At 65.5% G+C, this 56,340-nt stretch carries 51 protein-coding genes and 1 pseudogene (1 of these 52 only partly in view); 26 read left to right on the top strand and 26 right to left on the bottom strand.

Annotation, left to right across the window (positions count from 1 at the left end):
• A pseudogene (locus tag DSD28_RS26525) lies at positions 1-105 on the top strand (IS110 family transposase); the annotation flags it as partial.
• Between the two features lie 34 nt (positions 106-139).
• Here DSD28_RS26525 and DSD28_RS24860 read toward each other — a convergent pair.
• Entirely contained in the window at positions 140-760 is a 621-nt protein-coding gene (locus DSD28_RS24860) for a TIGR00730 family Rossman fold protein (protein WP_119259128.1), read from the bottom strand.
• 160 nt (positions 761-920) lie between these two features.
• On the opposite strand from DSD28_RS24860, the gene DSD28_RS26425 reads away from it, so the two are divergent.
• Together DSD28_RS26425 and DSD28_RS24870 are read left to right on the top strand one after the other, a co-directional pair.
• Positions 921-3,224, top strand: a complete 2,304-nt coding sequence (locus DSD28_RS26425; protein ID WP_281048118.1) for a LysM peptidoglycan-binding domain-containing protein — start codon at positions 921-923, stop codon at positions 3,222-3,224.
• Positions 3,225-3,472: 248 nt separating this feature from the next.
• Positions 3,473-5,308 (top strand): ABCB family ABC transporter ATP-binding protein/permease, encoded by a 1,836-nt coding sequence (locus tag DSD28_RS24870; RefSeq protein ID WP_119259173.1) that lies wholly within the window; start codon positions 3,473-3,475, stop codon positions 5,306-5,308.
• Here the strand turns inward: DSD28_RS24870 and DSD28_RS24875 are convergent, their stop codons facing one another.
• Complete coding sequence (locus DSD28_RS24875) at positions 5,309-5,719, bottom strand: VOC family protein (RefSeq protein WP_119259129.1); 411 nt, start codon at positions 5,717-5,719, stop codon at positions 5,309-5,311. It lies immediately after the preceding gene.
• Positions 5,720-5,773: 54 nt separating this feature from the next.
• Between DSD28_RS24875 and DSD28_RS24880 the strand changes: the two genes are divergently transcribed.
• The 5 genes from DSD28_RS24880 (at position 5,774) to DSD28_RS24900 (ending at position 10,891) form a co-directional block, all read left to right on the top strand.
• The gene (locus DSD28_RS24880) at positions 5,774-6,643 is read left to right on the top strand and encodes a phosphatidylserine decarboxylase (protein WP_281048119.1); all 870 of its coding nucleotides are present in this window, start codon (positions 5,774-5,776) and stop codon (positions 6,641-6,643) included.
• A 76-nt stretch (positions 6,644-6,719) separates the two neighbouring features.
• Complete coding sequence (gene pssA, locus DSD28_RS24885; protein ID WP_119259131.1) at positions 6,720-7,571, top strand: CDP-diacylglycerol--serine O-phosphatidyltransferase; 852 nt, start codon at positions 6,720-6,722, stop codon at positions 7,569-7,571.
• A 149-nt stretch (positions 7,572-7,720) separates the two neighbouring features.
• Entirely contained in the window at positions 7,721-8,176 is a 456-nt protein-coding gene (locus DSD28_RS24890) for a MarR family winged helix-turn-helix transcriptional regulator (protein ID WP_119259132.1), read from the top strand.
• Between the two features lie 95 nt (positions 8,177-8,271).
• Positions 8,272-9,846 carry an MFS transporter gene (locus DSD28_RS24895; RefSeq protein ID WP_119259174.1) on the top strand — a complete coding sequence of 525 codons (1,575 nt, stop codon included), beginning with the start codon at positions 8,272-8,274 and terminating at the stop codon, positions 9,844-9,846.
• Between the two features lie 7 nt (positions 9,847-9,853).
• Positions 9,854-10,891 carry an HlyD family secretion protein gene (locus DSD28_RS24900; RefSeq protein WP_119259133.1) on the top strand — a complete coding sequence of 346 codons (1,038 nt, stop codon included), beginning with the start codon at positions 9,854-9,856 and terminating at the stop codon, positions 10,889-10,891.
• Between the two features lie 203 nt (positions 10,892-11,094).
• Here DSD28_RS24900 and DSD28_RS24905 read toward each other — a convergent pair whose 3' ends face one another.
• From DSD28_RS24905 to alr, 5 genes are all read right to left on the bottom strand, one after another.
• On the bottom strand, positions 11,095-11,835 hold the full coding sequence (locus DSD28_RS24905; RefSeq protein WP_119259134.1) for an SDR family NAD(P)-dependent oxidoreductase: 741 nt from the start codon (positions 11,833-11,835) through the stop codon (positions 11,095-11,097).
• A gap of 11 nt (positions 11,836-11,846) precedes the next feature.
• A complete protein-coding gene (purF, locus tag DSD28_RS24910; RefSeq protein WP_119259135.1) occupies positions 11,847-13,340 on the bottom strand; it encodes an amidophosphoribosyltransferase in 1,494 nt (497 codons plus the stop codon).
• Positions 13,341-13,536: 196 nt separating this feature from the next.
• Positions 13,537-14,148 (bottom strand): CvpA family protein, encoded by a 612-nt coding sequence (locus DSD28_RS24915; protein ID WP_119259136.1) that lies wholly within the window; start codon positions 14,146-14,148, stop codon positions 13,537-13,539.
• Between the two features lie 191 nt (positions 14,149-14,339).
• Entirely contained in the window at positions 14,340-15,743 is a 1,404-nt protein-coding gene (gene radA, locus DSD28_RS24920; protein WP_119259137.1) for a DNA repair protein RadA, read from the bottom strand.
• 68 nt (positions 15,744-15,811) lie between these two features.
• Positions 15,812-16,975 carry an alanine racemase gene (alr, locus tag DSD28_RS24925; RefSeq protein WP_119259138.1) on the bottom strand — a complete coding sequence of 388 codons (1,164 nt, stop codon included), beginning with the start codon at positions 16,973-16,975 and terminating at the stop codon, positions 15,812-15,814.
• A 103-nt stretch (positions 16,976-17,078) separates the two neighbouring features.
• Between alr and DSD28_RS24930 the strand changes: the two genes are divergently transcribed.
• Positions 17,079-17,675: a hypothetical protein gene (locus DSD28_RS24930; RefSeq protein WP_162911550.1), complete on the top strand. Its 597-nt coding sequence runs from the start codon at positions 17,079-17,081 to the stop codon at positions 17,673-17,675.
• 25 nt (positions 17,676-17,700) lie between these two features.
• Here the strand turns inward: DSD28_RS24930 and DSD28_RS24935 are convergent, their stop codons facing one another.
• From DSD28_RS24935 to rpsF, 6 genes are all read right to left on the bottom strand, one after another.
• Positions 17,701-19,200, bottom strand: a complete 1,500-nt coding sequence (locus tag DSD28_RS24935; protein WP_119259140.1) for a replicative DNA helicase — start codon at positions 19,198-19,200, stop codon at positions 17,701-17,703.
• A 194-nt stretch (positions 19,201-19,394) separates the two neighbouring features.
• A complete protein-coding gene (locus tag DSD28_RS24940; protein ID WP_119259141.1) occupies positions 19,395-20,681 on the bottom strand; it encodes an SAM-dependent methyltransferase in 1,287 nt (428 codons plus the stop codon).
• A 238-nt stretch (positions 20,682-20,919) separates the two neighbouring features.
• Entirely contained in the window at positions 20,920-21,495 is a 576-nt protein-coding gene (gene rplI, locus DSD28_RS24945) for a 50S ribosomal protein L9 (protein WP_119259142.1), read from the bottom strand.
• A 20-nt stretch (positions 21,496-21,515) separates the two neighbouring features.
• Positions 21,516-22,490 (bottom strand): DUF2232 domain-containing protein, encoded by a 975-nt coding sequence (locus DSD28_RS24950; protein ID WP_119259143.1) that lies wholly within the window; start codon positions 22,488-22,490, stop codon positions 21,516-21,518.
• 205 nt (positions 22,491-22,695) lie between these two features.
• Entirely contained in the window at positions 22,696-22,944 is a 249-nt protein-coding gene (rpsR, locus tag DSD28_RS24955) for a 30S ribosomal protein S18 (protein WP_097139135.1), read from the bottom strand.
• A gap of 24 nt (positions 22,945-22,968) precedes the next feature.
• Positions 22,969-23,421 (bottom strand): 30S ribosomal protein S6, encoded by a 453-nt coding sequence (gene rpsF, locus DSD28_RS24960; protein WP_119259144.1) that lies wholly within the window; start codon positions 23,419-23,421, stop codon positions 22,969-22,971.
• Positions 23,422-23,768: 347 nt separating this feature from the next.
• Here rpsF and DSD28_RS24965 point away from each other — a divergent pair, with 347 nt between their 5' ends.
• Together DSD28_RS24965 and DSD28_RS24970 are read left to right on the top strand one after the other, a co-directional pair.
• On the top strand, positions 23,769-24,101 hold the full coding sequence (locus tag DSD28_RS24965; protein ID WP_205536236.1) for a hypothetical protein: 333 nt from the start codon (positions 23,769-23,771) through the stop codon (positions 24,099-24,101).
• A gap of 265 nt (positions 24,102-24,366) precedes the next feature.
• Positions 24,367-25,755, top strand: coding sequence for a nucleobase:cation symporter-2 family protein (locus tag DSD28_RS24970; RefSeq protein WP_119259145.1), 1,389 nt, complete (start codon positions 24,367-24,369; stop codon positions 25,753-25,755).
• A gap of 40 nt (positions 25,756-25,795) precedes the next feature.
• On the opposite strand, the gene DSD28_RS24975 is transcribed toward DSD28_RS24970, so the two are convergent.
• Entirely contained in the window at positions 25,796-26,839 is a 1,044-nt protein-coding gene (locus DSD28_RS24975) for an aldo/keto reductase (protein WP_119259146.1), read from the bottom strand.
• 193 nt (positions 26,840-27,032) lie between these two features.
• Here DSD28_RS24975 and fabD point away from each other — a divergent pair, with 193 nt between their 5' ends.
• The 7 genes from fabD (at position 27,033) to gmk (ending at position 33,767) form a co-directional block, all read left to right on the top strand.
• On the top strand, positions 27,033-27,974 hold the full coding sequence (fabD, locus tag DSD28_RS24980) for an ACP S-malonyltransferase (protein ID WP_119259147.1): 942 nt from the start codon (positions 27,033-27,035) through the stop codon (positions 27,972-27,974).
• A 103-nt stretch (positions 27,975-28,077) separates the two neighbouring features.
• Positions 28,078-28,815 carry a 3-oxoacyl-[acyl-carrier-protein] reductase gene (gene fabG / locus DSD28_RS24985; protein WP_119259148.1) on the top strand — a complete coding sequence of 246 codons (738 nt, stop codon included), beginning with the start codon at positions 28,078-28,080 and terminating at the stop codon, positions 28,813-28,815.
• Positions 28,816-29,097: 282 nt separating this feature from the next.
• Positions 29,098-29,334: an acyl carrier protein gene (locus DSD28_RS24990; RefSeq protein WP_097139127.1), complete on the top strand. Its 237-nt coding sequence runs from the start codon at positions 29,098-29,100 to the stop codon at positions 29,332-29,334.
• 110 nt (positions 29,335-29,444) lie between these two features.
• A complete protein-coding gene (fabF, locus tag DSD28_RS24995; RefSeq protein ID WP_119259149.1) occupies positions 29,445-30,707 on the top strand; it encodes a beta-ketoacyl-ACP synthase II in 1,263 nt (420 codons plus the stop codon).
• 129 nt (positions 30,708-30,836) lie between these two features.
• On the top strand, positions 30,837-32,021 hold the full coding sequence (mltG, locus tag DSD28_RS25000; RefSeq protein WP_119259150.1) for an endolytic transglycosylase MltG: 1,185 nt from the start codon (positions 30,837-30,839) through the stop codon (positions 32,019-32,021).
• A 195-nt stretch (positions 32,022-32,216) separates the two neighbouring features.
• On the top strand, positions 32,217-33,104 hold the full coding sequence (locus DSD28_RS25005) for a YicC/YloC family endoribonuclease (protein ID WP_119259151.1): 888 nt from the start codon (positions 32,217-32,219) through the stop codon (positions 33,102-33,104).
• 3 nt (positions 33,105-33,107) lie between these two features.
• Positions 33,108-33,767 carry a guanylate kinase gene (gene gmk, locus DSD28_RS25010; protein ID WP_119259152.1) on the top strand — a complete coding sequence of 220 codons (660 nt, stop codon included), beginning with the start codon at positions 33,108-33,110 and terminating at the stop codon, positions 33,765-33,767.
• Between the two features lie 189 nt (positions 33,768-33,956).
• On the opposite strand, the gene rsmA is transcribed toward gmk, so the two are convergent.
• From rsmA to lptF, 6 genes are all read right to left on the bottom strand, one after another.
• On the bottom strand, positions 33,957-34,784 hold the full coding sequence (rsmA, locus tag DSD28_RS25015) for a 16S rRNA (adenine(1518)-N(6)/adenine(1519)-N(6))-dimethyltransferase RsmA (RefSeq protein WP_119259153.1): 828 nt from the start codon (positions 34,782-34,784) through the stop codon (positions 33,957-33,959).
• A complete protein-coding gene (gene pdxA / locus DSD28_RS25020) occupies positions 34,784-35,821 on the bottom strand; it encodes a 4-hydroxythreonine-4-phosphate dehydrogenase PdxA (protein ID WP_119259154.1) in 1,038 nt (345 codons plus the stop codon). Before pdxA ends, rsmA begins: the two co-directional genes overlap by 1 nt.
• Positions 35,822-35,948: 127 nt before the next feature.
• The gene (locus DSD28_RS25025; protein WP_119259155.1) at positions 35,949-36,890 is read right to left on the bottom strand and encodes a peptidylprolyl isomerase; all 942 of its coding nucleotides are present in this window, start codon (positions 36,888-36,890) and stop codon (positions 35,949-35,951) included.
• 128 nt (positions 36,891-37,018) lie between these two features.
• Positions 37,019-39,358 (bottom strand): LPS-assembly protein LptD, encoded by a 2,340-nt coding sequence (locus tag DSD28_RS25030; protein WP_119259156.1) that lies wholly within the window; start codon positions 39,356-39,358, stop codon positions 37,019-37,021.
• Entirely contained in the window at positions 39,358-40,437 is a 1,080-nt protein-coding gene (gene lptG / locus DSD28_RS25035) for an LPS export ABC transporter permease LptG (RefSeq protein WP_119259157.1), read from the bottom strand. The genes DSD28_RS25030 and lptG overlap by 1 nt, the downstream gene beginning before the upstream one ends.
• A complete protein-coding gene (lptF, locus tag DSD28_RS25040; RefSeq protein ID WP_119259158.1) occupies positions 40,434-41,618 on the bottom strand; it encodes an LPS export ABC transporter permease LptF in 1,185 nt (394 codons plus the stop codon). The genes lptG and lptF overlap by 4 nt, the downstream gene beginning before the upstream one ends.
• Before the next feature lie 359 nt (positions 41,619-41,977).
• Here lptF and DSD28_RS25045 point away from each other — a divergent pair, with 359 nt between their 5' ends.
• The 4 genes from DSD28_RS25045 to DSD28_RS25060 all read left to right on the top strand — a co-directional run bounded on the left by DSD28_RS25045 (position 41,978) and on the right by DSD28_RS25060 (position 45,811).
• Positions 41,978-43,468 carry a leucyl aminopeptidase gene (locus tag DSD28_RS25045; protein ID WP_119259159.1) on the top strand — a complete coding sequence of 497 codons (1,491 nt, stop codon included), beginning with the start codon at positions 41,978-41,980 and terminating at the stop codon, positions 43,466-43,468.
• Between the two features lie 7 nt (positions 43,469-43,475).
• Positions 43,476-43,925, top strand: coding sequence for a DNA polymerase III subunit chi (locus tag DSD28_RS25050; RefSeq protein ID WP_119259160.1), 450 nt, complete (start codon positions 43,476-43,478; stop codon positions 43,923-43,925).
• A gap of 98 nt (positions 43,926-44,023) precedes the next feature.
• A complete protein-coding gene (locus tag DSD28_RS25055; RefSeq protein ID WP_119259161.1) occupies positions 44,024-44,425 on the top strand; it encodes a MarR family winged helix-turn-helix transcriptional regulator in 402 nt (133 codons plus the stop codon).
• Between the two features lie 93 nt (positions 44,426-44,518).
• Positions 44,519-45,811 (top strand): MFS transporter, encoded by a 1,293-nt coding sequence (locus DSD28_RS25060; protein ID WP_119259162.1) that lies wholly within the window; start codon positions 44,519-44,521, stop codon positions 45,809-45,811.
• Positions 45,812-45,851: 40 nt separating this feature from the next.
• On the opposite strand, the gene DSD28_RS25065 is transcribed toward DSD28_RS25060, so the two are convergent.
• Positions 45,852-46,778 (bottom strand): Gfo/Idh/MocA family protein, encoded by a 927-nt coding sequence (locus tag DSD28_RS25065; RefSeq protein WP_119259163.1) that lies wholly within the window; start codon positions 46,776-46,778, stop codon positions 45,852-45,854.
• Positions 46,779-47,026: 248 nt separating this feature from the next.
• Here DSD28_RS25065 and DSD28_RS25070 point away from each other — a divergent pair, with 248 nt between their 5' ends.
• Together DSD28_RS25070 and DSD28_RS25075 are read left to right on the top strand one after the other, a co-directional pair.
• Entirely contained in the window at positions 47,027-47,602 is a 576-nt protein-coding gene (locus DSD28_RS25070) for a TRAP transporter small permease subunit (protein WP_119259164.1), read from the top strand.
• Positions 47,599-49,386, top strand: coding sequence for a TRAP transporter large permease (locus DSD28_RS25075; RefSeq protein ID WP_119259165.1), 1,788 nt, complete (start codon positions 47,599-47,601; stop codon positions 49,384-49,386). The genes DSD28_RS25070 and DSD28_RS25075 overlap by 4 nt, the downstream gene beginning before the upstream one ends.
• Positions 49,387-49,564: 178 nt before the next feature.
• Here DSD28_RS25075 and DSD28_RS25080 read toward each other — a convergent pair whose 3' ends face one another.
• From DSD28_RS25080 to DSD28_RS25095, 5 genes are all read right to left on the bottom strand, one after another.
• Positions 49,565-50,671, bottom strand: a complete 1,107-nt coding sequence (locus tag DSD28_RS25080; protein WP_119259166.1) for a TRAP transporter substrate-binding protein — start codon at positions 50,669-50,671, stop codon at positions 49,565-49,567.
• Between the two features lie 194 nt (positions 50,672-50,865).
• Positions 50,866-52,749 carry an ABC-F family ATP-binding cassette domain-containing protein gene (locus tag DSD28_RS25085; protein WP_119259167.1) on the bottom strand — a complete coding sequence of 628 codons (1,884 nt, stop codon included), beginning with the start codon at positions 52,747-52,749 and terminating at the stop codon, positions 50,866-50,868.
• 75 nt (positions 52,750-52,824) lie between these two features.
• On the bottom strand, positions 52,825-53,907 hold the full coding sequence (locus DSD28_RS25090; protein ID WP_162911551.1) for a GGDEF domain-containing protein: 1,083 nt from the start codon (positions 53,905-53,907) through the stop codon (positions 52,825-52,827).
• A 188-nt stretch (positions 53,908-54,095) separates the two neighbouring features.
• A complete protein-coding gene (locus DSD28_RS26125) occupies positions 54,096-54,377 on the bottom strand; it encodes a hypothetical protein (protein WP_162911552.1) in 282 nt (93 codons plus the stop codon).
• A 198-nt stretch (positions 54,378-54,575) separates the two neighbouring features.
• On the bottom strand, positions 54,576-55,085 hold the full coding sequence (locus DSD28_RS25095; RefSeq protein ID WP_119259169.1) for a DinB family protein: 510 nt from the start codon (positions 55,083-55,085) through the stop codon (positions 54,576-54,578).
• Between the two features lie 133 nt (positions 55,086-55,218).
• Between DSD28_RS25095 and DSD28_RS25100 the strand changes: the two genes are divergently transcribed.
• Positions 55,219-55,908: a glutathione S-transferase family protein gene (locus tag DSD28_RS25100; protein ID WP_119259170.1), complete on the top strand. Its 690-nt coding sequence runs from the start codon at positions 55,219-55,221 to the stop codon at positions 55,906-55,908.
• Between the two features lie 104 nt (positions 55,909-56,012).
• Positions 56,013-56,340: the 5' portion of a nucleoside-diphosphate kinase gene (gene ndk, locus DSD28_RS25105; RefSeq protein WP_119259171.1), read on the top strand. It continues 95 nt past the right edge of the window; only the first 328 of its 423 coding nucleotides appear in the window; the start codon lies at positions 56,013-56,015; its stop codon lies off the right edge, out of view.

Here is a 56,340-nt window from a genome sequence, read left to right on the forward strand (position 1 = left end):
AAGGGCAAGCCGGGAAAGGTCGCAATCGTCGCCGTCATGCGCAAGATGATCGTCATTCTCAACGCCAGAATGCGAGAGTATAGAGCAACGGCGCTTGACGCCTAACACCGTTGCTTTTTTGTTTCCGTCGCTCCCGGCGTCAGAGCTTTGCGATGATCTCGGCTTCACCCTCGCGGTCGATCTGGCCGGCCCAGTGCTCGACAAGGGCGGAGACGATTTCTTCCGGGTCGTCGATGACGAGCGGTTGGACGAGATGGGCGGTGTGGATGAAGCCCTCGTCGGCCATGTGGCGGATGAGCTTCAGCATCGGGTCCCAGAAGCCGCCGATATTGGCGAAGACCATCGGCTTCCTGTGCCGGCCGAGCTGCGCCCAGGTCATCACCTCGACGATCTCCTCCAGCGTGCCGATGCCGCCCGGCAGGGCGACGAAGGCGTCGGCGCGGTCGAACATCTTGTGCTTGCGCTCATGCATGTCGGGCGTGACGATCAGTTCGCTGAGCTGGCCCAGCGAATGGCGCGTGGCCTCCATATCCACGAGGAATTGCGGTATGATGCCGGTGACGCGCCCGCCATGCGAGAGCACGCCGCTGGCGACGGCTCCCATGATGCCCTTGGTCCCGCCGCCATAGACGAGCTGGAGGTGGTTTTCCGCCATCGCCTTGCCCAGCAGCCTTCCGGCGGTGACATAGGCAGAATCACGGCCCGGCTGGGAGCCGCAGTAAACGCAGACGGATCGAATCGGCATGTTTTGCTCACTCATGCCCCGATTCAGACACCCGCCCGGCGGCCCGTCAAGGATATTGACCGAAAAAGCGTGGGGGCAAGGCCGCCAAAGCCCCCGAAACCTTGTGCAAGGCACTGGGAACCGATAGCAATTTCGGCAGGGGACGCCCCGGGAAACCGGGACAGAGAGAGAGTTGATGATGAAGAACAAGACCGGCCTGGTGGCCTTGATCGTGCTGGCGGCGGCAACGCTGCTCATGGTTTTCTTCGTGCTGCCCAACATGAACAAGGAAAAGCCCGCGCAAACGCCGGTCGCATCGCTTGCCGAAAAGCCGGTCGAGGGCGGCGGCGATACCAGGACGACGGACGGCAAGCAGGCCCGCGCGACGGGTGAGCAGCCCGCGGCCGGCACGGCTTCCAGCGGCGATGCCACTGCCACGGCCGCCGCGACGCAGGAAACCGCCAAGGCCGACGCCACCCCCGCCGAGCCTTCGGCCGATCCTACGGCCGGCTGGGTCACGCCCGCCTTCGATCTCCTGCGTGTCGAGCCGGACGGCTCCACGGTGATCGCCGGCCGAGGCCAGCCGAACACCAGGCTGGAGATCCGCAACGGCGAGACGGTCGTCGCCACGACCGATATCGGCCCCTCGGGCGATTTCGCTGCCGTGTTCGACCATCCGCTCGCCGCCGGCGACTACCAGCTCACGCTGAACACCAAGGACGACAAGGGCGACACCAAGACCTCCGAGGAGGTCGCGACTGTTTCCGTCCCGAAGGACGGCAGCGGCGAGCTGCTCGCCATGGTCTCGAAGCCCGGTGAGGCGAGCCGGCTGATCACGATGCCGGAAGCCGCGCAGAAGGCGGCCGGCGAAGCGGGCGGTACATCCGCCGGCTCGGCGGGCGGCGAAGTCGCATCCGCCGCGGGCGAGGTGCCGCTGGCCACGGGCGGGCAGACCGTGACCGGAGGCGAAGCCGCCGGCGCGCAGCCGACGGGCGAGGGCACCCAGCCCGCCGCCGATACGGCGGACGCCGCTGCGAAGGCGCAGGCGCGTGTTTCGGCCGTGGAGCTGGAAGGCGAGCGTATGTTCGTCGCCGGAACGGCCAAGCCGAACGCACTGGTCCGCATTTATGCCGACGACAAGCTCGTCGGCGAGGCCAAGGCCGATGAAGCGGGCCGCTATGTCATCGATGGCAAGATCGTTCTCTCTGTCGGCGGCCACACGGTTCGCGCCGATGTCATGAATGCCGACGGCAGCAAGGTCGATTTCCGCGCCTCCGTTCCGTTCGACCGGCCGGAAGGCGAGCAGGTCGCGGTGGTCGCGCAGGAAAATGCCGCGACCGATGCCGGCCCGGGCCTCGGCCTTATCGGCGGCGGCACCTTCGACAAGCTGCGCACCGAGGCGGACAAGGCGCTCGCACTCCTCAAGGGCCTTTACGCCGACGGCCGCGTGCCGAGTGCCGAGGAACTGGCGGCGGCCCGCTCCGCGACGGAGATCGCGCTGAAGTCGCTGGCCGAGTTCAAGCCCGGCGAGGAGGAAGGGGAGGCGGCCCGCCAGATGGCGGCCAAGGCATCCGCCGCTGCCGCCTCCGCGCTGACCCGTCTTCATGCGCTGCCGCCGGATGCTGCCGCTGTCGGCGAGGCGCTCGGCTCGATCGAGACCGCCGTTGCCGATGCGCTCGCCCCGGCGATCGAGAAGGCCCATGACGCGGCCGGCAACGTGACGGCCGCCGCGGACAACTCCATCGAGGCGCTGGCCGGTCAGGCGACCGCCCTGCAGCAGCAGTTCGTCGCACTCTTCGCCGATGGCAGGAATGCCACGGCGGCGGAGATCCAGACGGGCCGCACGGCGCTCGAAAGCGCGCTGATGCGCCTCACCGGCTTCGTGCCGCCGGCCGATACCGCCGCCGACGTCAAGGCCGCCATCGAGGAGCTGAAGGGCTGGGCCGCGACCGCGCTCGACCGCCTTGCCGCCGTGCCGGCCGGCGCGGGCAAGGAAGCCTACCAGCAGGCGCTCGTCGCGCTCGAGGGCATGCCTTCGCTGACCGCCGCGGCCAATGCCGTTGCAACCGCGACGCAGGGCGCCGCCACCGCAACGGACGGCTCTGCTGCGACCGACGGTGCCACGGCAACCGATGGCGCGGCTGCAGGCGAGGGCGCTTCTACCGCTGCGGGCACCGAAAGCGGTGCGGCATCGGGCGGTCAGGCCGCGGCCTCCACGGGCGGCGAGGCTGTCGCCGGGGAGCCGGAAACGGTCGAGCAGGCGCCGCTCAAGGAGAGCAAGACTTCGGTCATCATCCGCCGCGGCGATACGCTGTGGCAGATCTCCCGCCGCATCTACGGCAAGGGCGTGCGCTACACCACGATCTACCTCGCCAATGAGGACCAGATCGCCAACCCGGACCGCATCATCCCCGGCCAGGTCTTCGGCGTGCCGGACAAGACCATGGAGACCGACGCCGAGGCCGAGAAGATGCACCGCAAGCATATGCGCGGGAATTGACGGCCGTTATTTCCTGCCGGCCGTTGCGAAACGGCCGGCAAGGTCCTATCTCCGCTATGCGGCGCCCCACCGGGCGCCGTATTTCATTCCATGCGCGATTGCGTGAAGACGAAGGCTGAAAGGCGTCGAACGACGCTTTTCACGGGCAGCAGACGAGAGCGGGCGATTGGCGTCCGGCGGAGGCCAGCGTGGCGACGACGACGAAAAAGACGGTTTCGGCCGACCACAGCAATCTCCTCCAGACGCTGATGAACCTCTGGCCCTATATGTGGCCCTCGGATCGGCCGGACCTGAAGATGCGGGTGGTCTGGGCCTCGGTCTTCCTGCTCGCCTCCAAGATCGTGCTGCTGCTCGTTCCCTATTTCTTCAAATGGGCGACGGATGCACTGAACAACAAGCCCGACGCCGTCGGCCTGCTACCCGCCTTCCTGCTCGGCGCCGTCATGCTGGTGCTCGCCTATAACGGCGCGCGCATCGTGCAGGCCGGCCTCAACCAGCTTCGCGACGCGCTCTTTGCCAGCGTCGGGCAATATGCCGTGCGTCAGCTCGCCTACCGCACCTTCGTGCACCTGCATCGCCTGTCGCTGCGCTTCCATCTGGAGCGGCGCACCGGCGGCCTGTCGCGCGTCATCGAGCGCGGCACCAAGGGCATCGAGACGATCGTGCGCTTCACGATCCTCAACAGCGTGCCGACCTTTATCGAGTTCCTTTTGACCGCCGCCGTCTTCTGGCGCGGTTATGGCCTGCAATACCTCGCCGTCACCGCCGTCACGGTCTGTCTCTACATCTGGTTCACCGTGCGGGCGAGCGACTGGCGTATCTCCATCCGCCGCGCGATGAACGACAGCGACACGGAGGCCAACACCAAGGCCATCGATTCGCTCCTCAACTTCGAGACGGTGAAATATTTCGGCAACGAGGAGATGGAAGCCCGCCGCTTCGACCAGTCCATGGAGCGCTACGAGAAATCCGCCACGCAGGTCTGGACCTCGCTCGGCTGGCTCAACTTCGGCCAGGCGCTGATCTTCGGCGTCGGCATGGCGGTCATGATGGCGATGTCCGCGCTTGCCGTGCAGCGCGGCGAGCAGACGGTCGGCGACTTCGTCTTCATCAACGCCATGCTGATCCAGTTGGCCATCCCGCTCAACTTCATCGGCTTCGTCTACCGCGAAATCCGCCAGGGCCTCACCGATATCGAGCAGATGTTCGATCTGCTGGAGGTCGAGGAAGAGGTGCAGGACAGGCCGGGCGCGACGGCGCTTGCCGTCACGGACGGCGCGATCTCCTTCAGGGACGTGCATTTCGCCTACGATCCGGCGCGGCCGATCCTCAAGGGCATCTCCTTCGACGTGCCGGCCGGCAAGACCGTCGCCGTCGTCGGCCCCTCCGGCGCGGGCAAGTCGACGCTCTCGCGCCTGCTCTACCGTTTCTACGATGTGCAGGAGGGGGCGATCACCATCGACGGGCAGGATGTGCGGGATGTCACGCAGAAGAGCCTGCGCAAGGTCATCGGCATGGTGCCGCAGGATACCGTGCTCTTCAACGACACCATCGCCTACAACATCCGCTACGGCCGCCCCGAAGCCTCCGACGAGGAGGTCACGGCCGCCGCCGAAGCCGCGCAGATCGGCCCCTTCATCCGCCACCTGCCGGGCGGCTTCAAGGCGATGGTCGGCGAGCGCGGCCTGAAGCTTTCCGGCGGCGAGAAGCAGCGCGTCGCCATCGCCCGCACGATCCTGAAGAGCCCGCCGATCCTCATCCTCGACGAGGCGACCTCGGCGCTCGACACCCGCACCGAGCAGGAAATCCAGGCGGCGCTCGATGTGGTCTCGAAGAACCGCACCACGCTGGTCATCGCCCACCGCCTCTCCACCGTCATCTCGGCCGACGAGATCATCGTGCTCAAGGACGGCGCGATCGCCGAGCGCGGCACGCATGGCGAGCTGATGCAGCGCGACGACGGCCTCTACGCCTCCATGTGGAACCGCCAGCGCGAGGCCGTGCAGGCCGAGGAGCGACTGAAGCAGGTGCGCGAGAGCGACGATCTCGGCATCGTCACGCGCGGCGTGCCAGCGGCGGAGTGATCAGTCGCCGGGGGCTGCAAAGAGGATCAGGTTGCCGTCCGGATCGCGGACGATGACGTTCCTCGCGCCCCACGGCTGCGTCGTCAGCGTCAGGTGGAAGGGCACGCCCTTCGCCTGATAGTCGAGGAAGAGCCGCTCGATGGCCGTCGCGCTGTCGAGCGTGATCGACGCCGACAGCAGTTCCTCGCGCTCCCGCACGTCTCCGGCAAAGACCGGCCCTTCCACGAGCCGCAGGCAGAGCCGCGCCCGATCCCGCTGCACGACGCCATAAAAGGGCGGGTCGCCATAGGTGAAGTCCACGGCAAAGCCGAGCTTCTGCGTGTAGAAGGCGAGGGCGGCGGGAAAGTTGGTCACGTAGAGGACCGGTTCCGCGCCGCTGAGGAGCGATTGCTTTTCCGTCTCTGCGCTCATGGCTTTGCCTCCCGCAATGATGACGAGTGTCCACTTCCGTCAGCTGCTCTGTCAATGCGGGATACCCCCCTCTGCCTTGCCGGGCAGAGGGGGTATCCCGCCCGGTTTCCCATCGAAACCACATACGCCAAGCCCCGCGTCCGGCGTCTATCCACTGCGCCGCATTGCCCCGGCGGGCTTTTCACGCTAGGTCGATGGCGTGAAATTATCAGGAGACGTCGGAAGATGAGTTTGGTCGATACGATACGCAGCACCCTGGTGCCGATTCATCGGGAGGGCTGGAAGTTCGTGGCGGCCTTCTTCGTCGTGTCGCTGCTTCTCGGTCTCCTCTGGGAGCCGCTGATGTGGATCGGCTTCATCCTGACGGCCTGGTGCGCCTATTTCTTCCGCGATCCCGAGCGCATGACGCCGCAGGACGATGATCTCGTCATCTCCCCGGCAGACGGCCGCGTCTCGGCCATCGCCATGGTGACGCCGCCGGCCGAGCTGGAGCTCGGCGACCAGCCGATGATGCGTATCTCGGTCTTCATGAACGTCTTCAACTGCCATGTGAACCGCGCGCCGATGCGCGGCCGCGTCTCGCGGGTCGCCTATCGCGCCGGCAAGTTCCTCAATGCCGACCTCGACAAGGCGAGCCAGGAGAACGAGCGCAACGGTCTCGTCATCGAAAGCGCCCATGGCCGGATCGGCGTCGTGCAGATCGCCGGCCTCGTCGCCCGCCGCATCCTCTGCTGGACCGCGATGAACGACAGCCTGGAGGCCGGCGAGCGCTTCGGCCTCATCCGCTTCGGCTCGCGCCTCGACGTCTTCCTGCCGGCCGGTGCCGAGCCGCGCGTCAGCGTCGGTCAGACGGCGATCGCCGGGGAGACGGTGCTTGCCGAATTCGGCTCGGCCAAGGGCCCGGTCATCAGCCGTCGCGGCTGAATGATTGACCATTCGTCGCAGCGGCTTATCTAGACTGGAACAGCCGCTGCCAAGGACACGAACGAAGCGATAAGCGATGGACACTCCGTTTCCGCCCTATGAGCCCAATGGCCCGAACGACGAGGCCAGGGGCCCGCGCCTGCGTGAAATCCCGCTGCGCATCATCATCCCGAATGTCATCACGGTTCTCGCCATCTGTGCGGGCCTCACCGGTATCCGGCTCGCCTTCGAGAACCGTTACGAGCTCGCCGTCGGCATGGTGCTGCTCGCCGCCTTCCTCGACGGTATCGACGGCCGCGTCGCGCGCCTGCTGAAGGCGACGTCCAAGTTCGGCGGGCAGATGGATTCGCTCGCCGATATCGTCAATTTCGGCGTGGCGCCCGCGCTTGTGCTCTATGTCTTCATTCTCGATCAGGCGCGCTCCTTCGGCTGGATCGCCGCGCTGATCTACGCCATCGCCGCGGGCCTTCGCCTCGCGCGCTTCAATGTCATGGCGGAGCGCGAGACCAAGGCGAAGTGGCAGTCGGAATATTTCGTCGGCGTGCCGGCGCCCGCCGGCGCCATGCTCGTGCTGCTGCCCGTCTATCTCGGCTTCCTCGGCATCGCGCCGAGCCCGCTCTTCGCCTTCCTCGCCTCCGGCTATACGGTGCTGATCGGCTTCCTGCTGGTCAGCCGCCTGCCGGTCTGGTCCGGCAAGTCCGAGGGCAGCCGCATCCGCCGCGATCTTGTCCTGCCGGCGATCCTGCTCGTCGTCATCTATGTCGCGACGCTGATGAGCTTCACCTGGGAGACCATGGTTGTGACGGTCGTCGCCTATCTCGCGACCCTGCCGTTCGGCGCGCGCTCCTGGCAGCGCAAGTACGGCGGCTGGACGACGCCTTCGACCCATGGCGCAAGCGAATTCCCCGAGGAGGCCGACGGCCCCTGAGCCGGCTCCCGCCATCACATCCGCGTGAATCCCTTGAAGCCCTGTCCACACCCCGTGGGCAGGGCTTGATTTTTGCCAGGCGGTCGGGTAGATAGCTATCAAATAGATAGTGGGCTAATAATATTGAGACTAGCAATGAGACTGGCAAGATGAGCACGACCGATCCGCGCGAACGCCTCCTCGACGATCTCTCCCGCGTCCAGCGCAAGATGCGCGCGCTGTTCGACGCCCGCGTGAAGGAGAGGGGGCTGACGCTGCCGCGCGCCCGCGCGCTGCTCATCCTCGGCCGCGGCGTGCAACTCAACCAGCGGGAACTTGCCGACGAACTCGACATCGAGACGCCGACCCTCGTTCGCCTGCTCGATGGCATGGAAAAGCAGGGCTTCATCGAGCGGCAGGCCGTCGAAGGCGACCGCCGCGCCAAGCAGATCGCCATGACGCCCTACGGCGCCCAGGTGGCGGAAGAGGTACTGGACCTTGCCAGATCGCTGCGCGCCGACGTGCTGAAGAGCATCCCGGCCGGCGACATGTCCACCACCGTCAAGGTCTTCGCCACCATGGCCGAGAACATCGCAAAGAGCTGTCGGGAGAGCGTCGACGCATGAGCACCGCGCCCGAGAACGGGGATCGCGGCGCGGAGGGCGAGCCACCGGAGCCGGTGGAGGCGCCGCCGGCCGCCCCGCCGCCAGCTCCCCCGCCGATGCTGCCCGCGCGCGCCGCCGCCTACATGGCCGCCTCGACGCTGCTGGCCCTCACGCAGGGCTTCGGCATGAACCTCGTGGCCGCCAATATTCCCCAGCTTCAAGGCCCGTTCGGCGCTACCAGCGCCGAGGCGGTCTGGCTGATGGCGGCCTATATGGCGCCCAACGCCTCGCTGTCGATCGCCCTCATCAAGATCCGCAACCAGTACGGCCTGCGCCATTTCGCGGAACTCGGCATCGCCGTCTTCCTCGTCGTCGCGGCGCTGCACATGTTCATCACGGACCTGCGTTCGGCGATCGTGCTGCGCTTCTTCGCCGGCATCGCCGCCGCGCCGCTCTCCTCGCTCGGCTTCCTCTATATGCTGGAGGCCTTTCCGCCGGCCCGCAAGCTGACGGTCGGCATTTCGCTGGCGCTTACCAATATCAGCCTTGCCCCGCCGCTGACCCGCTTCATCTCGCCGACACTGATCGACCTCGGCGGCGTGCGGGCGCTGCTCCAGCTCGAACTGGCGCTCGCCATGCTCGCCTTCGCGGCGATCTACCTCCTGCCGCTGACGCCGATCCCGCGCGCCAAGGTCATCGAGAAGCGTGACATCGTCAGCTACATCTTCATCGCCATCGGTTTCGGCTCGGGCGCCGTCGTGCTCGTCACCGGAAGGATCTATTGGTGGCTGGAGGCGCGGTGGCTCGGCGAGCTGCTGGTGGTCATGATCGCCGCGCTCACCATCGCCGCCGTGCTGGAGCTGAACCGAGAGAAGCCGCTGATCGACCTGCGCTGGCTCGCCAGCCGCGAGGTGCTGCATGTCGGCGCGGTGCTGGTGCTGTTCCGGCTGATGCTGGCCGAGCAGACCGCCGTCGCCAGCAATTTCTTCCAGATCATAGGCCTGCAGAACGACCAGCTGACCGGCCTCTACGGCATCGTGGCGCTCGCCACCGTCGCGGGCGGGCTTGCCTGCGCGGCGATTCTCAAGCCGGGGCGGGAGCCCGGCATCCACATGGCCGCGCTGCTCTTCATCGGCATCGGTGCCTTCCTCGACAGCCATGCGACGAACCTCACGCGGCCCGGGCAGATGTATCTGAGCCAGTCGATGATCGCGGTCGGCGGCAGCCTCTTCATGCCGCCGGCCATCGCCGCCGGCTTCACCATGGCGCTGCGCAAGGGCCCGCAATACATCCTGAGCTTCATCGTCGTCTTCCTGGTGACGCAGAGCCTCGGCGGGCTGGCCGGCTCGGCGCTGTTCGGCTCCTTCATCACGCTGCGCGAGAAGTTCCATTCCAACATACTCGCCCAGTCGATGACGCTTGCCGACCCGCTGGTCGCAAACCGCGTCTCGCAGCTTTCCGCCTCCTATGGCCGTATCATCACCGACCCCGCCGTGCTCAAGGCGGAGGGCGTCGCGCTGCTCAGCCAGCAGGTGACGCGCGAGGCCAACGTGCTGGCCCACAATGACGCATTCCTCATCATCGCGCTTCTGGCGGTCGGCGCCGCCGTCGCGCTCGTCATTCACTGGCTTTACATCCGCATCAAGGAGGCCGCCGCCCGCCCCGAAGGGCAGGCGGCCGTTGAAGGTTGACCCCGCAATGAAGACATATATCCGCAACACGGCGACCGGCGTCGCCATCCTCCTCGGCATCGCCGGTATCGGCGCCGTTCTCTACGCCTGGCAATTGCCGCCCTTCTCCAGCGATGTGCAGACGACCGACAATGCCTATGTGCGCGGCTACGTCACGCTGATCAGCCCGCAGCTCGCCGGCTATGTCACCGACGTCACGGTCAAGGACTACGAGCCCGTGAAGGCCGGCGCCGTGCTCGCCCGCCTCGACGACCGCATCTACCGCCAGAAGGTGGCGCAGGCCGAGGCGACACTCGCCAGCCAGAAGGCGGCGCTCGCCAATTCCGAGCAGCAGGAAAACGCCGCCAAGGCGCGCATCGGCGCCAGCGATGCGGCGCTCGCCAGCGCCAGCGCCGCCAAGCGCCGCGCGCAGGAGAACTGGAACCGCATCGAGGAACTGTCCGACAAGGGCATCGCCACCCAGAGCGACCGCGAGCAGAGCCGCACCCAGTTCGACCAGGCCGAGGCCGCCGTCGTGCAGGCCGAAGCCAATCTCGAAGTCACCCGGCAGGACCTCCAGACGATCATCGTCGGCCGCGACTCGCTGCGCGCCGCGGTGGCGGGCGCGGAGGCTTCGGTCGAGCTTGCCAAGATCGACCTTTCCAACACCGTCATCACTGCGCCGCGCGACGGCGCCGTCGGCGAGGTGGGCGTGAAGCTCGGCCAATATGTCGCCGCCGGCACGCAGCTCATGGCCGTCGTGCCGCAGGACACCTGGGTCATCGCCAATTTCAAGGAAACGCAGCTTGCCTATATCAAGCCCGGCCAGAAGGTGAAGGTCAGCGTTGACGCGCTGAAGCACGCCACCCTGACGGGCCATGTCGAGCGCTTCTCGCCGGCCGCCGGCTCGGAATTCAGCGTCATCAAGCCGGACAACGCCACCGGCAACTTCACCAAGATCGCCCAGCGCATCCCCGTCCGCATCGCCATCGACGAGGGGCAGGACCTTGCGAAATATCTCGCGCCGGGGCTCTCGGTGGAGGTGACGACGGTGGTCGGGGAGTAGAGAACAGGCAGTAGGCAGTAGGAACTGCCCCTCATCCGCCTGCCGGCACCTTCTCCCCGCAAGCGGGGCGAAGGCCTATGCCGATCCGGCTTCCAGCAATTCGCAACCGTGGTGGATGGCAGAACCGCGCCACGACGATCCTTCTCCCCGCTTGCGGGGAGAAGGTGCCGGCAGGCGGATGAGGGGCGCTATTGGCGCCCGCCTCAATCCGGCAGCCGGTAATCCAACAGACGCCCCTTGCGCATCTCGAAGAGCTTGCCGGTCTCCGTGAAATCCGGCGAGACCAGCGACAGGATGGCCTTCGCCACCTCCGAAGGATGCTGCACCGTCGACGGATCCTCGCCCGGAACGGCCTGCGCGCGCATGGCGGTGCGGGTGGCGCCGGGGTCGAGCGAGGTGACGCGCAGGGCCGTGCGCTGCGTCTCGCCGGCCCAAGTGCGGGCAAGGGCTTCCACGGCGGCCTTGGAGGCGGAGTAGGGCCCCCAGAAGGGCTTGCACTTGTGCGCGGCGCTGGAAGAGAGGATGACGGCGCGGCCGGCGTCCGACTTCAGCAGCAGCGGCTCGAGCGAGCGGATGAGGCGCCATGTCGCTGTGACGTTGATGGTCATCACCTTCTCGAAGACCTTCGCCTCGACATGGCCGATGGGCGAGATCGTGCCGAGCACGCCGGCATTGGCGACGAGGATGTCGAGCTTGCCCCAGCGTTCGAAGATCGAGCCGCCGAGCTTGTCGATGGCCGCCATGTCGGCAAGGTCGAAGGGCACCAGCGTCGCGCTGCCGCCGGCCTGCTTGATCGCGTCGTCCAGCTCTTCCAGCCCCCCGACGGTGCGGGCGCAGGCGATGACATGCGCGCCCGCCTTCGCAAGTTCGAGGGCGGTGAAATAGCCGATGCCGCGCGAGGCGCCGGTGACCAGCGCGAGGCGGCCCTTCAGGTCGATGCTCATGATGTCTTCAATTATCCGTTGCTTGCCAGAACCGAGACCTTCCGTCCCATCGTCTCGCCTTCCTTGTCAAGGAGGCGCGTCGGATAGTCGCCGGTGAAGTAATGGTCGGTGAACTGCGGACGGGCCGGGTTGCGGTCCTCGCCGCCGACGGCGCGGTAGAGGCCGTCGATGGAGATGAACTCAAGCGAATCCGCACCGATATACTCCGCCATCGCCTTGACGTCGGTGTACTGGTTGGCGAGCAGCTTGTCCCGGTCCGGCGTGTCGATGCCGTAGAAGTCCGGATAGAAGATCATCGGGCTGGCGACGCGGATATGCACTTCTTTCGCCCCGGCATCGCGGATCATCTGCACGATCTTCAGCGACGTGGTGCCGCGCACGATCGAATCGTCGACGAGGATGACGCGCTTGCCGGCGATCATCGCGCGGTTGGCCGAATGCTTCAGCTTCACGCCGAAAGCGCGGATCTGCTGCGTCGGCTCGATGAAGGTGCGCCCGACATAATGGTTGCGGATGATACCGTATTCGAACGGGATGCCGCTCTCCTGCGCATAGCCGAGCGCCGCCGGCGTGCCGCCGTCCGGCACCGGCACGACGACGTCGCCCTCGACCGGGTGCTCCTTGGCGAGGTTGATGCCCATGTTCTTGCGCGCCACATAGACGCTGCGGCCGCCGACGACGGAATCGGGGCGGGCGAAATAGACATATTCGAAGAGGCAGAGGCGTTCCGGCTGGGCGTTGCCCGACTTCTTCGCCTCGATGCTGATCGAGCCGTCCGGCTGGATCTCGCAGACGACGATCTCGCCGTTCTCCACGTCGCGGATGTATTTCGCGCCGATGATGTCGAGCGCGCAGGTCTCGGAGGCGAAGATCGGCTTGCCATCGAGCTCGCCCATGACGAGCGGGCGAATGCCCGTGGGGTCGCGTGCGGCGATCAGCTTGGTGCGGGTGATGCCGAGCATCGAATAACCGCCTTCCATCTGGCGGATGGCGTCGATGAAGCGGTCGGTGGTGTTGGTGTAGCGCGAGCGGGCGATGAGGTGCAGCACGACTTCCGTGTCGGAGGTCGACTGACAGATCGCGCCGCCGGCAATCAGCTGCCGGCGCAGCGTCAGGCCGTTGGTGAAGTTGCCGTTATGGGCGACGGCGATACCGCCGACTTCCAGCTCCGCGAAGAGCGGCTGCACGTTGCGCAGCGCCACTTCCCCGGTGGTGGAATAGCGCGTGTGGCCGACGGCGATGTTGCCGGGGAGCTTGGCCAGCGTCACCGGGTTCGTATAGTGGTCGCCCACGAGACCCATGTGCTTTTCGGTGTGGAACTGCTTGCCGTCGAAGGAGACGATGCCCGCCGCTTCCTGGCCGCGATGCTGGAGCGCGTGCAGGCCCAGCGCCGTCAGCGTGGCCGCCTCGGGATGGCCGAGAATGCCGAAGACGCCGCATTCCTCATGAAGCGTATCGCCGTCGAGATCGTCGTCGTGGCGGCCGGGGAACTCAAAATCGCTCATTGCTGCAAGCCTTTGCTCGGGACCGTAGGAGGTTGCGCTGGTACTCGGTGGTTCATCGCCCCGGCGAGGCCCATATGGGTATCGCCGAAAGCATTTGCCACCGAGGCCCGGAAGCGTCAGTGGCGATTGTCTATCCTACCAAAAAATCGGGGAGCCTGCCTTCATCAATTCTCGCGAGCGGCGGCTCCCCTGGTGTTTATCCGTTCGTGGCGGGCGTGTCTTCGGCGGGTGCCGGGCTGGTGCCGCCGCCCGTCGTGCCGTCCGGCTCTTCCGCGCCGCCTTCGCCCTCGGTCTTCTTGCCGCGCAGGCGGTCGAGGATCGTCGCGTCGGCGTCTTCCGGCAGCAGCGCCACGAGGCGCGAGCCGAGATTGTCGAGCAGCGGCTTCGACTTGGCGGTGGTGACCCAGACCGGCTGCTGCTGCGGCGCGACCAGCCAATTGAAGAACAGCATGGCGACGACGACGAGCAGTATGCCGCGGGCCGCGCCGAACAGGAAGCCGAGCGTGCGGTCCAGCGCGCCGATGCGGCTGTCGATGATGAAGTCGGCGATGCGCATGGTGATGAAGGAGATCACGATGAGCGCGACGAGGAAGACGGCGCCGGCCGAGCCCGCCAGCGCGACCGTGTCGCTCGTCGTGTAGTTCTTCGCATAGGGAACCAGCACCGGATAGAGGAAGTAGGCGGCCGCGGCGGCGCCCACCCAGCTTGCGACGGAGAGCACTTCGCGCGAGAAGCCGCGCACCATCGCCAGAACGGCGGAGAACAGGGCAACGCCGATGACGATACCGTCGAGAATTGTGATGGGCATGTTCGTCCTACTCCAAACCCGAAATGTCGCCGGGCCCCATGCCCCCATGCGGGGCCAACTTATATGCCCCATGCGGGGCTAGCTTACATGTCCCCGTGCGGGGCTAACTTAGCGGAAGGCGCCGTCGCCGTCCCGGTTCGACACGCATGAAGCCATGTTTCCCACAGGGCTTTCTCTTTCGCCGGAGGGCGTCAGACGTCCTCGTCTTCCCGCTTGAGGGCGTTCTTCGATCCGGCAATGCGCGCCACCAGATCCGGCAGGCTTTCGATCTCGCTCCAGCGGCCACCGGCCCCCTTGGGCAGATCGGCGGAACCGGCGGGCAGCACGGCCTGCGAAAAACCCAGCTTTTCGGCTTCTTTAAGGCGCTGGGCGGTGTGCGCAACCGGACGAATGGCGCCCGACAGGCTGACTTCGCCGAAATAGACGCAATCGGCGGGAAGGGCAAGTCCGGCGAGCGAGGAAACGAGCGCCGAGGCGACGGCAAGGTCCGCCGCCGGTTCCGAGATGCGATAGCCGCCGGCGACGTTGAGATAGACGTCGTGCTGGCCGAGCCTGACGCCGCAATGAGCCTCCAGCACCGCGAGGATCATCGAGAGCCGCGCCGAATCCCAGCCGACGACGGCCCGGCGCGGCGTGCCGAGCGAGGTGGGCGCGACCAGCGCCTGCACCTCGACCAGCACCGGCCGCGTGCCCTCCATGCCGGCGAAGACGGCCGCGCCCGGCGATTTGGCATTGCGCTCGCCGAGGAAGAGTTCGGACGGGTTGGAGACTTCGCGCAGCCCCCTGTCGGACATTTCGAAAACGCCGATCTCGTCCGTCGGGCCGAAGCGGTTCTTCACCGTGCGCAGGATGCGGTAGTGGTGGCCGCGGTCGCCCTCGAAATAGAGCACGGCGTCGACCATGTGCTCGACGACGCGGGGACCGGCGATCTGGCCTTCCTTGGTGACATGGCCGACGAGGACCATGGCGGCGCCCGTCTGCTTGGCGAAGCGGATCATCGCCTGCACGCCGGTCCTGACCTGCGTCACCGTGCCGGGCGCGGCCTCGGCCGTGTCGCTCCACAGCGTCTGGATCGAATCGATGATGACGAGGTCCGGCCGCTTGCCCTCGCCGACGGTGGCGAGGATGTCCTCCACATTGGTCTCGGCCGCGAGCAGCACGTCCGTCTCGTGCGCATGCAGGCGCTGGGCGCGAAGGCGCACCTGCGCGACGGCCTCTTCGCCCGAGACATAGATGATGCGATGTCCCTGCCGCGAGAGGGCGGCGGCGGACTGCATCAGCAGCGTCGACTTGCCGATGCCGGGATCGCCGCCGATCAGCACCGCCGAGCCGCGCACGAAGCCGCCGCCGGTCGCCCGGTCGAGTTCGGCGATGCCGGTGTGGATGCGCGGGGCCTCCTCGGTCTCGCCGGAAAGCGTGGTGAGCGCGACGGGGCGGCCCTTCTTCGGCACCTTGCCGGGGCCGGCGCCGATGCCGCCCATCGGGTCTTCCTCGACCACGGTGTTCCATTCGCCGCAGCCCTCGCATTTCCCGACCCAGCGGGAATGCGCGGTGCCGCAGTTCTGGCAGACGAATTGGGTGCGGGCTTTCGCCATCGGATCTCGCTTCTGGTGCCTGACATGGGAATCGTCCGCAAGCCCATAGCACAAAACGGGAACGTGTCCTATTTTTTCACGGTTTCGTAGCGTCGTTCGTAGCGGTTGCCGAGGCTGGTGAGAAGTTCGTAGTCGACGGTGCCCGCGGCGCGCGCGACGTCCTGAATCGGCATGGCGCGGCCGAAGAGCTCGATGAAGTCGCCGGCCCGCACGCTGCCGGGCGGCAGGTCGGTGACGTCGAAATGGGTGAGGTCCATGGTGACGCGGCCGATCAGCGGCACGGTACGCCCGTGCAGCACGCCGTTCGCTCCGGGAATGCCGGCCGCGCGAAGCGGAACGCCGGCGCCGAGCGTGCGCATGTAGCCGTCCGCGTAACCGATGGCGGCGATGGCGATGCGGCTGTCGCGGGCAAGCGGCGTCGCGCCGTAGCTGACACTCTCGCCGGCCTTCGCCTCGCGCACCTGGAGGATGCGCGCCTCGGCGGTGACGACCGGTTTCATCGGGTTGTCGACACCGTTGACGGCGCTGCCGCCATAGAGCGCGATGCCGGGGCGGGTGAGGGTGAAGTGATAGTCCTCGCCGAGGAAGATGCCCGCCGAATTGGCAAGGCTGGCGTCGATGTCGTCGAAGGCCGCGACGACGCTGCGGAACCTTTGCAGCTGCTGGCGGTTGAGCGGATGGGCTGGCTCGTCGGCGCAGGCAAGGTGGCTCAGCAGCATGATCGGCGCGAAGCTCGCCGGCCGCGCGGCGTCGCCCGCCAGCGCCAGCGCGTCCTCGACCCGAAGGCCGAGCCGGTTCATGCCCGTATCGACATGCAGCACGCAGGGATGGTCACGCCCTTCGGAAACCGCCGCCATGAAGACGACGAGCTGTTCTTCCGAGACGATGACGGGCACGAGGTCGAATTCGAAGAAGAGACGTTCCGAGCCGGCCCACATGCCGGAAAGAACGTAGATGCGGACATCCGGCAGGATGGCGCGCAGCGTCGCGCCCTCCGCCGGAGTAGCGACGAAGAAGTCGCGGGCGCCGGCGTGATGGAAGGTCCGGCCGGCATGCTCCAGCCCGATGCCGTAGCCGTCGGCCTTCAGCACGGCCGCCGTGCGCGCCGCGCCGGAGCGCCGCGCCATGGCGCGCCAGTTATCGGCGAGCGCCGAAAGGTCGATCGTCAGGCGGGCATGATCCTCACCGGCGACGGGCAGGGTGGAACGCGCGTGGGAATGGTGTGGGCTCATGGTTCTGAATACAGCCTGTTGACCATGGCGGCAATATGCCGGAGCGCGCCATTGCCGGTGCAAAAGGCGCTCTTTATGGTGCGCCACCAAAAGGGGAAACAGCATGTGGCGCAGAGTGGCAACGACCTTGGGGGCGATCACCTTTGCCTTTCCGGCGTCGGTCGCCGCGGCGCCCCCGCCGACCGACGCTGAAATGCGCGAGGCGCATGCCGTGCTGCTCGGCCTTGCCCAGGACGGCGCGGAACCCGAGCGCGACAAGGGCGCCGATGTCTATTACTCGATCGTCGAAAATCCCGATGCGCCGCGGCTCGTGACGCGGCTTGAAGTCTCCGGCGCGCCCTGCCGGGCGCGGACGATCTCCGCCCTGCAGTTTCCCGACAAATGGGCGACGCTGACCCTCGGCCTCGTCGATCTCGGTCGCGTCACCGCCGTCACGGCCTATGCCTCGGTCGACGACATGATCGCGGAGACCAACCCGCTTCCCCTCGATGCTCCGGGGGCCGAGCAGGTCGTGCTGACGGGCGAGGGGCTCTACTGTTCGAGCCGGATGTCGCTTTCCGGAGACGGTACCGCCGCGGACGAGACCTGCGCCGACCGCCTCGACCTGCCGATGACGGACGCGGACCAGAAGGCGCGCGGCAAACGCGCCCTGGCCATCGTCGCGGACTATTGCAAGGCGCCGGCCTTTCAGAAGAAGTGAGGCGGCGAAAGCCTCACGATTTCCCTCAGTGCTCGTACTGGGTGAAGGACGGATCGGCGAGATCGGTGAAGCGGGTGTATTCCGACTGGAAGGCGAGCTTCACCGTGCCGGTGGGGCCGTGACGCTGCTTGGCGATGATGACGTCCGCGGTGCCTTTCACCGCTTCGAACTTCATCTTCCATTCCTCGTATTTCGGGTCGAACTCGTCGCGCGGCTCGAGGTTCTTCACATAGTATTCCTCGCGGAACACGAAGAGCACCACGTCGGCGTCCTGCTCGATGGAGCCCGATTCGCGAAGGTCGGAGAGCTGCGGGCGCTTGTCCTCGCGGCTTTCCACCTGACGGGAGAGCTGGGAGAGGGCGATGATCGGAACATTCAGCTCCTTGCCGAGCGCCTTGAGGCCCGTCGTGATCTGGGTAATCTCCTGCACGCGGTTGTCGCTGGACTTGCCCGAGCCGGTCATGAGCTGGATATAGTCCACCACGAGGCAATCGAGGCCGCGCTGGCGCTTCAGGCGGCGGGCACGGGCGGAAAGCTGGGCAATCGAGATACCGCCCGTCTGGTCGATATAGAGCGGCACCTTCTGCATCATCTGCGAGCAGGCGACGAGCTTTTCGAAATCGGCCTCGGAAATGTCGCCGCGGCGGATTTTCGAGGAGGAGACTTCCGTCTGTTCCGAAATGATACGGGTGGCGAGCTGTTCGGAGGACATTTCCAGCGAGTAGAAGCCGACGACGCCGCCGTTCCTCGCCTTGAACGAGCCGTCCGCCTGCACTTCCGGCTCATAGGAGGCGGCGATATTGTAGGCGATGTTGGTGGCAAGCGAGGTCTTGCCCATGCCGGGACGACCGGCAAGCACGATAAGGTCCGAGCGCTGCAGGCCGCCCATGCGGCCGTCGAGCGAGTGGATGCCGGTGGAAATGCCCGAGAGCGAGCCGTCGCGCTCGAAGGCCTGTCCGGCCATGTCGATCGCCTGCGCCACCGCGTCGTTGAACGACTGGAAGCCGCCGTCGTAGCGGCCGGTCTCGGCCAGCTCGAAGAGGCGGCGCTCGGCGTCCTCGATCTGGTTCTGCGGCGGCATGTCGAGCGGCGCGTCATAGGCGATGTTGACCATGTCTTCGCCGATGGTGATCAGCGAGCGGCGCAGCGCCAGGTCATAGATCGCCCGGCCATAGTCTTCCGCGTTGATGATCGTCACGGCCTCGGCGGCAAGGCGGGCGAGATATTGCGGGATCGTCAGGTCGCCGACCTTGCCGTCCGCCGGAAGGTGGGTCTTCAGCGTGATCGTCGTCGCGATCTTGCCCATGCGGATCGTGTCGCCGGCAAGCTCGTAGATCTTGCGGTGCAGGGGCTCGTGAAAATGGATCGGCTTGAGGAAGTCCGAGACGCGGTAATAGGCGTCGTTGTTGACGAGGATCGCCCCGAGCAGCGCCTGTTCCGCCTCGACGTTGTTCGGCGCCTCGCGGTGATGCGCCTCCGGTGCTTCGCGACCGGCCCCGCTCAACTTGCGCACGGCATCGTTCATCGTCCCGAATCTCCCGTCCCTGTTGCCTGAAGCCCCGTGGTTTGGGTCCTTTGCGCCCGAGGGTCAAGCGGTTCCGGCCGCATGCGCGCCTGCCACGTCCTTTAGGCCCGGTGTTAGACTTTTCCACAGGCGCGCCGAAGGCGGCAAGCCGGAATCTTCCGGGCCTGCCACCTCCCGGTTTGACTGGGGCGAATCTACAACGATGCCTCCTGCGGGAACTGCCGGGCGCCGCGGCGCTCGCCCTTCGGGTTGGCCTCATGCGCCTTCAGGCAATCCTCGCCGCGCCCGATATATTCGCGGGTCAGCGGCACGGCCTGCTGGTCATGCGCGAGCTGGAGCTGGAAGACCACGAGGTTCTGCCAGCGGAACGCGCTTTCCGAGGCGGCGAGATAGAACTCCCAGATGCGGCAGAACTTCTCGTCGTAGATCGCCTTGGCCTCCTCGCGCCGCGCCATGAAGCGCTCGCGCCAGTGCCGCAGCGTCTCGGCATAGTGCAGCCGCAGGATCTCGACATCCGTCACGGCAAGCCCGCTCTTCTCCACCGCCTGCATCACCTCGGAAAGCGCGGGGATATAGCCGCCGGGGAAGATGTACTTCTCGATGAACGGGTTGTTGGCGGTCGGCTGGTCCGTGCGGCCGATCGTGTGCAGCAGCATCACCCCGTCGCGCTTGAGAAGCGAGGCGCTCTTCCTGAAGAAGGTGAGGTAGTTCGGCCGGCCGACATGCTCGAACATGCCGACGGAGACGATGCGGTCGAAGGGCCCTTCCGTGTTGCGATAGTCCTGCAGCAGGAACTTCACCTCGTCGGAAAGGCCGGCGTCGCTCGCGCGCTTGACGGCGATGGCGTGCTGCTCGTCGGAAAGCGTGACGCCCGTGACCTTCGCGCCGACCTGGCGGGCGAGGTAGAGCGCCATGCCGCCCCAGCCGCAGCCGATGTCGAGCACGTTCTGTCCCGGCCGGTTGATGTTGAGCTTGGCGGAGATGTGGCGCTTCTTGGCGAGTTGCGCATCATCCAGCGTCTGGTCCGGCCGCTCGAAATAGGCGCAGGAATATTGCCGGTCCTGATCGAGGAAGAGGTCGTAGAGCGCGCCGGTGAGATCGTAATGGTGCTGCACGTTCTTGCGCGAGCGCACGATGCTGTTCTTCTCCCGCGCCCAGCGGAAGAGGTAGCGGAAGCGCTCCAGGAAGCGGTTCCAGCCGGTGTCGTAATATTTGAAGTCCGGATTGCCGGTGAAGACCGCCTTGAGCAGCCCGTACATGTCGCCCTGGAGAAGATCGATCTCCCCCGTGCCGTAACAATGGCCGAGGTAATAGGCGGGATCTATGCCGAGCCCCCAGAGGGCCTTCCTGGTATTGATGCGCATGTGGACGGGATTGCCGGTGCCGTCGCCATAGGTCTGGCTGGTTCCGTCGGGGTAGGTGATCGTCAGGTTTCCGGTCTCGATAAGGCGGGAAACGAGAGCCTGTACAATGAATTTCATTCGCTAAACTCCGTCACGCTTAAAATATCTGGCGGAACGGGTCTGGTCGGAAACCGGCCTGGGGAGCGGCCCGACCGCCAATCCAGTCTAACGGAATATAAATATTGATGGAAAAGACGGGATTTCAACCCGTATTTTTTTGCCTCTTTGCAAATAAGACGGGCCGGCAATGCCGGCCCGTCGGAAAAGCGTATCCGCTCGAAACAAATGAGCCGGCGGAAGCCGGCTCATTCGCTGATTATTCTTCGTCGCCGTCCTGGTCGGCTTCCGGATCGAAGAAGTCTTCCGGCTTCAGGGCATCTTCGTCGACGCCGTAGATGGCGTCGGCCGAGGTGAGGCTTTCGCCCTTGGCCTGGCGCTCGGCTTCGTCGGCCGAACGGGCGACGTTGAGCTCGATGGCGATCTCGACTTCGGCGTGCAGGTGCAGGACGACCTTGTGCAGGCCGATCGCCTTGATCGGGGTGTTGAGCTCGACCTGGTTGCGGCCGATGTTGAAGCCTTCGGCGGAGAGGGCTTCGATGATGTCACGGGCAGCGACCGAACCGTAGAGCTGGCCGGTTTCGCCGGCGGAGCGGACCATGACGAAGGACTTGCCGTCGAGCTGTTCGGCAACCTTCTGGGCTTCCGACTTGCGCTCGAGGTTGCGGGCTTCGAGCGTCGAACGCTCGGCTTCGAAGCGCTTCTTGTTGGCTTCGTTGGCGCGCAGCGCCTTGCCGAGCGGCAGCAGGTAGTTGCGGGCAAAGCCGTCGCGGACCTTTACGGTCTCGCCCATCTGGCCGAGCTTGGCGATGCGTTCGAGGAGAATGACGTCCATTTCGAGTTCCTTTCTTGAGTTCAGGTATTCTGGTTTTTCTGGCCCGTCGGGCTGGTGGGCGTCAGCGCTATGGCGCGCCGCGTGTCCATCAGGCCGAGGACCAGGATGGCGAAGACCGGTATCGTGAAGAGCAATACCGAGATATAGGCGAACCACAGGGCAATCAGCCGCCACGGCTTGCCGCGCGTCCTGAAATGCAGGCTCGCGAAGCCGGCGAGCACGAAGCCGGCCCCGAAGGTGCCGCAGACGAGCGCGCCGATGATCGCCGGAACGCCGCCCACGAAGGACAGGACGAGGCCGGCGAGGAAGAGGAAGATCGCATTGCGGTGCATGCGCAGCGTCGAGGGCATGTCCTCGCGCGGGCGCAGGCCCTTGCCGGAAAGGCGCACGATGAAGCTTGCGACATAATAGGCGGCAAAGAGCAGGAACACCCACAGCGCGCCCTGCACCAGCGGCAGCGCCAGCGCGAAGATCGACTTCATCTGCGCGACGGCGGCAGCATCGGGGTTATAGAGCGGCTCCTGCGCCTTCAGCGTCTCGATGACGATGTCGACCAGCTTGCCGGCCATCTCGCTGTCGTAGCCGACGATCGCGCCGACGGCGATCATGCCGAGCGTCACCATCACGGCGAGATGGGCGAGGATGTTGGACAGCGGGTACCAGGCGAGCGCGTCTTCCGGGCCGCCGAGTTCGGAGGCGGGGCGGGCGAGGTTCGCAAGGTTGCTGAGCCAGCCGGCCGGAATGAGCGTGATGATGACGATCAGCGCGGCGAAATGCGAGGAGACCAGCGCGGACGCGGTCGCGCCGCCGGCGACGACGGCGATGAAGGCGCTGGCATTGCCCCAGCCGAGGCCGGCGATCAGGATGGGAAGGGCGGACGCGGCATAGAGCACGATGGCGAGCGACGACTGCGCATTCGCGCTCAGCGAAAGCAGAGCGGCGGTCACACCGGCAACGAGGCCGGTCGCAATCGAGGCTGGCGTCAGGTTCTTCACGTCGCTGTCCTGTCCGGTCAGACAGTTAGAGGAGTGCCCGTAAGGACCGGCTCCCCAACATGGGATTTGGCCTTGCCCGTTGAGGGCCGAGGCCGGCGGTTCCGATCCGCGCCCATCGCGGAAGGGAGTGGGGAAGGCGGCTGGGCCGTCTTCCCCGGTATCGTCTCTCCCGGCGCGGCGAAGGCCGGCCGGGAGGAAAGCATGATTACGCTACGACGTAGGGCAGCAGGCCGAGGAAGCGGGCGCGCTTGATCGCCTTGGCGAGTTCGCGCTGCTTCTTCTGGGAAACGGCCGTGATGCGGGACGGAACGATCTTGCCGCGCTCGGAGATGTAACGCGACAGAAGACGGACGTCCTTGTAGTCGATCTTCGGAGCGTTGGCGCCCGAGAAGGGGCAGGTCTTGCGGCGGCGGTGGAACGGACGGCGTGCCGGAGCGGAAGAAATATCAGCCATTGTCTTAGTCTCCTTCTGCTTCGATTACGCTTCGCGGGCCGGACGGTCGCCGTCGCGGCGCGGCGGGCGGTCGCCGAAGTCGCGGCGCGGACGGTCGCCGAAGTCACGGCGCGGGCCGCGGTCGTCGCCATCGCGGCGCGGACGGTCGTCGCGGTCGCGCTTCTGCATCATCGCGGACGGGCCTTCTTCGTGGGCTTCGACGGCGATGGTCATGTAGCGAAGAACGTCTTCGTTGATGCGCATCTGGCGTTCCATCTCGTGGATGGCGGCGGCCGGGGCATCGATGTCCATCAGGGCGTAGTGGGCCTTGCGGTTCTTCTTGATGCGGTAGGTGAGGGACTTGAGGCCCCAGTTCTCGACACGGCCGACCTTGCCGCCGTGTGCTTCGATCACGCCCTTGTACTGTTCGACGAGAGCGTCGACCTGCTGGGCGGACACGTCCTGGCGGGCCAGGAATACATGTTCGTAAAGAGCCATTTGGCTTTGCCTTTCTTGCGTTAAACTACACCCGAAACCGGCGCCAAGCCTCAACGACAGTTCTTAGGGGCGTATAGCCCGAAGCAAGAAAAGCGTATCATCCAGACGGTCGAGAGCGGAGACACGGGAGGCCGGAGCCCTTGGCCCCAAACGGCAGATCTTGCGATATGCCGGCCCTCCGTTCAGCCACCAGCCGGTGACCCGGGTGTTTTGAACAGCGCGCTTATACGCATTTTTCGCGGGAATGCAAGGCCTGCAGGCGCGCTGTCCCGTTCTGCGACGGCCGGGGGAACAAAAACGGACGTGGCGCGTTGTTCAGCCCGACCCAACCAGATGGAGTGACAGACATGCAGGATCCCAACCTTGTCAATCGTCCCCCGGAAGAGAGCGGCCCGACGGTGGTCAATACAACCAACCGCGGCAGCGGAACCGGCGGCTGGGCCGTGGCGGTGATCATCGCTGTCCTCGTCGCCGTGGGCATATTCTATTTCGTCGGCAGCGGAACGCCGGGTGGCGGCGTCGATACGAACGCCAACACCTCGGCCATCGGGACGCAGGAAAGCGCCCCGGCGGGCGGCACGGCGACCGGCGGCGCAACGGGTGGCGCGGAAACCGGCACCCAGCCGCTGAACAGCCAGCCGGCCCAGGGCGGTGGCGCCAACACCACCACCACGCCCTGAGGTCGCCTGTATGGGGCATGAGGAACCCGCCGGAAACGGCGGGTTTCTTTTTGCGTATTACCCCTCGGACCGCACGAAACTCTTTCAGGTCTCCGGATGGGGTTCTTCGCGGCGAACTCGGTTAGCTTCTCCAGCCCGAAGTGGAGGCTTCGGAAAACCCCATCACGCCGGGAGGAGAAGCCATGGCGACCCACCATTACCGTGCCGCGGCACGGTCCTGCGCGCATATGCGCAATGTAATCGGACATTTCATGGGGGGCGGACGATGAACGCCTATACCCATCCCGAAGTGCCGTCGACGCCGGCGGACGACCTGGTCTTCGCGCTGGAGGACAAGCCGAAGCCGGCGATCGCGCTGCTCGCCGCCATCCAGCACCTGCTCGCCATCATCGTGCCGATCGTCACGCCCGGTCTCCTGATCTGTCAGGCCCTCGGCGTTTCCGCGCGCGACACCAATATGATCGTCTCCATGTCGCTGGTCATCTCCGGCATCGCGACCTTCGTGCAGTGCCGCCGCTTCGGTCCGCTCGGCGCGGGCCTGCTGATCGTCCAGGGCACCAGCTTCAACTTCGTCGGCCCGCTGATCGCCGGCGGCGTGCTCATGGTCAAGCAGGGCACGCCCGTCGAGGCCGTCATGGCGGCGATCTTCGGCGTGGTCATCGCCGGCTCCTTCATCGAGATGGGGCTTTCGCGCGTCCTGCCCTTCGTCAAGAAGCTCATCACCCCGCTCGTCACCGGCATCGTCGTGCTGATGATCGGCCTCACGCTCATCAAGGTCGGCCTCATCAGCATGGGCGGCGGTTTCGGCGCCATGCAGTCGGGCACCTTCGCCAATGGCGAGAACCTGCTCCTGTCGGGCACCGTGCTGGGCCTGATCATCGTGCTTAACCGTATCCCGGTCGTCTGGGTGCGCAGCGCCGCCATCATCATCGCGCTCGGTGCCGGCTACGCGCTTGCCGCCGCCGTCGGCCGCCTCGATTTCGCGGGCGTCCACCAGGCCGCCTGGTTCGAAGTGCCGACGCCGCTGCATTTCGGGATCGATTTCTCCTGGACGCTCTTCGCGCCCATGGTCGTCATCTATCTCGTGACCTCGCTCGAGGCCATCGGTGACATCACTGCCACCAGCAAGATCTCCCGCGAGCCCGTCGAGGGCCCGGTCTGGATGGAGCGCGTGAAGGGCGGCGTTCTCGTCAACGGCGCGAACTCGCTTCTCGCCGGCATCTTCAACACCTTCCCGAGCTCGGTCTTCGCGCAGAACAACGGCATCATCCAGCTCACCGGCGTCGCCAGCCGCCATGTCGGCGTCTATATCGCCGGCGTACTGGTGCTGCTCGGCCTGTTCCCGACGATCGCCGGCGTCATCCAAGCGGTGCCGGAGCCGGTTCTGGGCGGTGCGGTCATCGTTATGTTCGGTGCGGTCGCCGCCTCGGGCATCAACATCCTCGCCGGCCTGCAGCTCGACCGCCGCGCGCTGCTGATCATCTCGATTTCGCTGGCGCTCGGCCTCGGCGTGTCGCAGGTGCCGGAATTCGTCTCGCACATGCCGAATTTCGTAAAGAGCGTGCTGGAATCGGGCGTTGCGACCGGTGGCCTCTGCGCGGTCTTCCTGAACTGGCTGCTGCCGGAAACGCAGGAGCCCAAGCCCATCCATTGACGCCAATCTGGGCGGCCGGGGATCGGCCGCCCAGCTTTTCTTACATCGGCGCGGGATAGAGCCGGTGGATGCGGCGGATGCCGTTCATCACCTCGGCGGAGAGCGCCACGTCCTTCGCCCCGATATCCGTCTTCAACTGTTCCATGGTCGTCGCGCCGATGATGACGGAGGCCGTGAAGGGCCGTGTCAGGCAGAAGGCGAGGGCCATCTGGGCGGGATCGAGCCCGTGCTCCCGTGCAAGCTCCACATAGGCGCGCACCGCCGGCTCCTGCAGCGGCTGGTAGCGGCCGCCGAGATCGCCGTTCTTCGTCAGGCGCGAGCCTTCCGGCCGCGCGCCGTCGAGATACTTGCCGGTGAGAAGGCCGGCGGCGAGCGGCGAATAGGCGAGCAACCCGATCTCCTCATGATGCGAAACCTCCGCAAGGTCGAGATCGTAGGCCCGGTAGAGGAGGTTGTATTCGTTCTGGATCGAGGCGACGCGCGGCAGGCCCTTTTCCTCCGCGAGCTTCAGGAGCTGCATCGTGCCCCAGGCCGTATCGTTGGAAAGGCCGAGCGCCCGCACCTTGCCGGCCTTGACGAGTTCGCCGACCGTTTCGAGGATTTCGAGAAGCTCGGCGGCGACTTTCGCGCGGTCCTGCTTCGAGGGCTCATAGCTCCAGGCGTTGCGGAAATGATAGTGACCGCGGTTCGGCCAATGGAGCTGGTAGAGATCGAGATAGTCGGTCTTGAGGCGCGAGAGGCTGTTGTCGATCGCTTCGAGAATGCCCGCGCGGCTCATCGGCGCGCCGCCGCGGATATAGGGACGGCCGGGGCCGGCGACCTTGGAGGCAAGCACGATCCTGTCGCGGTTGCCGCGCGCCTTCATCCAGTTGCCGATGAAGCGTTCCGTGTCGCCATAGGTTTCGGGGGAAAGCGGCGTGGTCGGGTAGAGTTCGGCGGTATCGATGAAGTTGACGCCCTGCGAAAGGGCATAATCGAGCTGGTCCCCGGCGTCCTGTTCGCTGTTCTGCGAGCCCCAGGTCATCGTGCCGAGGCAGATTTCCGACACGCTGATGCCGGTCCGGCCGAGCGGATTGTATTTCATGGGAGGGAAAATCCTTTGGTGGAAACGGCGCGAATGTAGGCAGCTCCCGGCGAAGCGCAAGCCTGAAAGGCGCGATTCCCTGTGTGAAGCGCCCCGGAAAGCCGGGTTGAAGCGGGGCCGTCCGGGCGCCATGCCTTGACTTGCGGGGCCGGAATGTGAATGGAAAAGGAAAGATGAGACGGGAGAAACCCCTATGAGCGTAGCATTCACCTTCCCCGGCCAGGGCAGCCAGGCCGTCGGCATGGGCAAGGATCTCGCCGACGCCTTCCCCGAGGCGCGCGCCGTTTTCGCGGAAGTCGACGAGGCCCTCGGCCAGAAGCTTTCCACCATCATGTTCGAAGGGCCCGAGGAAACGCTGACGCTGACCGCCAACGCGCAGCCGGCGCTGATGGCCGTCTCCATCGCCGTCATGCGCGTTCTGGAAGCGCGCGGCCTGTCGCTGAAGGATCAGGCCTCCTACGTCGCCGGCCACTCGCTCGGTGAATATTCGGCGCTCTGTGCCGCCGGCACCTTCTCGCTGGCCGATACCGCGCGCCTCCTGCGCATCCGCGGCAACGCCATGCAGTCGGCCGTTCCGGTCGGCGAGGGCGCCATGGCCGCCATCATCGGCCTCGAACAGTCCGACGTAGAAGCCATCTGCAAGGAAGCCTCCACCGGCGGCGCCTGCCAGATCGCCAACGACAATGGCGGTGGCCAGCTCGTCATCTCCGGCTCCAAGCCGGCCGTCGAGGTCGCGGCCCGGCTCGCGACGGAGAAGGGCGCCAAGCGCGCGCTGATGCTCTCCGTCTCCGCCCCCTTCCACTCCGCCCTGATGGCACCGGCCGCCGATGCCATGCGCGAGGCGCTCGCCGCTGTTGCGGCCAAGGCTCCGGTCGTGCCTGTTGTCGCCAATGTGCGCGCCGCCCCGGTCAGCGACCCGCAGGAGATCGTCAAGCTCCTCGTCGAGCAGGTCACGGGCCAGGTCCGCTGGCGCGAGACGGTCGAGTGGTTCGGCAAGAACGATGTGACGACGCTCTATGAGGTCGGCTCCGGCAAGGTGCTGACCGGCCTCGCGCGCCGCATCGACAAGTCCGTCACCGGCATCGCCATCAACACTCCCGCCGATATCGACAGCGCGCTTGCAGCGTTGATCTGAGGAGTTAGGCAGTAGGAATTAGGCAATAGGGCCGGCTAATTGACCCTACTGCCTATTGCCTACTGCCTAATTCCTGTTCCTTCCATCAAAACAGGAGCCATCCATGCTTGATCTTACCGGCCGCAAGGCTCTCGTTACCGGCGCATCCGGCGGCATCGGCGAGGAGATCGCCCGCGTCCTCCACGCCCAGGGCGCTATCGTCGGCCTGCACGGCACCCGCGTCGAGAAGCTGGAAACCCTCGCCAACGACCTCGGCGAGCGGGTCCACATCTTCCCGGCCAACCTTTCCGACCGCGCCGAGGTCAAGGCGCTCGGCGAGAAGGCGGAAGCCGAGCTCGGCGGCGTCGACATCCTCGTCAACAATGCCGGCATCACCAAGGACGGCCTCTTCGTGCGCATGAGCGACGAGGACTGGGATGCCGTCCTCGAAGTGAACCTGACGGCCGTCTTCCGCCTGACGCGCGAGCTGACCCATCCGATGATGCGCCGCCGCTACGGCCGCATCATTAACATCACCTCGGTCGTCGGCGTCACCGGCAATCCGGGCCAGGCGAACTACTGCGCCTCCAAGGCCGGCATGATCGGCTTCACCAAGTCGCTGGCCCAGGAGATCGCGACCCGCAACGTGACGGTCAACTGCGTGGCCCCGGGCTTCATCGAAAGCGCGATGACGGGCAAGCTGAACGACAAGCAGAAGGAAGCGATCATGGGGGCGATCCCGATGAAGCGCATGGGCACCGGCGCGGAAGTCGCGTCAGCCGTCGCTTACCTCGCTTCCTCGGAGGCGTCCTACATGACGGGCCAGACGCTGCACGTGAACGGCGGCATGGCGATGATCTGAAGCTGGCCCAAGCGCCCGGCGAAACAGCATAAATTGCATGTTGACCGCTGGCGCACCGGCTATTTTCACACTTTGCGGCAGGCATAAACCGTGTTAATCGGGCCATGACTGCCAGCAGTCGACCGGCAAAAGCCTGAGCGATCGGGCGATACGCAAAAGGATCGTCGATCCCGCATTGCCGGTTGAAGGGTTTGCCGGATGTGTTCTTGAGGCACATCGGGCGTGTTGAGTGTCCGGTGCCGTGAAAGGCGCCGATCAAAAACAAAGGTCGAGGAATCCGACATGAGCGATATCGCAGAACGCGTAAAGAAAATTGTCATTGATCATCTGGGTGTTGACGCCGATAAGGTCAGCGAAGGCGCAAGCTTCATCGATGATCTTGGCGCGGACTCGCTCGACACCGTCGAACTGGTCATGGCGTTCGAAGAAGAATTCGGCGTCGAGATCCCGGACGATGCCGCTGACTCGATCCTGACGGTCGGCGACGCCGTCAAGTTCATCGAGAAGGCCCAGGCCTGATCTGACTGCCGACGGGCCGCCCTGCGGCGGCCCGTCCCGGTCTCCGTCCGGGAGGCCGCACCTCTCCACGAGGCAATGGATTATAAGAATATAAGGGTGGATCACGGACGATGAGGCGTGTCGTTATCACGGGTACCGGCATGGTATCCCCGCTTGGCTGTGGCACCGAAGTGACCTGGAGCCGGCTTCTGGAGGGCCGCAGCGCCGCCGCCAGGGTAACCGCCTTCGAGGTCGAGGACCTTCCCGCGAAGATCGCCTGCTCCATCCCGCTCGGCGACGGTTCCGACGGCACCTACAATGCCGACCAGTGGATGGAACCCAAGGAACAGCGCAAGGTCGATCCCTTCATTACCTATGCCGTCGCGGCCGCCGACATGGCGCTCGAAGACGCCGGCTGGCATCCGAAGACCGACGAGGACCAGATCGCGACCGGCGTGCTCATCGGCTCCGGCATCGGGGGCCTCGAGGGCATCGTCGAGGCCGGCTACACGCTGCGCGACAAGGGCCCGCGCCGCATCTCGCCCTTCTTCATTCCCGGCCGCCTGATCAACCTCGCCTCCGGCCAGGTCTCGATCAAGCACAAGCTGCGCGGCCCGAACCATTCCGTCGTCACGGCCTGCTCGACCGGCGCGCACGCCATCGGCGATGCCAGCCGCCTGATCGCGCTCGGCGATGCCGACGTCATGGTGGCCGGCGGCGCCGAATCGCCGATCTGCCGCATCTCGCTCGCCGGCTTTGCCGCCTGCAAGGCGCTGTCCACCGCCCGCAACGACGACCCGACCGCCGCTTCGCGTCCCTATGACCGCGACCGCGACGGCTTCGTCATGGGCGAGGGGGCCGGCGTCGTCGTTCTCGAAGAGCTGGAGCACGCCAAGGCGCGCGGCGCGAAGATCTATGCCGAGGTCGTCGGCTACGGCCTTTCGGGCGATGCATTCCACATCACCGCGCCGTCCGAGGACGGCGAGGGCGCATTCCGCTGCATGACCATGGCGCTGAAGCGCGCCGGCATTCCGGCCAGCGAAGTCGACTATATCAACGCGCACGGCACCTCCACCATGGCCGACACGATCGAGCTCGGCGCGGTGGAGCGGCTTGTCGGCGATGCGGCCTCCCGTATCTCCATGTCGTCCACCAAGTCGGCCATCGGCCACCTTCTGGGTGCCGCCGGTGCCGTCGAGGCGATCTTCACGGCGCTGGCGATCCGTGACAATATCGCGCCGCCGACGCTCAACCTCGACAATCCTGACGTCGAGACGGCGATCGACCTGGTGCCCCACAAGGCCCGCAAGCGCGAGATCAACGTGGCGCTGTCCAATTCGTTCGGCTTCGGCGGAACGAACGCATCGCTGGTTCTCAAGCGCTACGACGCCTGATCCCGTCCGGGACGCAAAGTCGTCCCGGCGCGCCCGCACAACCGAATGAGAAGAGCGGCTTGATCCCGCTTTTGCCGCATTGCTCTGCTGGAAGACGTCGAGCAATGCCCGAACCCATGAGGACAGTCCGTGAGCGACACGAACGATTCCGGCGAGACGCAATTCGGACGCGGCGAGGCCTCCGGCCAGCCCCGCATCATTCCGAAGTCCGCCAATGAGGCCCTGCGCCCCGAGCAGGTGCCCGAACCGCCGAGCCGCCGCCGGTCGCGCAAGGCGCGCAGCCAGGTCGTCATCTTCCTGAATTTCGTCATGACCGTGGTCGTCTTCGCCACGCTCATCGGCGTCGGCATCTTCTATTACGGCATCAAGAGCTATGAGGAAGCCGGCCCCCTGACCGCCAACACGAACTTCATCGTTCGCGGCGGCGCCGGCACCAACGAGATCGCCGCCAACCTCGAGCGCAACAACATCATCAGCGACAGCCGCGTCTTCCGCGTGCTCTCGCGCGTCTATCTCGACGGCGAGACGCTGAAGGCCGGTGAATACGAGATCAAGGCCGGCGCCTCCATGCGCGAGATCGTCGAGCTGCTGAAATCCGGCAAGTCGATCCTCTACAGCGTCTCCGTGCCGGAAGGCCTGACGGTCAAGCAGGTGTTCAAGCGCCTCACCGAGGATCCGGTGCTGGAAGGCGACCTGCCGGCCGAGCTGCCGCCGGAAGGCTCGCTGATGACGGACACCTACAAGTTCTCGCGCGGCACGAAGCGCGCCGATATCCTGCACCAGATGCTCGACGCGCAGAAGGCGTTGATCGACCAGATCTGGCAGCGCCGCGACGACAACCTGCCGATCACCACCCGCGAGGAATTCGTCACGCTCGCCTCCATCGTCGAGAAGGAAACCGGCCGGGCCGACGAGCGCTCGCGCGTGGCCTCGGTGTTCCTCAACCGTCTCGAAAAGGGCATGCGCCTGCAGTCGGACCCGACGATCATCTACGGCATGTTCGGCGGCGAGGGTAAGCCCGCCGACCGCCCGATCTTCCAGTCGGACCTTGAGAAGAAGACGCCGTTCAACACCTATATTATCAAGGGCCTGCCGCCGACGCCGATCGCAAATCCCGGCCGCGCGGCGCTGGAAGCCGTCGCCAATCCCTCGCGCACGGCGGACCTCTACTTCGTCGCCGACGGCACCGGCGGCCACGTCTTCGCCGAGACGCTGGACGAGCACAACCAGAATGTCCGTCGCTGGCGTAAGCTGGAAGCGGAGAAGGCGGCCGACGCCGCCAAGGAAACGCAGGGCACGACCACCGCCCAGTAAGGGCGGGATTTCGCAAAAGGCCCCGGTTTTCCGGGGCCTCTTCGTATCTGCGCCACCTTTGATGTGGATCGCTGCCGCTTCCGCCCGCTTGCCGGTTTTCAAGGCCGGGAAACTGTTTCACTTTGGATATCCAATACCGGGTACGCTGCGCGTATCCGGCAGGCCCGCCCGAGCGGGCCGCCACTGGAGGCTGACATGACATTGCAATCGATGACCGGCTTTGCGCGGGTCGAGGGAACCAGTGGGCGCGCCCGCTGGGCGTGGGAACTGCGTTCGGTGAACGGCAAGGGGCTCGACATGCGCCTGCGCCTGCCGCCCGGCTTCGAGGCGCTGGAGGCGGATGTGCGGCGCCTTGCCGGCGAAGCCTTCTCGCGCGGCAATCTGCAGGTCGGCCTTGCCACCAGCGTCAGCGAAGCGGATATCGAGGCCGTCGTGAACCAGGGCGCGCTGGCCGCCGTCCTTGCCCTGCGCGACCAGCTTGCCGGCACTATCGATCCCGCTCCGGTGAAGCTCGATACGCTGCTCTCCGTCCGCGGCATCGTGGACTTCCGCGAGGCGGAGGAGAGCGAGGACGAGCGCGCGGCGCGGGATGGCGACATCCGGGAGGGCTTTGTCGAGGCGGTCCGCCGTCTTGCCGACATGCGGCGCAAGGAGGGGAGCGCGCTCGCCGGCATCCTGCTCGGCCAGGTCGCCCGCATCGAGGCATTGACGGAGGTGGTCGAGGCCGACCCTTCGCGCAGCGTGACGGCAATCGCCGAGCGGCTGGCCGGGCAGGTCGCCATGCTGCTGCAGGGCGCGAGCGCGCTCGACCGCGACCGGCTGCACCAGGAAGCGGCGTTGCTCGCCACCAAGGCGGACCTGCGTGAGGAGATCGACCGGCTGAAGGCCCATGTGGCGGCCGCGCGCGAACTCATCGCCGCAGGCGGCCCCATCGGCCGCAAGCTCGATTTTCTCGCACAGGAATTTAACCGGGAATCGAATACGATCTGTTCCAAGTCGAACGCTGCTGCTGTAACGGCTGCAGGCATCGAGCTGAAGGTCGTCATCGACCAGTTCAGGGAACAGGTCCAGAATTTGGAGTAGGCCATGGCCGAACCGTCGAAAGAGATCCATATCGAGCGCCGCGGGCTCATGCTCGTCATCTCCTCGCCGTCGGGCGCGGGCAAGTCGACCATCGCGCGCAACCTGCTGGAGGCCGATCCCGGCCTCAGCCTGTCGGTCAGCGTGACGACGCGCCAGCGCCGCGCCAGCGAGATTGCCGGCCGGCACTATCACTTCATTTCCAAGCGTGAATTCGAACTTCGCCGCGACTCTGATTCTCTGCTCGAATGGGCCGAGGTGCACGGCAATTTCTACGGCACGCCGCGCGAGCCGGTGGAAGAGGCGATGTCCGCCGGCCGCGACATGCTCTTCGACATAGACTGGCAGGGCGCCCAGCAGCTTCAGGAGAAGATGCCGGCCGACGTCGTCTCGATCTTCATCCTGCCGCCGTCGATGACCGAGCTGCAATCGCGCCTGCACCGCCGCGCGGAAGACACGGAAGAGGTCATCCAGACCCGCCTCGCCAATTCCCGCGCCGAGATCGAGCACTGGCGCGAATACGACTACGTCATCCTCAACGACGACCTCTCCGTCGCCTTCGATGCCGTGCAGAGCATCGTGAAAGCCGAGCGCCTGCGCCGCGACCGGCGGCATGGGCTGTTCGATTTCGTGACGAATCTGGTGACGGAGAAGCCGGTTCTCTAACGGGTCAGTGCCGATCGCACGGTTCCCATTTCGGGATAGCCCCTCACCCTAACCCTCTCCCCGCAAGCGGGGAGAGGGGACTTGCCCCACGAGCGGTTGCTGATTGGGGAAAACGGCGCGGCATATCCCTTCTCCCCGCTTGCGGGGAGAAGGTGGCCGGCAGGCCGGATGAGGGGCCATGCCCATGCCTCAGAGCGCGTTCGCCAGCCGCACGAACTCTTCCACGCTCAGCGTCTCCGCCCGCCGCTGCGGATCGATCTCCGCCTTTGCCAGCAGCGCTTCGCCGCCGAGCGACTTGACGCTCTGCCGCAGCATCTTGCGGCGCTGGCCGAAGGCCGCATGGGTGACGCGCTCCAGCGCCGTGACATCGCAGGGCAGGGGATTGGCGTTCGGCTCCAGATGCACGACGGAGGACGTGACCTTCGGCGGCGGCGTGAAGGCCTGCGGCGGCACGTCGAAGGCCATGCGGGCATCGGTGCGCCAGCCGCAGAGCACGCCGAGCCGGCCGTAATGGTCGTCGTTCTCCCCGGCGACGATGCGCAGGCCCACCTCGCGCTGGAACATCAGCGTCAGCGACTCCCAGAACGGTGGCCAGCGCTTCGGCAGCAGCCAGTTGACGAGCAGCTGCGTGCCGACATTGTAGGGCAGGTTGGCAATGATGCGCACCGGCTCGCCGGGCGCCAGCGCCTCGAAATCCGTCTTGAGCGCATCGCCCTCGATCACCGTCAGGCGGCCGGGATAGTGCTCGGAGATTTCCGCCAGCGCCGGCAGGCAGCGGGCATCGCGTTCGATGGCGATGACGCGTTTCGCGCCGAGCGCGAGAATGGCGCGCGTCAGGCCGCCGGGCCCGGGGCCGACCTCGATCACCGTATGGTTCTCGATGGAGCCGGCGGTGCGGGCGATCTTCTGGGTGAGGTTCAGGTCGAGCAGGAAGTTCTGCCCGAGCGCCTTCTTCGCATCGAGCCCATGCCGCTGGATGACGTCGCGCAGCGGCGGAAGTCCGTCGAGTGCCGCCATCATGCCGTCTCCCCTGCTGCACGCTCATGCGCGGCAAGCGTATTCGCCAGCTGGAGCGCGGCGAGCAGGCTGTCGGGCCTCGCGACGCCCTTGCCGGCCAGCGAGAAGGCCGTGCCATGGTCCGGCGAGGTGCGGATGAAGGGCAGACCCAGCGTCGCGTTGACCGAATCGTCGAAGCCGAGTGCCTTGGCAGGGATCAGCGCCTGGTCGTGATACATGCAGAGCGCCACGTCATAGGTGGCGCGGGCGGCATCGTGGAACATCGTATCGGCCGGCAGCGGGCCGACGGCGTCGATGCCGGCGGTCTTCAGCCGTTCGACCGCGGGGCGCACGATGGCGTCGTCCTCCAGCCCCAGCGCGCCGCCTTCGCCGGCATGGGGGTTGAGGCCGGCAATTGCGAGGCGCGGGCGCTCGATGCCGAAGCGGCGGCGAAGGTCGCGCGCGGTGATCGTCGCCGTCTCGACGATGAGGTCCTCGGTGAGGGCGGCGGGGACGTCCTTCAGCGGAATATGGATCGTGACGGGAACGGCGCGCAGCTTCGGGCCCGCCAGCAGCATGACGGGGAGGAGAGCCTCCCGGCCGGTCGCCCTCGCGGCAAGATCGGCAAGGAACTCGGTATGTCCCGGAAAGCCGAAGCCGGCATCATAGAGAACCGCCTTGGCGATCGGGTTCGTCACGACGGCGGAGGTTCGCCCCGCCATGGTAAGATGGACGGCGGTCTCGATCGAGCCTGTTATGGCCGCGGCGTTGCCGGCATCCGGGGCGCCGGGAACGACGGGCGCCCGGCAGTCGCGGGCAAGAACGGGAATGGCTTTGGGGAAGACGGCAGCTGCCGTTTCCGGCTCCGCCGCGGCGATGGTGACGTCGAGGCCGAGCAGGACGGCCCGCTCACGCAGCACCTTGGCATCGCCGATGAACAGGAAGGCTGGAAGCGAGAGCCGTTCACGGGCGGCCCAGAGGGTGAGGGTAATGTCCGGCCCGATGCCGGCGGGATCGCCCATGGTGAGCGCCAGCGGAGGTGTGTTGGTCTGCGTCATGGGCCCCCGCCGCGAAAGCGCTTCCGGCATGGTGCGCAGCGATTGCCGCCGGAATGCATGGAGAGATAAGGCAAGGGCATCGAATGATGCCCTTGCGGGTTCGAGAAGCGCCCCGAGGAGCGCCGGATCAGCGTTCGGTGATCGTCGCCTTCTTGCGAAGTTCGGCGATGTACTTCTTGCTGTTCTCGTCGTTCTCGTTGTTGCCCTTGGAATTGGCGATGTCCTCCGCGCGGAAGACCATCTCGGCGGCGACGTCGTCGTTGACTTCCCGCTTCTTGCAGATCGCCAGATATTCGACGCCGCGTTCGGTGACGCGCGTGCCGGTCGTCTGGCCGGTCGTCTTCTCGATCAGCGGCTTCCAGTCGTCCGGCATCTGGGGCGCGAGGACGCGGCCGAGATCGCGGATCGACACGTCATGCATCGTCGCGGCGAAAGCCTTTGCCTGGTCGCAGCCGGGGAATTTCGAGCGGGAGGCTTCCGCCTCCGCCTTGCGCTTGCCGAGGATCGCGTTGCGGCGCTTTTCAGGTACGACGAAAATCACCTGCTTGAGGAAATATTCCGTCGTCACCGGCTTCTTGCCGCCGTTCTCCTGCATGCGCTCGGCAAGCGTCTTGCCGTTGGTCGAACCGCCGAAGCGGGCATTGACCACGCGCGGCCAGCTCATCTGGACGGCGATGAACTGCTTGAAATGCTCCGGTCCGACCCCGGCCTGGTTCAGGATCTTGCCGAGCTGGTCGGGCGACATCTTGTTCGAGGAGGCAAAGCGCGCATAGGCGGCGTCCACTTCCGAGGTGCTGACGGAGGCCCCCGCACGCAGGACCTCTCCGCGCTTCAGCGCTTCCTCGATGAGTTCCTCGCGGGCTTTGCTGCGAAGGTTGCCCTTCGCGTGCTGCAGCTTCAGGAAGTTGACGCGGCGTTCAAGATCCCCGGAGGTGATCGGCGTGTTGTTGACGACGGCAACGACCGAGGTGGCGGCCTCGGCGGAACCCATCGGGACAGCGATCGTCACAGCCGCTGCAAGCGCAGCGCCCACCATCATGGAACGCACCAGAGATTGTCTGCCCATCATGCCAGTCCCTCTATCCAAATCCATTTCGCCCCGCCGGTCCACGCCACGAAAGCGCATGACGGCAACGGTCTATTGCCCCGGATGCATAATACATACGGCCAAACGATGACAAGAGCGGCAAGCGAACGCTATTCGAAGCCGGTGAGCGTGGAATCCCCCACCCGGATGTCACCGAGGGTACGGAACATCAGGCGCGCGCCGATCGACCAGTCGTTCGCCGTGTTGTCGTACTTGTCCCGCTCACGCTCATAGAAGAGCGAGAAGACGGTATCCCGGTCGTCGTAGGAAATGCCGATCCCGTCGCGTGAGATGACATGGTTGCCGATGTCGTAAGTCAGCGAGCCGAAGACGGACCAGTAATCGTGGAACTTGAAGACGGCCTTGCTCTGGAGTTCGCTCGCGCTGTTTTGCAGGCCGTAGTCGGGCTGCCCTGCAATGCGCGTATAGACGAATTCCGTCGCGACCTTGACGCCGTCGTAACGCAGGGCGGTATCCGAGCGGCGAAGCGAGAAATCGTCCTTGTCGAGACGTGCGCTGGTGGAGAAGGAGATGCCGTTCGGCAGGTCGAAGCCCGCCATGCCGACATAATCCGAGCTGTTCGTTTCAAGACCGGAATTCGCGCCGGCATTGACGAGGTCCGGGGTTGCGAAGGAATTCACGCCGCCGAGCTGGAAGGACTGGCCGATGATGCTGCGCAGGAGCACGCCATTGTCGAACGTGCCGGTGTAGCGCAGGCCGATATTGGCCCGGGTGCCGCCCTCGATCCGGTCGAAGCCCGAGAACTTGTCCCGTTCGAAGAGGTTTGTGGCATCGAAGACGAAGCTCTGGGAATCCTCGTTCGGCAGCCTGCCGGCAAGGTCTTCGTTCGGGCGTGCGTAGATCTGCGCGATCGGCTCGAAGAGATGGGTACTGTAATCCGTCGTCGCGAGGATCGGGTAGCGTGCTTCCAGCCCCGCCGTCAGCATCGAACGGGTGGCACTGCTGTCTGACTCGTAGTTTCCAGCATAGCCCGCTGGCGAACGCATATCGAGGCGATGGATATCGCCGCGCGCTGCCAGCAAAGGCGTGAGAACAAGGCCGCCCGGAACCACGAACTGGCGCTTCCATTCCACTTCGCTCGTCAGGCGGGTCATGCCGCCTTCGAGGCCTCGGAAGCGATCCACCCCGCCGAGCGTCGTATAGGTATCGGCGAGATCGCGGTCGATGTTCGTGATGTTCGTCGTCACGCTGAGTTCGCCACCGAGCACGGACTGCGGCACGATATACTCGTGGTCCAGCGTCTGGGCGATCGCCTGGCGGCGCTCGTCTTCGTCGTTCGGATCGGCGTCCTGGACATCGAAATAGAAAGCGCGCAGGTCGAAGCTGTTGCGGCGGCCAAGGCCCGACAGATAGCCTTGGTTGACATATGTCTTGTCCTTCAGGCCGCCTATTTCGTAGGTGCGCGAGAAGTTGTTGTCGGTCTGCGCCATCACGTTCCAGCCGAACGCCCAGCGCGGATTGATCTTGAATTCACCCGTGGAGGCGACCATGCCGCGGAAGCCGTCTTCCAGGCGGTCGCTCGTATTGGCCGTGAAGACGTCCGAGTTCAGCTGCCGGATGCCGGCGGCGCGCAGCGTTATCATGCCGTTGTGGAAGCGCTTGCGGAATTCCGCCTCCATCAGGAAGCCCTGATTGGTCAGGACGGTCGGCGACAGCGTCGCGTCCATGTCGGGGGCGATCGCGATATAGTAGGGGGTCGTCACGCCGAAGCCGAGCTTCTGCGCATACTGGAACTTCGGGAAGAGGAAGCCGGTCTTGCGCTTGACGGTATGGTCCGGCACCTCGAGCACCGGGATATAGGCGATCGGCTTGCCGAACATCTCGAAGCGGGCGCGCTCGAGGCGGATCGTCTTGGTGCGGCCGTTCTGCACGATGCGCTCGGCCTTGACCTCCCAGACGCCGCGATGCGTCGGGTCGGTGGCGCAGGGCGTACAGGCGGTATAGACGGCGTGGTTGAGGATCATCTCCTCGTCGTTGACGCGTTCGCCGCTGGTGGCCGCCATCTTGGTGAGGTCGGTGGTCTCGACGCGCAGCGCGTTGACGAAGCCGTTGGCGAAATCGTCCGAAAGGTCCATCTCCTCGCCATAGAGGCGATTGCCGGTCGGTTCGATCAGTTCGATATTGCCGCGGGCTTTCAGCCGGCCCGTCTTCTGGTCGTATTCGACCTCGCGGGCGACGAGATGGTAGCCGCCGTAATTGATCTGTACGGCGCCGCGGGCGACAACCGTCTCGCTGTCCCTGTTATAGACGAGTTCGTTGGCAGCAAGAACCAGCTTGCTGCCTTCGGGAATCTTCGGCTCCATCGTCCCGATATCGGGCGACTGGGCATATGCGGGCAGGGAGAAGACGGGCATGAGGGCGCACGTGGCCGCACCTGCAAGCAGGGCGGCTTTCAACCACCGATTCTTTTTGCGGTCGCCTGCCGCCACTAGCCGTCCTCCTGATGCAGAAGAATCGTCGCGCCCAAGGACATTGCGACGACCACTGGGAGCCAGGCCGCAACGAACGGAGGAACAACACCGCTGCTTCCGAATGCCTTCACAAGCACGGTGACGACATAAAGCATGAAGCCTGACAGGATTCCACCCAGAATCACCGCACGCGATTGGTTAAACCGACTAAATTTTAACGATACACAGGCCGCGATCAGCGTCATCGCAACCAGGAGAAGCGGCAGCGAAAGCATCGAGTGGAGCTGCGTTTGCATCGCATAGGTCGGGAAGCCGAAGGATCTGGCGGCCTCGATCTTTCGTCCCAGCTCGAAAAACGCAATGTTTTCAGGTTTCTCCAGGCTCTCCTGGACGAATTCCCGTTTCAGGTTGGTACGAAGCTGTACCTCGTCGAGACGAACCGGCAATTCGCCGATGCGAGTCTCGCGGACGTTCTTAAGAAGCCAGTAACCATCTTCCAAAGTGGCCGAGTCGGCGTCCTGCCTGAGGACGATCCCGCCGGCCTGGTCGAAGTGGATGACGGAGACGTTGAGAAGGCGCGTGCCGCCGTCGAGCATCGCCTTGGCGCCGATGATCGCCTGGTCCTTGCCGTAAATCTGGCGCAGCCATGGAACGGTGTTTTCGGCCCGTGCATTGGTCGCGCCCCAGGAAGCTTCGAGTTCCTGCGATTTTCTGTTGCCCCAGGCGGCAAGCGGATTGAGCACCAGCACGGCGGCAAGGCCGAACAGGAAGGCGCCGACGATGAAGGGGCGCAGGAACTGCCAGACGGAAATGCCCGCCGCGCGCGTCACGACCAGTTCGTAACGGCGGTTGAGCGAGATCAGCGCGGCCATGCCGGAAAACAGCGCAACGAAGGGCACCGTCTGCATGAGGATCGTCGGGATGCGCAGCGCCGTGACGAGAAGGCCGATCGAGACCGTATAATGCGGCAGCGCGCCGGCGCGGTTCGACATCTCGCTGAAATCGATGATGAAGACCAGCGAGAAGACGCCGAGCAGGAACCACACCGTGGTGGTGATGTAGCGGCGGAAGAAATAGAGGCCGAGCGTGCGAATCATGAGCTGGCGCCCCCGCCGGCGGAGGGCGTACCCGGGCTGATGAACCGCGAAAGCAGCCTTGCGCGCAACGCCGCCAGCCTTTCGCCGAGCGTGGCCGGAATCTCCAGGCTCTTGTTGCGCGCTAGATAGCGGATCGCGAGACCCCCGGTGACGAGCGGTATGAGATACATGATCACGGTGAAGGCGATCGAGTTCTCGGCATTGTTCGATGCATAGAAGCTCGCCCAGCGAATGAAGAGCGCCGTCAGCAGCGCGGTGACCATCGGATGGATGCGCGCTTCACGGTGCGAGCGCGCGTCGCCGCTGACGACGAGCGCGATCAGGCCGAAGACCGCGGGCAGCAACCACTCGGAGAAGCGGCGGTGCAGCTCGGCGGTGAAAGCGCCCGGATTGCGCTTGAAATAGGGGTCTTCCGGGTCGGGGTCGAGAAGGTAGGGCAGGTCCCGGTCCTTCGGCCTTATATTGGCCTGCCCGGCGCTCTGGGTGAGGTCGGCAAGGTCGAAGGCATAGGATTCGAAGCGGATGACCGAGACATTGCCGTCCGGCAGCTTGCGGTGCACCTCGCCGTCCTTCATCACCAGTGCCGAGCTCTTCTCGTCCACGGCGCCCTCGCGGGCGTAATAGACCATCTCGAAGCGCGGATCGCGCGTATCGGCAACGAAGATGCCGCGCAGGACGCCGCCGTTGCGCCGTTCGGCAACCTGTACATAGAGGCCGTCGGTGATCTTGCGGAAGGTGTTTTCCTGCACGACCGCGGAGAGCATGTCGGCATGGGCCGTCGCGATCATCTTGCGAACGGCCATGCGCGAATAGGGCTCGACGAAATTGTCGACGGCGAAGGAGACGAAGCTCATCGCCACGGCGAGGATCATGATCGGCCGGATGATCGTGACGCGCGAGGCGCCCGCCGAATTCAGCACCGTCAGCTCCGAATCGCCGTTCATCACGGTCAGCGTCTGCGAAACGCCGATGACGAGGGCGAAGGGCAGGATGATCGGAATGACGGACGGCAGAATCAGCGTCGCGAGCTTCACGAAGGCGAAGATCGACTGGCCGCTGTCGGTGACGAGGTTGATGCTGGTCAACGCCTGCGTGACCCAGACGATGCCGAGCAGGGGCAGGAGCGTGGCGACGAACATGAGCGACGCCCGCCGCAGGATATAGCGCTCGATCAGTTTCATCTTTCAGTCCGCACGTCCGACAAGCGGTTCCGGTCCACGCCCAAGGCGCCCGTCAACGGAACTGCAAATGGGCATATAAGCTTTCTTGAGGCTGACGCCATAGCGAAGAGTGTCCGCCCGGATGGAAAATTTCTGGCGAACAAGCATGCTTAACGATCTCTAAACAAGCGGGCGCGTCTTGCCAAGCGCCGCAAAAGCGACAAGGAATTGATGCGACTGGAGCCGTTCCGGCAAAAGCGCAAGGCGGTTTTGCACGCGGAGCGGCAGAAACGAAAGATGGAGCTTCCCGCGATTCGCGGAAAGCTCCGGTGGCCCGCGCGGCTGAAATAAAAGGCCGCAAGGCCATATCGGAGTGAATCATGGCTTTCAAATTCGACATCGGTTTCGCAAAGACGGCGCGCGGGGCGGGTGACCTCGCGATCCTTCTGCAGGTCGCCGGCGGCGAGCCCGCGGCGATCGGCGAGGTCGATCCGGCTGGCGCCGTGGCTCGCGCGGCCGGCGTTGCGAAATTCACCGGCAAGGCGCTGAAGAGCCTCGATGTTCTCGCACCGCATGGCGCATCGGTCGACCGCATCCTCGTGCTCGGCCTCGGCGAGGCGGAAAAGCTCGTTGCGCATGACTGGCTGAAGCTGGGCGGGGCCGCTGCCGGCAGGATCGGCCGCGCCGAGAAGGTGGCGATCCATCTCGATGCCCCCGGCGTCTCGGTGACGGGGAAGAACGCCGCCGACTTCGCGCTCGGCCTGCAACTCGGCGCCTACAGCTTCGACCTCTACAAGACGAAGAAGAGCGACGACGACGAGGCGAAGAACGGCAAGGCGGTCAAGGTGACGATCGTCACCGCCGAGGCCGGCGCGGCGAAGAAGGCGAACGACGTCTCCGAGGCCGTTGCCGAAGGCGTCATCCTCGCGCGCAACCTCGTCAACGAGCCGGCCAACGTGCTCGGCCCCGTCGAATTCGCCGATAAGGCCAAGGCGCTGGAGAAGCTCGGCGTCGAGGTGGACATCCTCACCGAGCGCGAGATGAAGAAGCTCGGCATGGCCGCCCTGCTCGGCGTTGCGCAGGGCTCCGTTCGCCCGCCGCGCCTCGCGGTCATGCACTGGAAGGGCGGCAAGGAGAAGGACCGGCCGGTCGCCTTCATCGGCAAGGGCGTCGTCTTCGACACCGGCGGCATTTCCATCAAGCCGGCCGCCGGCATGGAGGACATGAAGGGTGACATGGGCGGCGCGGCCGCCGTCATCGGCCTCATGCACACGCTCGCGGCCCGCAAGGCAAAGGCCAATGTCGTCGGCATCCTCGGCCTCGTGGAAAACATGCCCGACGGCAATGCCCAGCGCCCCGGCGATATCGTCAAGTCGATGTCCGGCCAGACCATCGAGGTCATCAATACCGATGCCGAAGGCCGCCTCGTTCTCTGCGATGCGCTCTGGTACTGCAACGAGACCTTCAAGCCGCAATTCATGGTGAACCTTGCGACGCTGACCGGCGCCATCATGGTCGCGCTCGGCAGCCACCATGCCGGCCTGTTCTCCAACGACGACACGCTCGCCGCGCGCCTCACCGCCGCGGGCCTTTCGACGAACGAGCGCCTCTGGCGCATGCCGCTCGGCCGCGAATACGACAAGATGATCGACAGCAAGTTCGCCGACATGAAGAACACCGGCGGCCGCTATGCCGGCTCGATCACCGCCGCGCAGTTCCTCCAGCGCTTCGTCAAGGACACGCCCTGGGCGCATCTCGACATCGCCGGCACCGCCATGGGCTCGCCGACCGACGAGATCAACCAGTCCTGGGCCTCCGGCTTCGGCGTGCGCCTGCTCGACGAACTCGTGCGCGCCCATTACGAAGGGTGAGGGAGAGGTGAGCGAAGTCCTCTTCTATCACCTGACGGAATCCAAGCTCGAAGACGCGCTGCCGCCGCTGCTCGACAAGAGTCTGGAGCGCGGCTGGCGCGTCGTCGTGCAGGCGGGCGATGCCGAGCGCCGCGATGCGCTCGACACGCATCTGTGGACCTTCCGCGAGGACAGTTTCCTGCCGCACGGCACCGACGAGCAGGCATTTCCCGAAGAGCAGCCGGTGCTGCTGACGGCAACGCCCGACAACCCGAACGCCGCCACCGTCCGCTTCCTCGTCGCCGGCGCGCCGCCGCCGCCGCTCGACGCCTATGAGCGCGTCATCTTCATGTTCGACGGCTACGACCAGAGCGAGGTGGAAACCGCGCGCGAGCACTGGAAGCGCCTGAAAGGCGAGGGGCACCAGCTAACCTACTGGCAGCAGAACGGCGACGGGCGCTGGATGAAGAAGGCCTGATCCGGCCGCCTTCTCCGAGGCATCGAAGATGACATCGCGCATCCCCGCGATGCGCCTTTCGTCTTGCGCGGATATGCTTGTGGGTATATACCCGAGAAATGACCAAGGACATGTGTCACTGCATCGTGCTGCGCAAGGCCTCGCGCCGGGTCTCGTCCTATTACGACGAGGCGCTGGCGCCGCTTGGCGTGAACATCGCGCAGTTCAGCCTGCTCAGGAACATCGACCGCATGGCGCCTGTATCGCTGACCGATCTGGGCATGCGCGTCGAACTCGACCGCTCGACGGTAGGGCGCAATGCCAAGGTGCTGGAGCGCATGGGGCTGGTGGCGATCCGGCCCGGCAAGGACCAGCGCGAGGCGACGCTGGCCGTGACCGACGAGGGGCGCGCAATCCTCGGGGCAGGGGCACCGCTATGGGACGGCGTTCAGGCCGATATCGAATCGCGGCTCGGGCCGGGCGGCGCCGAGCAGTTGCGGCAGCTTCTTGCCGCGCTCTGATTTTTTTGACAGGAAATGGGTATCTGCCCGCATTTTTGAGCAGATGCTCCAAACCCGACCGCACCGGCGGCGATCAGGAAAGGGACTTCGACCATGTTCTCCGCAAACCTCGCCAGATGGATGGCCGACCGGAACCTCCACTACGGCTGGGTGGTTGCCGCGACCACCTTCCTCACCATGCTGGCGACTGCCGGGGCCATGGGCTCGGCGGGCGTCATGATCCTGCCCCTGCACGAGGAGTTCGGCTGGGATATTGCCGAGATTTCCTCCGCCATGGCCGTGCGCCTCGTGCTCTTTGGGCTCCTCGGTCCCTTTGCCGCCGCCTTCATGAATCATTTCGGCATCCGCCAGGTCGTGACGGCCGCACTCGTCCTCATCATGAGCGGCATCGTCGTCTCCTTCTTCATGACCGAGGTCTGGCAGCTTCTGCTGCTCTGGGGCGTGGTGATCGGGGTCGGCACCGGCATGACGGCGCTGGTTCTGGGCGCGACCGTCGCCACCCGCTGGTTCTCGAAGCGCCGGGGCCTCGTCGTCGGCCTGATGACGGCGAGCACAGCGACCGGCCAGCTCGTCTTCCTGCCGCTGCTTGCCGCGCTGACCGAGGCCTATGGCTGGCGCATCGCGCTGACGCTGTCGGTCGCCGTCATCGCCGCCGCCATGTTGTTCGTTCTTCTGCTGATGCGCGACCATCCCGCCGATGTCGGCCTGCCGGCCTATGGCGAGACGGCCATCGTCAAGCCGCCCCGGCAGGATCACAATCTGCGCGCCACCTTGCTTGCCCCGCTCATCACCCTGAAAAGCGTTTCCGCCAATCCGGTCTTCTGGGTTCTCTTTGGCACCTTCTTCGTTTGCGGGCTTTCGACCAACGGCCTCATCCAGACCCATTGGATTTCGATCTGCGGCGATTTCGGCATGGCGGCCGTAACCGCCGCAAGCACGCTCGCCGTCATTGGCGTCTTCGATTTCTTCGGTACGGTTTTCGCCGGCTGGCTGTCGGATCGCTACGACAACCGCTTCCTGCTTTTCTGGTTCTACGGGCTGCGTGGCTTCTCGCTGATCTATCTGTCCTTCTCCGGCTTCAGCATGCTGGAACTGTCAGTCTTCGCCGTCTTCTACGGTCTGGACTGGGTCGCGACGGTGCCGCCGACGGTCAAGCTCGCGGCGGAAAATTTCGGTCGCGAAAAGGCGGGGCTGGTTTTCGGCTGGGTGTTTGCCGGCCATCAGCTCGGCGCGGCGACGGCCGCCTTCGGCGCGGGCTACCTGAAGAGCGACTACAACACCTACATGCCCGCCTTGCAGATCGCCGGCCTCATGTGCGTGCTGGCCGCGCTCTCGGTGCTGCTGCTCAGGCGGCCGGGGGCAAGCCCGGCCGCTGCCGCGGCCTGACGGCCCAACGAAAAAGGCCCGCCGGGAGGCGGGCCTTATCTCAATCGTAGAACGAATCGACGAACTTCCGTCGTCCGAGCATGAACGCATCCGCGACGTGGCGGAGCGGCGCGAGGTCGACGTCGGACTTTCCGGCCTTGATGATCTCGGCGAAGCGCTTGTAGAGCATCGGATATTCCTGTTCCGGCTCCTCGTGCACCAGCTTGCCGTCGATGGAGAGCTTGGCGCCGCCTTCCGACAGCACCATCTCGCCGGCATCCGTCTTGGCGACGATGTCCCAGCTCTGCTTGCCCGTCTGGCGCCAGTCGAACTCGGCGGCAAGGTCGAGTCCCTTCGCATCCGAGAAGGTCATCGAGGCGGCGATGGGCGCGTCGCGGTTTTCCGGGAACTCCAGCGTCGCGGCGGTGATGAAGACCGGGCGCGGCAGGATATGGGTGACGATGGAAAGCGCATTGATGCCCGGATCGAACACGCCGAGGCCGCCCGCCTGCCAGATCCATTCCTGGTTCGGATGCCAGTGGCGCACGTCTTCCTTCCAGATCACCCGCATGGAGCGGATCGTCGTGCCGGCGAGAAATTCCTTCGCGGCCTCGACGGCCGGCGCATAGCGCGAGTGCCAGCTTGCAAAGAGCGAAAGCCCCTTGGCGGCGGCGAGCGCCTCGAGGTCGGCGACCTCGGAAAGCGTCGCGCCCGGCGGCTTTTCGAGGAAGACGTGCTTGCCGGCGGAAAGCGCCTTCTCGGCCGCCTCGTAGCGATATTGCGGCGGCATGCAGAGCGATACGGCGTCGATGGCGGGGACAGCGGCCAGCATTTCGTCGATCGACTTGAAATTGTCGATGTCCTCGACCGTGCCGTGGCGGCTCGCCGCGGCGATCAGTCGGTAGTCGCCGTTTTTCGCGACGGCCGGAAGATGCTGGTCGCGCACGATCTTGCCGACGCCGACGATTGCGAGATTGATCGGGGACATGGTTCCGCCCTCATTTGTATGATGATTTGGCGTTGTTGTAGCAGAACCCTCGGCGGGAGCAAGGCCGCAGCGATGCCTCCCGCTGCCTATCCTTTGTGCAACGGCCTTAAAGCCGCATTCGCCTTTCGTCTAAGACGGCGGCTGAGAGCGGGAAAACCGGGCTTTGTGCTTGAAACGGGCTTTGAAATCGGCACTCTGACTCTGTCTGGCACCAAACAAATAACAAGCCGGGCGGGGAGGAATTGATTATGAAGACGCTGCTGGTCCTCAGCCGGCTCATCGACGCGATCACGGAAAATATCGGAAAGGCCGTTGGCTGGCTGATCCTCGTCGCCGTTCTCGTCAGCGCCGGCAACGCCATCGTGCGAAAGGTGTTCAACACATCGTCCAACGCCTGGCTCGAGGCGCAATGGTATCTCTTCGGCGGGGCCTTCATGCTCGCTGCCGCCTATACGCTGGCGCAGAACGAGCATATCCGCATCGACGTCGTCTACGGCAAGTTCTCGCGCCGGGTGCAGCACTGGATCGACCTTCTCGGCCATCTCCTGTTCCTGATGCCCTTCGTGCTGCTGATGGTCTATTACCTCGTTCCCTATGTGCTGATGTCCTTCCGCTCGGGCGAGGGCTCGTCGAGCGCCGGCGGCCTCATCGTCTGGCCGGCCAAGGCCATCCTGCTCGCCGGCTTCGTGCTGCTCGCCTTCCAGGGCGTATCGGAGATCGTCAAGAAGATCGCCATCATGCGCGGCGACATGGACGATCCGACGCCCTACAACCCCACGCATGCCCCCCTCGAAGACGCCGTTGCCGGGGAGAAGGGCGCATGATCGAGTTCATTGCGGAAAATCTCGCGCCGATCATGTTCGTCTCGCTGATCGTGTTCCTGCTGCTCGGCTATCCGGTGGCATTCGCGCTCGCGGCAAACGGCCTGCTTTTCTTCGTCATCGGCGTGGAGCTCGCGCCGCTCTCCGATTCGATAAACCTCTCCTGGCCGCTGCTGAATGCCATGCCGGAGCGGCTCTGGGGGGTGATGTCGAACGACACGTTGCTGGCCATCCCCTTCTTCACCTTCATGGGGATCGTGCTCGAACGATCCGGCATGGCCGAGGACCTGCTCGACACGATCGGCCAGCTCTTCGGGCCGATCCGCGGCGGCCTTGCCTATGCGGTGATCTTCGTCGGCGCGCTGCTGGCGGCCACCACCGGCGTCGTCGCCGCCTCGGTCATCGCCATGGGCCTCATCTCGCTGCCGATCATGCTGCGCTACGGCTACGACCGGTCCATCGCCTCGGGCGTGATCGCAGCCTCGGGCACGCTCGCCCAGATCATCCCGCCCTCGCTCGTGCTGATCGTGCTTGCCGACCAGCTCGGCCGCTCGGTCGGCGACATGTATGCCGGCGCGCTCATCCCGGGCCTCGTTCTCACCGGCCTCTACATGGGCTACATCCTGCTGATGACCTTCCTGAAGCGGGATTCCATGCCGGCATTGCCGCTGGAGGCGCGTTCGCTGGGCTCGGGCGTGACGTCGCTGGCCATCGCGCTCGTGGTCGCGGCCGGCTTTGCCTATGCCGCCCATGTCTACCTCGCCCCGACCCATGGCGAGAATGCCGACATCCTCGGCGCGACCGTCGGCGTGATCTTCATCTATATCGTGGCGCTGGCTGACAAGTCGCTCAACATCAACATGATGTCGCGGCTCGCCCAGCAGGTCATCATCGTGCTGATCCCGCCGCTGGCGCTGATCTTCCTCGTGCTCGGCACCATCTTCCTCGGCATCGCGACGCCGACGGAAGGCGGCGCCATGGGCGCGGTCGGCGCGCTGGCCATGGCGGCGGCCAAGGGGCGGCTCAACATGGATGTGATCCGCTCCGCGCTCACCTCCACCACGCGCCTTTCGGCCTTCGTGCTGTTCATCCTCATCGGCGCGCGCGTCTTCTCGCTCACCTTTTACGGCGTCAATGGGCATCTGTGGGTCGAGCACCTGCTGGTCTCGCTGCCGGGCGGCGAGACGGGCTTCCTGATCGGGGTGAACCTGCTGGTCTTCTTCCTGGCGTTCTTCCTCGATTTCTTCGAGCTCGCCTTCATCATCGTGCCGCTGCTGGCGCCCGCCGCCGACAAGCTCGGCATCGACCTCATATGGTTCGGCGTGCTGCTCGGCATCAACATGCAGACGAGCTTCATGCACCCGCCTTTCGGCTTCGCGCTGTTCTACCTGCGCTCGGTCGCGGCGAAGGTGCCCTATCTCGACAAGGTGACGGGCAAGCTGACGCAGCCGGTGACGACGGGGCAGATCTATTGGGGCGCGGTGCCCTTCGTCGGCATCCAGATCCTCATGGTCGCGCTCACCATCCTCTTCCCCGGCATGGTCATGCACTACAAGGGCGAGGGGAGCGGCGTCGATCCGGCGACGATCAAGATCGAGGTGCCCGGCTTCGGCACCGGCCTGACGCTGCCCGACAACGGCGGCGGCCTCGGCCTTCCCGGCGGCCTGCAGCTTCCGGCCGGCAATCCGCTGGACGGAAGCGGCGGGGAAAAGCCGGCCGAAGGCGGCCAGCCCGGCACGGAGCAGAAGCCCGCCACGGACCTGTCGAGCCCGCCGTCGTTCAATTGAGGGGCCGGGGGAGCCTGCCCCTCATCCCGCTGCCGCGACCTTCTCGCCGCAGGCGGGGAGAAGGTGCCGGCAGGCGGATGAGGGGCATGGCAGGCGCTGTCGTCTCCGGATATGGCAACAAACGAAAACCCCGGAGCATCGCTGCCCCGGGGTTTTCCGTCTCTGCTTCCGCCAGCCCTTACAGCTTGTTGCTGCGCTGCTGGATCATCATGAAAGTGTCGTAGTTGTATTCGGCGATCTGGGCGTTGAGGTAGAACTCGCCGCGGAAGGCCTTGATCGAGTCCCAGATCTTCTTGAAGGTCGGGTTCGAGGCTTCCATTTCGGCATAGACCTCATTGGAGGCGTCGAAGCAGGCCGACAGGATTTCCTGGCTGAACGGGCTGAGCTTCGCGCCGGCGGCGACGAGGCGCTTGATGGCGGCCGGGTTCAGGTAGTCGTATTTCTGCAGCATGTCCGCGTCGGTCGCCTGGCAGGCGGTGCGCAGCAGCGACTGGTAGTTCTTCGGCAGGCTCTCGAAGGCCGCCTTGTTGAAGAGGGCATGCACCGTCGGGCCGCCTTCCCACCAGCCGGGATAGTAGTAATAGGGCGCGACCTTGAAGAAGCCGAGCTTCTCGTCGTCATAGGGGCCGACCCATTCGGCCGCGTCGATCGTGCCCTTTTCGAGCGCGGGGTAGATGTCGCCGCCGGCGATCTGCTGCGGCACGACGCCGAGCTTTTCGACGACTTTGCCGGCAAAGCCGCCGATGCGCATCTTCAGGCCCTTCATGTCGGCGACGGTCTTGATCTCCTTGCGGAACCAGCCGCCCATCTGCACGCCGGTATTGCCACCCGGAAAGCCGATGAGGCCCTGCGTCGCGAGGAATTCGTTGAAGAGGTCGATGCCGCCGCCATGGTACTGCCAGGCGTTCATGCCGCGCGCGTTGAGCGCGAAGGGCACGGCCGCGCCGAGCGCCCAGACCGGGTCCTTGCCCCAGTAATAGTAGGAAACCGTATGCGCCGCCTCGACCGTGCCGGCCGATGCCGCGTCGGCCGCCTGGAGGCCGGGCACGATTTCACCGGCCGCGAAGACCTGAATCTGGAAATTGCCGTCCGTCGCCTCGGAGACGTATTTGGAAAGGACCTCCGCGCCGCCATAGATCGTGTCGAGCGACTTGGGGAACGACGAGGCGAGGCGCCAGTTGATCTTGGGGCTGCTCTGGGCGATGGCCGGTGCGGCAAGCATCGTGGCGGCAGCGCCCCCGACGCCGGCGACACCGGCTTTGCGGATGAATGAACGACGATCCATGGTTTTCCTCCCAATGACGAGCGGGTCCCATCCCGCTTTCGTGCCATCGGGCGGAAGCTAACCACGGCGGGTTCGGCGTTTCAACCCGGCGAGGAGGGAAGGCGAAAGCCGCGCGCTACGACTTTCGTCTTAGAGGCAGTCCGCACAATCTGCCTGTTTTTCAGGCGTTTCCGAAGAAGGAGCCGCGGCGGCCGTCAGCCCGCCATCGCATCCTCATACTCGGCGGAGAGCTCCAGCCACTGCTCCTCGGCATCGTTCAGCCTGTCGACGGCCATGGAGCGCAGCTTGGCCTTCTCGGCGGCCTTGGCGGGGCTCTTCTCGTAGAGCATCGGATCCGCAAGCTCGGTGTCAAGAAGTTGAATCTGCTTCTGCAGCTTTGCCGTCAGGGACTCGATTTCGTTGATCTTTTTCTTCAAGGGCGCAAGCTGCGCGCGCCGGTCGGCATTGGCCTTGCGCAGCTCGGCCTTGTTCGCCTCGCCGCCATTGGCGGTCTTGTCCCGGTCGTCTTTCCTGGCGGATTGGACGATGAGGCTGCGATAATCCTCCATGTCGCCATCGAAGGATTTGACGGTGCCGTCATTGACCAGCCAGAGCCGGTCGACGGTCGCCTCGATCAGGTGGCGGTCATGCGAGATCAGGATGACGGCGCCCTCGTAGTCGTTCAGCGCCTCGATCAGCGCGCGGCGGCTGTCGATGTCGAGATGGTTCGTCGGCTCGTCGAGGATGAGCAGGTTCGGCGCGTCGAAGGCGGCAAGGCCCATGAGGAGGCGGGCCTTCTCGCCGCCCGAAAGGTCCTTGGCGGCGGTCGACATCTTTTCCGTCGCAAGCCCCATCTGTGCCACGCGGGCGCGGACCTTGGCCTCCGGCGCCTCCGGCATCAGCCGGCGCACATGCTCGACGGGCGACTGGTCGGGAATGAGGTCGTCGAGCTGGTGCTGCGCGAAGAAGCCGATCTTGAGGTTCGGCGCCTTCTTGATGGCTCCGGCCTCGGCGTCGAGACGGCCCGAGATGAACTTGGCGAAGGTCGACTTGCCGTTGCCGTTCGAGCCGAGCAGCGCGATGCGGTCGTCATTGTCGATCCTGAGATTGATCTGCTTGAGGATCGGCTTGCCCGGCACATAGCCGACCGCGCCGCCCTCGATGGCGATGATGGGTGAGGCGGGCTGCTTTTCCGGCTCGGGGAAGGTGATGGGCTGGACATGCGTCTCGATCACGGCGGCAACCGTGCCCATGCGCTCCAGCGCCTTGATGCGGCTCTGTGCCTGCCGGGCCTTGGTCGCCTTGGCGCGGAAGCGGTCGATGAAGCTTTGCAGGTGTTTTCGCGCGGCGTCGTTCTTGGCCTTCGCCTTCATCTGCAATTCGTCGGCCTCCGCCTTCTGGCGCTCGAACTGATCGTAGGAGCCGCGGTAGAAGGTGAGCTTCTGCTGGTCGAGATGGACGATGGAATTGACGGCGGTGTTCAGCAGGTCGCGGTCGTGGCTGATGACGATGACCGTGTGCGGATAGCGCTTCACATAGTCTTCCAGCCAGAGCGTGCCTTCGAGGTCGAGATAGTTGGTCGGCTCGTCCAGCAGCAACAGGTCCGGCTCGGAGAACAGCACGGCCGCGAGCGCCACGCGCATGCGCCAGCCGCCGGAAAAGCTTTTCGCCGGGCGCCGCTGCGCCTCGTGGTCGAAGCCGAGGCCGGCAAGGATGCTGGCGGCGCGCGATTCGGCCGAATGGGCGCCGATATCGGTGAGCCGCGTCTGGATCTCGGCGATGCGGTGCGGGTCGCTCGCCGTCTCGGCTTCCTTGAGGAGGCTGGCGCGCTCCTTGTCGGCGGCAAGCACGATCTCGATCAGCGCTTCGTCCGTGCCCGGCGCTTCCTGCGCCACCTGGCCGATGCGCGCGTTCTTCGGCAGCGAGATGGTGCCGGCCTCCGGGGCGAGGTCGCCGGTGATGATGCGGAACAGCGTGGACTTGCCGGTGCCGTTGCGCCCGACGAGACCCGCCTTCGTGCCGCTCGGCAGCGAAACGGAGGCATTGTCGATGAGAAGACGCCCGGCGACGCGGGCAGTGAGGCCGGAAATCGTGATCATGCCGGCTCTATAGAGCAATTCCCGCGAAAGTGCGAAGCGCTTTTGGCCGGGAAAAACGTCAAAAGGGAAGGTGGCTCAGCCTGCGGCGCCCGCCCGGTAGAGCCGGCCCGCCCGCTCGGACACCTCGGCCGAATAGATGCGCAGCGCAATGCCGCTTTCCCCCGCATAGGCGAGCGCCTGTTCCGCCTGTTCGTAGAGCATGGGGGGCGAGCTTGCCGAATCGCTCAGCGAGACCCCGGCCGTCAGCGTCAGGAAGCCGGCCGGCAATTCGCGATCCATGAAGGGAAACGGCTTTTCGGCGACCCGCACCGCGATGCGCCGGGCGATGGTGACGGCGATCTCGCGGCTGACATCGCTGAGGAGGAGGCAGAAGAGGTCCGGCCCGGTGCGGGCGACGAAATCGTGCTTCTTCACCGACTGGCGGAAGATGGCGGCTAGCCGCTTCAGCGTCTTTTCCGCCGCGCCCGCCGGATGCGTCTCGGCAAATTCCTTCAGCTGCTCGACGCGGAAGAGGAGAAGCGCGGAGGTGCTCTCGCCGGCCTCCTTCTGGAAGAAGTCCTTCAGGCGGCCGATGAGGGCGGCGTGATTGGCAAGGCCCGTCACCGGATCGTGCGTCAGCGCCGCGCGGCTGACGGAAAGGCCGGAGCGCAGGCCGTCGAGATGGTTCTGGAGGTCGTCGATGCGCGCGGAGGCAGCCCTGTCGGCGCCGAGGATGTCCTGCACCAGCGAGAGCAGGCGCACCGCGTCGCCCGAAAAATCCGAAATGCCGAGCACCGGGTCGCGGTTCATGCGCGCGGCGATCTCCTCGAGCTCCAGCACGGCGGCGGCGCGCTGGCGCTGGTTTTCCTCCGTCGTCTTGGAGATTTCCGAGAGCAGGCGCACGGCTTCGCCCGCGGCCTGGCCGGCGGCGAGCACATTGTGGCTCGGCAGCGAATGGCGCAGCGCAATCGAATCGAGGGCCGACTGCTCGGGCGCCTTGCCCAGCGCCGCGATCTCGCGCGAAACGCCCGCATTGCCGTTCAGCGCCTCGAAGAGAAGCTCGTAGTTGCGCGGCAGCGCGGCAATGCCGAGGCTGGCCATGACATGGGCGATGCGCGCCATGATCGGCGGTACGGGGGACTGCGCGTCCTTGGGGGCGGGTTGTGCCTTGCTGCTCATGAAACGCCGTAAGGTGAGGCGCGGGCGGCGGAGGCCTGCCCGCTGGGATCTGTCGGCGTAACTATCGGATTGCGCGGTTAATTTTGCGTGTGCCGAATCAAGGATTCGACCGCACTTGACGAATGTCAGGGACGTGGCTGTCCGGCGGGCGATGGGCAGGCGCCCCGCCCGCCACAACCTGCGGGCGGTCAGGCCGTGCGCCGGGCGAGCGGGATCACCCGCATCATCTGGCTGATCACCGTCGGGCGCCGCGCATTGTTGGCGCGCAACGTCCTGTTTTGCAATTCCCGCATGGCGGCGGCGTAGCCCTCGGCCCGCGCCTCGTCCAGCGCGACGTCGAATGTCTTTTCGATCACCGGATAGCATTCTTCCGGCAGGTAGGCGTTCGGGGCGTCCGTGCCGTAAACGCGGGCCATCTTGCAAAGCGTACTGCCGAGCAGGGCTGCCCACTCTTCGTTCGTTCTTGCCATTGTATTTCCTCTCTCCGGGCGAGGCGCGTGCCGTTCGGCATTGGCCCCAATGGCAGCGACTATCCCATCACCGATCGCCCGTGCCTGTCACCTGGGTGACAGGGCGGTACAGCCCCCAAATCGGTGTCGAGCGCTTCCATACTCCTCGACTGTATCACTACTGTTGCAGGAACAGGAAGATGTCATTCACCCTAAAATTTATAGGAATTCCGTTCCCTCCGTCCGCAGGAAGTAGATGAGGTCGAGCGACAGGCTCGACCCGCCGAGTGCCGTGAGCATGGCGTGGCACTGGCCGCGATGATGGGTCTGATGGTTGAAGACATGGGTCAGCGCCGCACGCAGCGAATGAGTGACGACCGAAGGATTGGTGATCGGGCTATAGGTGAAATCCGCTGCGATCCGTTCCTCCGTCAGCGAATCGACGAAGGCGGCAAGCCGGGCGTCTTCCGTCTCCCTCGCGGCCGCAAGGCTTGCCAGGTCCTCGTGCAGGATGGCGTCCAGCCGGCTGGGCGCGGCGCCTTCCCCGGTGAAGCGCTTCATCCAGATTCGGTCGGCGGCAAGCAGGTGGTTCAGCGTGCCGTGCAGCGAGCCGAAGAAGGCGCCGAGATTCTTGCGATAGTCGGAATCGTCGAGCTTGGCGGTCTCCGCATAGACGAGGCGGTTGGCCCAGCCGTTGTAGGCGGCATACATGCGATAGTGGTCGAGCATCGTTGTCTCCGTGGTTTGCCGGACTATAGACCGGCCTGCGATATCGCGCGTGAATGCCATCCATGAAATTATCTGATTTGCGCCGGGTGCCGCGCTGCGCTCCTATGCGGCCGGATCGATCGAGGAGGTTGCCATGACACGACTGCTCTATGCGCTCGCCGGCGCGGACAAGGCCCGCCAGTTTTCGCCCCATGTCTGGAAGACGGTGATGTCGCTCGCTCACAAGGGGCTCGACTACGAGACGGTGCCGGTCGGCTTCACCGAGATCCCGGCTATCGAGGACGGCAGCACGGCGACGGTGCCGGTGCTGCGCGACGGCGACCGGCTGGTGCGCGACAGCTTCGACATCGCCGTCTATCTGGACGAGGCCTACCCCGACCGGCCGACCCTGTTCGGCGGGGAGGGCGGCCGCGCGATGGCCCGGTTCATCGAGACCTGGTCGCAGTCGACCCTGCACATGGCCGTCACCCGCATCGCCATCCTCGATATCCACGAAATGCTCGGGCCGGACGATCGGGCCTATTTCCGCCGCAGCCGCGAGGCGCGGCTCGGCGCCTCGCTGGAGGACATCGCCGCCGCCGGCGCGGCGGAGATCGAAGGCTTTGCGAAAAGGCTCCAGCCCCTGCGCAACATGCTGAAGGTGCAGCCCTTCATCGGTGGGGAGGGACCGCTCTTTGCCGACTATATCGTCTTCGGCGCGCTGCAATGGCTGCGCACGACGGCGGGCACGAAGGTGCTGGAGGAAGACGACCCCGTCGCGCTCTGGTTCGCCCGCTGCCTCGACCTTCACGGTGGTGCCGGCCACCGTGTGACGGCTGCATGAAAGTTTGAGGGCCGGACCGGCAAAAGCTGCCACCCTCTTGTTTTGCGGGGCGTTGGCGGCTATGGAACCGCCACTTTCACCGGAAAACCAAGGGAAACGGGAAAATGGCGATTGAACGCACCTTTTCGATGATCAAGCCGGACGCGACGAAGCGCAACCTGACCGGCGCCATCACCAAGATGCTTGAAGATGCGGGCCTCCGCGTCGTTGCTTCCAAGCGCGTCTGGATGAGCCGCCGCGAAGCCGAAGGCTTCTACGCCGTTCACAAGGAACGTCCGTTCTTCGGCGAACTCGTCGAAGGCATGACCTCCGGCCCGACGATCGTCCAGGTTCTCGAAGGCGAGAACGCGATCCTCAAGAACCGCGAAGTCATGGGCGCCACCAACCCGGCCAATGCCGACGAAGGCACCATCCGCAAGACGCACGCCCTGT

It is taken from the genome of Shinella zoogloeoides (assembly GCF_003574625.1).
Lineage (GTDB): Bacteria > Pseudomonadota > Alphaproteobacteria > Rhizobiales > Rhizobiaceae > Shinella > Shinella zoogloeoides_A.

What these genes read in the sequence shown, in the direction of transcription:
- DSD28_RS24915 (WP_119259136.1), bottom strand. Translation starts at nt 14,148, where the DNA reads ATGCCCATCACAATTCTCGACGGTATCGTCATCGGCGTTGCCCTGTTC.
- DSD28_RS24940 (WP_119259141.1), bottom strand. Translation starts at nt 20,681, where the DNA reads ATGAAATTCATTGTACAGGCTCTCGTTTCCCGCCTTATCGAGACCGGA.
- DSD28_RS24905 (WP_119259134.1), bottom strand. Translation starts at nt 11,835, where the DNA reads ATGAGCATCGACCTGAAGGGCCGCCTCGCGCTGGTCACCGGCGCCTCG.
- DSD28_RS25070 (WP_119259164.1), top strand. Translation starts at nt 47,027, where the DNA reads ATGAAGACGCTGCTGGTCCTCAGCCGGCTCATCGACGCGATCACGGAA.
- fabF (WP_119259149.1), top strand. Translation starts at nt 29,445, where the DNA reads ATGAGGCGTGTCGTTATCACGGGTACCGGCATGGTATCCCCGCTTGGC.
- DSD28_RS26125 (WP_162911552.1), bottom strand. Translation starts at nt 54,377, where the DNA reads ATGGCAAGAACGAACGAAGAGTGGGCAGCCCTGCTCGGCAGTACGCTT.
- rplI (WP_119259142.1), bottom strand. Translation starts at nt 21,495, where the DNA reads ATGGACGTCATTCTCCTCGAACGCATCGCCAAGCTCGGCCAGATGGGC.
- DSD28_RS24880 (WP_281048119.1), top strand. Translation starts at nt 5,774, where the DNA reads ATGCGGGATACCCCCCTCTGCCTTGCCGGGCAGAGGGGGTATCCCGCC.
- DSD28_RS24975 (WP_119259146.1), bottom strand. Translation starts at nt 26,839, where the DNA reads ATGAAATACAATCCGCTCGGCCGGACCGGCATCAGCGTGTCGGAAATC.
- pssA (WP_119259131.1), top strand. Translation starts at nt 6,720, where the DNA reads ATGGACACTCCGTTTCCGCCCTATGAGCCCAATGGCCCGAACGACGAG.
- DSD28_RS24935 (WP_119259140.1), bottom strand. Translation starts at nt 19,200, where the DNA reads ATGAACGATGCCGTGCGCAAGTTGAGCGGGGCCGGTCGCGAAGCACCG.
- alr (WP_119259138.1), bottom strand. Translation starts at nt 16,975, where the DNA reads ATGAGCCCACACCATTCCCACGCGCGTTCCACCCTGCCCGTCGCCGGT.
- DSD28_RS25065 (WP_119259163.1), bottom strand. Translation starts at nt 46,778, where the DNA reads ATGTCCCCGATCAATCTCGCAATCGTCGGCGTCGGCAAGATCGTGCGC.
- DSD28_RS24875 (WP_119259129.1), bottom strand. Translation starts at nt 5,719, where the DNA reads ATGAGCGCAGAGACGGAAAAGCAATCGCTCCTCAGCGGCGCGGAACCG.
- DSD28_RS25090 (WP_162911551.1), bottom strand. Translation starts at nt 53,907, where the DNA reads ATGAGCAGCAAGGCACAACCCGCCCCCAAGGACGCGCAGTCCCCCGTA.
- DSD28_RS26425 (WP_281048118.1), top strand. Translation starts at nt 921, where the DNA reads ATGATGAAGAACAAGACCGGCCTGGTGGCCTTGATCGTGCTGGCGGCG.
- rsmA (WP_119259153.1), bottom strand. Translation starts at nt 34,784, where the DNA reads ATGGCGGCACTCGACGGACTTCCGCCGCTGCGCGACGTCATCCAGCGG.
- fabD (WP_119259147.1), top strand. Translation starts at nt 27,033, where the DNA reads ATGAGCGTAGCATTCACCTTCCCCGGCCAGGGCAGCCAGGCCGTCGGC.
- DSD28_RS24900 (WP_119259133.1), top strand. Translation starts at nt 9,854, where the DNA reads ATGAAGACATATATCCGCAACACGGCGACCGGCGTCGCCATCCTCCTC.
- lptF (WP_119259158.1), bottom strand. Translation starts at nt 41,618, where the DNA reads ATGAAACTGATCGAGCGCTATATCCTGCGGCGGGCGTCGCTCATGTTC.
- lptG (WP_119259157.1), bottom strand. Translation starts at nt 40,437, where the DNA reads ATGATTCGCACGCTCGGCCTCTATTTCTTCCGCCGCTACATCACCACC.
- purF (WP_119259135.1), bottom strand. Translation starts at nt 13,340, where the DNA reads ATGAGCGATTTTGAGTTCCCCGGCCGCCACGACGACGATCTCGACGGC.
- DSD28_RS25075 (WP_119259165.1), top strand. Translation starts at nt 47,599, where the DNA reads ATGATCGAGTTCATTGCGGAAAATCTCGCGCCGATCATGTTCGTCTCG.
- DSD28_RS25095 (WP_119259169.1), bottom strand. Translation starts at nt 55,085, where the DNA reads ATGCTCGACCACTATCGCATGTATGCCGCCTACAACGGCTGGGCCAAC.
- DSD28_RS25045 (WP_119259159.1), top strand. Translation starts at nt 41,978, where the DNA reads ATGGCTTTCAAATTCGACATCGGTTTCGCAAAGACGGCGCGCGGGGCG.
- DSD28_RS24890 (WP_119259132.1), top strand. Translation starts at nt 7,721, where the DNA reads ATGAGCACGACCGATCCGCGCGAACGCCTCCTCGACGATCTCTCCCGC.
- pdxA (WP_119259154.1), bottom strand. Translation starts at nt 35,821, where the DNA reads ATGACGCAGACCAACACACCTCCGCTGGCGCTCACCATGGGCGATCCC.
- rpsF (WP_119259144.1), bottom strand. Translation starts at nt 23,421, where the DNA reads ATGGCTCTTTACGAACATGTATTCCTGGCCCGCCAGGACGTGTCCGCC.
- DSD28_RS25055 (WP_119259161.1), top strand. Translation starts at nt 44,024, where the DNA reads ATGACCAAGGACATGTGTCACTGCATCGTGCTGCGCAAGGCCTCGCGC.
- radA (WP_119259137.1), bottom strand. Translation starts at nt 15,743, where the DNA reads ATGGCGAAAGCCCGCACCCAATTCGTCTGCCAGAACTGCGGCACCGCG.
- DSD28_RS25005 (WP_119259151.1), top strand. Translation starts at nt 32,217, where the DNA reads ATGACATTGCAATCGATGACCGGCTTTGCGCGGGTCGAGGGAACCAGT.
- gmk (WP_119259152.1), top strand. Translation starts at nt 33,108, where the DNA reads ATGGCCGAACCGTCGAAAGAGATCCATATCGAGCGCCGCGGGCTCATG.
- DSD28_RS25025 (WP_119259155.1), bottom strand. Translation starts at nt 36,890, where the DNA reads ATGATGGGCAGACAATCTCTGGTGCGTTCCATGATGGTGGGCGCTGCG.
- DSD28_RS24860 (WP_119259128.1), bottom strand. Translation starts at nt 760, where the DNA reads ATGAGTGAGCAAAACATGCCGATTCGATCCGTCTGCGTTTACTGCGGC.
- DSD28_RS24930 (WP_162911550.1), top strand. Translation starts at nt 17,079, where the DNA reads ATGTGGCGCAGAGTGGCAACGACCTTGGGGGCGATCACCTTTGCCTTT.
- DSD28_RS25060 (WP_119259162.1), top strand. Translation starts at nt 44,519, where the DNA reads ATGTTCTCCGCAAACCTCGCCAGATGGATGGCCGACCGGAACCTCCAC.
- DSD28_RS25100 (WP_119259170.1), top strand. Translation starts at nt 55,219, where the DNA reads ATGACACGACTGCTCTATGCGCTCGCCGGCGCGGACAAGGCCCGCCAG.
- DSD28_RS25085 (WP_119259167.1), bottom strand. Translation starts at nt 52,749, where the DNA reads ATGATCACGATTTCCGGCCTCACTGCCCGCGTCGCCGGGCGTCTTCTC.
- DSD28_RS24870 (WP_119259173.1), top strand. Translation starts at nt 3,473, where the DNA reads ATGAACCTCTGGCCCTATATGTGGCCCTCGGATCGGCCGGACCTGAAG.
- rpsR (WP_097139135.1), bottom strand. Translation starts at nt 22,944, where the DNA reads ATGGCTGATATTTCTTCCGCTCCGGCACGCCGTCCGTTCCACCGCCGC.
- DSD28_RS25080 (WP_119259166.1), bottom strand. Translation starts at nt 50,671, where the DNA reads ATGGATCGTCGTTCATTCATCCGCAAAGCCGGTGTCGCCGGCGTCGGG.
- DSD28_RS24965 (WP_205536236.1), top strand. Translation starts at nt 23,769, where the DNA reads ATGCAGGATCCCAACCTTGTCAATCGTCCCCCGGAAGAGAGCGGCCCG.
- DSD28_RS24895 (WP_119259174.1), top strand. Translation starts at nt 8,272, where the DNA reads ATGCTGCCCGCGCGCGCCGCCGCCTACATGGCCGCCTCGACGCTGCTG.
- DSD28_RS24970 (WP_119259145.1), top strand. Translation starts at nt 24,367, where the DNA reads ATGAACGCCTATACCCATCCCGAAGTGCCGTCGACGCCGGCGGACGAC.
- DSD28_RS24990 (WP_097139127.1), top strand. Translation starts at nt 29,098, where the DNA reads ATGAGCGATATCGCAGAACGCGTAAAGAAAATTGTCATTGATCATCTG.
- fabG (WP_119259148.1), top strand. Translation starts at nt 28,078, where the DNA reads ATGCTTGATCTTACCGGCCGCAAGGCTCTCGTTACCGGCGCATCCGGC.